Origin of the sequence: Mycobacterium sp. (assembly GCF_008709575.1) — a bacterium.
Classification (GTDB): domain Bacteria; phylum Actinomycetota; class Actinomycetes; order Mycobacteriales; family Mycobacteriaceae; genus Mycobacterium.
This window is the reverse complement of sequence record NZ_VYIK01000027.1, coordinates 1-45,594: the sequence shown is the minus strand read 5'-3', so window position 1 is coordinate 45,594 and position 45,594 is coordinate 1. Positions and strand designations below refer to the sequence as shown.

The window sequence follows — 45,594 nt, the reverse complement described above, 5'->3', positions numbered from 1 at the left end:
CACCCACATCCGCAACCGGCACAACACACGACCTGCCGCGTGACGTTGACAGAGGTGTATCATTGCACTTTCGCGGTCGCGGTGATGTATTCGGAGTGCAAGACGGCATCGACCTGAACATCGACGTCAGGCGGCGTGTGCCCGTAGCCGGCTTGCAGCTGCAGCGTGTTGCGGACCGGATCAACGGTCCACCCATGATCGGCCAGCCAGCGGGCGGGCGGGGTCTTGGTCTGCTCGTCGTAGGTCAGCGCGGAGAAGTCGGCACCACCGGACAGCAGCCCGGGATATCTCTTCTCCAGCGCGGCAAGCTGATCCCAGGTGTGCCGCGAGCCCAGGGCGCCGATCGCCAAGTGGCTGCCCGCTGCGGAAAGCGCACTGATGCGGGCCAAGAGCGCATCCTGCGCCTGGCCGGTCAAGTAGGGCAGTACGCCCTCGACCGACCAGGCCGTGCGAGCCTGCGGGTCGAATCCTGCCGCCTGCAATGGTATTGACCAGTCGTGGCGAAGATCGGCGGCGACGACTTTGCGTCGAGCAGCCGGTTCGAAACCTTTTTCGGTAAGCACCCGCGATTTGAACTCCAGGACTTTCGGCTGGTCCACCTCGAACACTGTCGTTCGGCTGGGCCAGTCGAGCCGGAATGCCCGGGAGTCCAGTCCCGCGGCGATGATCACCGCTTGGCGGATGCCGTCCGCCGTGGCCGACATGAAGAACTCGTCGAAGAACCGGGTCTGTACGCCGTACAGCCGCGGAAACACCATGGCGCCCTCGGTTCGCGCCGGAGTGGCCAGCAGCCCGGTCAGATACGGATCGGCCGACGCCGCGATGAAGTGCTTCGCGTACTCGTCGCGAACCAACGGCTGCGGACCGAGAGCGTGCACAGCCCGCCAGCCGGCCACCACCAGCGCGGTGTAACCCACGCTGCTGACGATGTCCCACTCGTCGTCGTCGGAGCGCACCGTCATGCTTCTCCTCCATGGTTGGCCATCGTCATAGTTCCAACAGAACGGTCACTGGGCCGTCGTTGACCAATTCGACCTGCATCCGCGCACCGAAACAGCCGGATTCCACCCGGGCACCCAGGTTCTGCAGCTCCCGGACGAACACCGTGACCAGCGGCTCGGCGACCGCGCGCGGCGCGGCGGCGTTCCAGGACGGGCGCCGGCCCTTCGCGGTGTCGGCGTAGAGGGTGAACTGGCTGACCACCAGGATCGGCGCAGCGATGTCGGCGGCGGATTGGTCGTCGTCGAGGATGCGCAACTGCCAGAGCTTTTCGGCGAGTCGGCGGGCCTTGTCGACGTCGTCGCCGTGGGTGACCCCGACGAACGCGAGCAGTCCCTGGCTGTCGGGCTGGATCGCACCCACCACCTGCTGGTCCACCGATACCGTCGCAGTGGCGACGCGTTGCACCAGCACCCGCATGGGTCCGATGCTGCCATGCCCCGGTGGTGCCGACGGCGCCGCAGGTAGTGTCGGTGCGTGTCGGTGCTGGTCGCGTTCTCGGTCACCCCGCTCGGTGCCGGGGAGAGTGTCGGGGAGTACGTCGCCGAGGCGGTGCGGGTGGTCCGCGAGTCCGGATTGGCCAACAAGACCGAGGCGATGTTCACCGAAGTCGAAGGCGAGACCTGGGCCGAAGTGATGGGCGTCGTCCAGCGCGCTGTCGAGGCGGTGGCGGCCCGCGCGTCGCGGGTCAGCGCGGTGATCAAGGTCGACTGGCGCACCGGCGTGACCGATGCGATGACGTCGAAGACCGAATCGGTGGAACGTCACCTGGGCACGCCGAAGCCGTAGCGCGCACTTTAGTGTCGTACTGGTGAGTGCGCGCGCGGGAATCGTCGTCACCGGGACCGAGGTGTTGACCGGGCGGGTCGCCGACCGCAACGGCCCGTGGATCGCCGAGCAGTTGCTCGAGCTCGGTGTCGAGCCGGCCCACATCATGATCTGCGGTGATCGGCCCGCTGACATCGAGGCGCAGCTGCGGTTCCTGGCTGACGAAGCGGTGGACCTGATCGTGACCAGCGGGGGACTGGGGCCGACAGCCGACGATGTGACCGTGGCGACCGTGGCCCGGTTCTGCGGTCGTGAGCTGGTATTGGACCCCGAGCTTGAGAACAAGATCGCCGCGATCGTGACATCGTTGATGGCCCGCATCGACAGCGGAGACGCGGAGGCGCTGCTGGCGGCCAACCGCAAGCAGGCGATGATTCCGGCCGGAGCACTGACGCTCGACCCGGTGGGAACCGCACCGGGCCTGGTGGTGCCCGGCACGCCGACTGTGGTGGTGCTGCCCGGGCCGCCGCGCGAACTGCAGCCGATGTGGCGAGCCGCGGTGTCGACGCCGGCTGTTCAGCAGGCCATCGCCGGGCGCACCAGCTACCGGCAGGGCACGCTGCGACTGTTCGGGTTGCCGGAATCCGGGTTGGCCCAAACCCTGCGTGACGCCCAAGAGCGGCTCCCGGGGTTCGGGTCGCTGGAGATCACCACCTGCCTGCGGCGCGGGGAGATCGAAATCGTCACCCGCTACGAGCCTGAGTTTGCCGACGTGTACCGGAGGCTGGTCGAATTCCTTCGGCAAAAGCATGGTCAATATCTCTTTTCCGAAGACGGATCGACGGTGGACGAGCTGGTCGCGCGGTTGCTGAGTGGCCGGCGAATCGCCACGGCGGAGTCGTGCACCGCCGGGCTGCTGGCGGCCCGGCTGACGGAGCGGCCGGGATCCTCGGCCTACGTCGCCGGTGGGGTGGTGGCCTATGCCAACGCGGCCAAGGCGCAGCTGCTCGGCGTGGATCCCGCGCTGATCGACCTGCACGGCGCGGTCTCCGAACCGGTCGCGGAGGCGATGGCCGCCGGTGCACTGCGCCGCTTCGGGGCGGACACCGCGGTCGCGATCACCGGCGTCGCCGGTCCGGGCGGGGGAACCAAGGACAAACCCGTGGGCACGGTGTGCTTCACGGTGTCACTGGCCGACGGTCGCTCGCTGACGCGAACCGCCCACCTGCCCGGCGATCGCGCTGACGTGCGAGAGCGCTCGACGACGGTCGCGATGCATCTGCTGCGGCGTGTGCTGAGCGAGCACTGATCCTGAGCCGTGCGTCCGGCATAGCATCGGCTGTCCGCCCCGCTCCCCGGAAGGCCTTCCGGGGAGCGGGCCGGGACTGCCGCGACCGACGGCGTCGGCGGATTTGGTGGTTCGGCGGTGAGCTGAAAGTCCCTGTACCACTTCCCGAACACCGGCAACGCCCCATTCGGCGAACAGCCCATCGACATCGTCGTACCGGACCAGGCCGGGCTGAGCGCACCAGTGGCGCGTGTCAGCTGCCCCGCCGAGCCGCAGGTCGCTATCAGATGGCGTCTCCGATTTCCCGGAGTAGCGCGGCTTTGCCCTTGGCGCCGACGATGCGTTTGATCGGTTGACCGTCTTTGAACAGGATCATGGTGGGGATGGACACGACCTGGAATTGGCGGGCGGACTCGGGATTGGCGTCGACGTCGAGCTTGGCGACGGTGAGCTGGCCGGCTTTTTCGGCCGCGATCTCCTCCAGGACCGGGGCCACCATTTTGCACGGCCCACACCAGGTGGCCCAGAAATCAACCAGCACGGGCGTGCTGGCCGACAACACGTCGGTGGCAAACGACGCGTCAGAAACGGTCACCGGAGCGGTGGGGTTATCCGTGTTGGTCATTGCTGAGCTCCAATCAGATCACTGTCGGTGCTTCCGGGTTCGCCGGACCCGGCATGTTCGGCCAGCCAGCGTTCGGCGTCGATCGCCGCTGCGCAACCGGTGCCCGCAGCGGTGACGGCCTGACGGTAGTTACGGTCCACCAGATCCCCGGCGGCGAACACCCCCGCCAGCGAGGTCTGGGTACTCGGTGCGCGCACCACCACGTAGCCGTCCGAGTCGCACTCGAGCACATCACGGACCAACTCGGAACGCGGATCGTGGCCGATTGCGACAAACATCCCGGTCACCGCCAGGCTGGATTCCGCACCGGTGACGGTGTCGCGCAGCCTGAGCCCGGTGACCGAATTCTCGCCTTCCACGGCCACCACCACACTATTGGTGACAAACCGAATCTTGTCGTTGTTGCGGGCCCGTTCCAGCATGATCCTGGACGCCCGGAACTCCTCGCGGCGATGCACGATCGTCACACTGCGGGCAAAGCGGGTCAAAAAGGTGGCTTCCTCCATCGCCGAGTCCCCGCCGCCGATCACCGCGATGTCTTGGTCACGGAAGAAAAACCCGTCGCAGGTCGCACACGAGCTGACACCCCGGCCCAGCAGTTCCTGCTCGCCCGGTACGTGCAAATAGCGCGCGGCGGCGCCCATGGCCAGAATGACCGCCCGCGCATGATAAGTGTCCCCCTCGCTGGTCACCACCGACTTGACCGGTCCGGTCAGCGACACCGACTCGACATCTTCCGGCCGCAAGTCGGCGCCGAACCGCAGTGCCTGCTCCCGCATCTGGTCCATCAACTCCGGCCCGGTGATGCCGTCGCGAAAGCCCGGGTAATTCTCCACCTCGGTCGTCGTCATCAACGCCCCACCGAACGAGGTACCCTCGAACACCACCGGCGCCAGTTGAGCCCGTGCCGCATATAACGCCGCGGTATATCCCGCCGGCCCGGAGCCGATCACAATCACCTCATGTACATCACTGCTAGCCGTCATAAACACCTTCCAGTCAGCAACTCCAGCCGCGGTATTTTTCAGCTTAGGTCGCATCGGCGGCTGTGCCAGTAGCAGCCCAGTCGGCCTGCGCGAAGATGTACCACAGAATCGTCGCCGGTACACATTTTGTGACACCGTGTTAATCCGGTCGCCGCGGCCACGTGAGAGGGCTCACACCACCTCATTTCCGTCGACTCGAAACTCCGGGCCGGCCCGGTTCGGCCTGCTCAGACGCCTCGACGGCGGCGCAGGCGGCGTTGGGCACAACGCGCTGTTGTGGCCTCACAACAGTCGAGCCTCTACCTGGGTTGTCGGGGCGGAGGAACGATCGTGGCTGTGACCCGTAGAGTTGAGCGAAGTACCGTCGCGTCCTAGCGCGCGCTGATCAACGGGGACCTCGTTGTTGTGGGCTTGACCGGACATGACCGCCGCCACGCGGTCGGGTCGGCGGGCGCGGGATATTTCGTCAACGGCGATGCTCGTGATCCAGGCCAGCGATTTCTATGAAGGAGATGAAGGGTCGATGACAACACCTCATCCCACAAAGGGTCCCACAAAGGGTCCCGCAAAGGCGCCCGCTAAGACGCGGAGTGAGGGACAGTGGGCGCTCGGTGAGCGGGAGCCGCTCAACGACAACGAGAGATTCAAACAGGAGGACGGGCCCCTGAATGTGCGGGATCGGATCCTCAACAAGTACGCCAAAGAAGGATTCGACAGCATTCCTCTGGATGATCTTCGGGGACGTTTCCGCTGGATGGGGATCTACACCCAACGGGAGCAGGGCTACGACGGCAGCTGGACCGGCGACGAGAACATCGACACCATCGAAGCCAAAAACAGCTTCATGATGCGGGTGCGCACCGACGGGAAGGCGTTGTCGGCCACGACGATGCGCACGCTGGGTCAGCTTTCCCAGGAATTTGCCCGGGACACGGCCGACATCGGAGACCGGGAGAACATCCAGTACCACTGGATCCGCATCGAAGACGTTCCCGAGATCTGGGACCGGCTGGCATCGGTCGGCCTGACCACCACCGAGGCCTGCGGCGACTGCCCACGCAGCTTCCACGGTTCGCCGCTGGCCGGTGAATCACTGGACGAGGTTCTCGACGCCACCCCGGCCATCGAGGAGACCGTGCGGCGTTTCATGAACAACCCCGACTATGCGAACCTGCCGCGCAAGTACAAGACCGCGATCTCGGGCTTGCAGGACGTCTCCCACGAGACCCACGACGTCGCGTTCATCGGGGTCAACCACCCCGAACACGGTCCCGGAATGGACGTGTGGGTGGGCGGCGGCTTGTCGACCAACCCGATGATGGCCCAGCGGCTCGGCGCGTGGGTTCCGCTCGAGGAGGTGGCCGATGTGTGGGAGGGCATCACCAGTGTGTTCCGCGACTACGGCTACCGACGCCTGCGCTCCAAGGCGCGGCTGAAGTTCCTGGTCAAAGACTGGGGCGTGGAAAAATTCCGCCAGGTTCTCGAAGACGAGTATTTGGGTCGCAAGCTGATCGACGGCCCGGCGCCCGAGCCACCCAAGCAACCGATCGACCATGTGGGCGTTCAGCGGCAGAAGAACGGCCTCAACGCGATCGGCGTCGCGCCGATCGCGGGCCGGGTTTCCGGAACCACGTTGTGCGCGGTGGCTGATCTCATGGAGAAAGCCGGATCGGAACGGGCGCGGCTCACTCCGTACCAGAAACTGGTCATCTTGGACGTGCCCGATGCCATGGTCGACGAAATGGTCGCAGGTCTGGACGGCTTAGGTCTGCCCTCCAAGCCCTCCCCGTGGCGCCGGAACACCATGGCCTGCACCGGCATAGAGTTTTGCAAGTTGTCGTTCGCCGAGACCCGGGTCCGCGCCATGACCTTGGTGCCCGAGCTGGAAGAACGGTTGGCCGACATCAATTCCACACTCGACGTGCCGATCAGTGTGCACCTCAACGGCTGCCCCAACTCGTGCGCCCGTGTCCAGGTCGCTGATATCGGGTTCAAGGGCCAGATGGTCGACGACGGCCACGGCGGCTCGGTCGAGGGTTTCCAGGTACACCTCGGCGGCAGCCTGGGCCAAGAGAGCAATTTCGGCCGCAAGTTACGCCAGCACAAGGTCACCAGCGATGAAATCGGCGATTACATCGATCGGGTGACGCGCAAGTTTCTCGAGCAACGCCAAAACGGCGAACGCTTCGCACAGTGGGCTATGCGAGCTGACGAGGCGGAGCTGCGATGACCACCAGGGACAGGACATTTTCCGAGCAGGAACTGCGCGAGGTGGCCGAGCGCGGCGCCAAGGACCTCGACGGCGCCGGCGCAATCGACCTGTTGCGTTGGACCGACGAGAACTTCGGCGGTGCCGACGGTGACTGGACCACCTGCAGGTACGTTGTCGCGTCCAACATGCAGGACGCGGTGCTAGTGGATCTGGCCGCAAAGGTGCGCCCGGGCGTGCCGATTCTGTTCCTGGACACCGGCTATCACTTCGCGGAGACCGTAGGCACCCGCGATGCGTCCGCAGCCATGTACGACATCCACGTGATCAACGTCACCCCTGAGCACACGGTGGCCGAGCAGGACGAACTGCTCGGCAAGGATCTGTTCGCCCGCGACCCCAACGAGTGCTGCCGGCTTCGTAAAGTCGTTCCGTTGACCAAAGTTCTCGCCGGATACGACGCCTGGGTGACCGGGCTGCGCCGCGTCGACGCACCAACACGCGCCAATGCGCCGCTGATCAGCTTCGACGAAGCGTTCAAACTGGTGAAGATCAATCCGCTGGCCGCCTGGTCAGATCAGGACATGGCCGACTACATCGCCCAAAACAACGTGCTGGTCAACCCGTTGGTGGAAGAAGGGTATCCGTCGATCGGCTGTGCCCCGTGCACCAGCAAGCCGGCACCGGGCGCCGACCCGCGCAGCGGGCGCTGGCAGGGACAGTCCAAGACCGAATGCGGGTTGCATATCTCATGAACCCGCTCGTGCTCACCGCACACGGCAGCAAAGATCCACGATCGGCCGCTAACGTGTGCGCCGTGGCCGAGTTGGTCGAGCGGCTGCGGCCGGGCCTGGACGTGCGGGTGGCGTTCTGCGAACAGAACACCCCGAATCTCGTCGATGTGCTGGCCGGTCTTCGCGATGCCCGTCGGGCTGTCGTGGCGCCCTTGCTGTTGGCCAGGGCATACCATGCCCGCGTGGACATCCCCAACCAAATCGTCCGTGCCGCTGCGCACGGTGTGCGACAGGCCGAGGTCTTGGGCGAAGATGACCGGCTGGTCTCGGTGGTGCACGAGCGGCTTGCCGAGTTGGGTGTTTGCGACCGTGACCGCGGATTGGGTGTGGTGATGGTCGCGATCGGCTCGTCGGACGGCGCGGTCAATGCCCGTACCGCGACAGTGGCGGCCAAACTTGCGGCCGGCACCCGGTGGGTGGGTGCCATGATGGCTTTCGCCACCGGCCCGCAGCCCTCGGTGGCCGCTGCCGCCGATGAGTTGCGACGCCGCGGAGCCCGTCGACTCGTTATTGCGCCGTGGTTCTTAGCGCCGGGGCTGTTGCCCGACCGGGTGCAGGCCTATGCGCGCGAGGCTGGGATCGCGATGGCAGCGCCGCTGGGTGCGCACCGACTGGTGGCCGAGACGTTGCTGGACCGCTACGACCGCGCGGTGTCGGTCCGGGCCGCGGCCTGAGGCGAGTGCAGTCGTCATCGGCGACGCTTCGAAGCACGGCTGTTGATGTGGCTGAGCAGTTCGCGTATCGCGCCCGCAGGAGGCGTCTTGCCCCCGGCCCAGATCGCGCGAATCCGACGCCGCAGGTTCAACTCAGGAACGGCGACGGCGCGCAGTCGGCCGGTTGCCAGATCGTCGGCCACCGCCAACCTGCTCATAACCGCCGGGCCTGCGCCCGCAAGAACAGCGGCACGCACCGCTGCGGCAGAAGACAATTCGAGCACAGGTGGTGCTTGTTGCAGGTCGTCGCCAAGTGCCTGCTTCAGCGCCGCTGTGAATGAATCGCGAATGCCGGAGTGCGGTTCGCGCGAAACCAGCGGTGTTTGGGCAAGCTCGGAGGCGCTCACGCCGCCGGACCGCTTCGCCCATTTATGCTCCGGCGGCACGACGATCACCAGTTCGTCTCGGGCAACCACGCAGCTGCCCAATCCCTGGGGTTGACCAGGGCTTTCGACGAAACCCAGGTCGGCGGTGCCGTCGCGAACCGATGCGATTGCACGTTCGCTATTGGTCGCAGTCAAAATCACCTCGGGCGTGGCACCGTCTGGTCTGGCCGACCGCAAAGAGACCAGCCAGTTGGGCATGAGTTGTTCGGCGACCGTTTGGCTGGCCACCACCTTGACCCGCTGCCGGCTTTCCGCACGCAACGAGCTCAGGTGTGTGTCGACCTCGTGGGCGACGTCGATCAAGCGGGCCGCCCACTCGGCGACGGCGGCACCGGCAGGCGTGAGCTGCGAGCCTCGAGTGGTCCGGACCGCCAAGCCCACCCCTATCTGCGCCTCCATCGACGCCAGCCGTGCCGACACGGCCTGCTGGGTCAGCCCGAATTCACGGGCGGCCGCGCCGAGACTGCCCGTTCTGGCGATCGCCAGAAAGATTTCGAAGGAAGCGATATCAGGCATACGAGAACTGAGCACCGTCCTCAATCGAATCACAAATCAGCTTTGTATGCACTGGCGAAACACTGTCGTTCGGCGCCGACACGATTCAAGGACGACCCGGGTGATCCGCGACGGGCCGCGTCGGCCCCGATGGCTCACAATTATCTATTGTGACTCCACAATACCGAGACCTCTACTGCCGATAGGCTGAATCAAGAACGATGAAAGAGGGAACTGGCCGGCTATCCAACCAGGCGCAGGCACCCGTGCCGCGTCATCGTCGTCGCGGTACGGGGTAGCCTGTTCGTCGCGATTTTCATGGCTGCAGGAGGCTTTGCGTATGCGTCCATACCACGTCGCGATCGTGGGATCGGGCCCGTCGGGCTTTTACGCGGCAGCAGCGCTGCTGAAGGCCGCCGACACCACAGAGAACATCGACGTCGCGGTAGACATGCTGGAGATGCTGCCGACGCCCTGGGGTCTCGTGCGATCCGGTGTGGCTCCCGATCACCCCAAGATCAAGTCGGTCAGCCAGCAGTTCGAAAAGATCGCCGAAGACCCGCGTTTCCGATTTTTCGGCAATATCAAGATCGGCGAGCAGGTCCAGGCCAGCGAGCTTGCCGAGCGCTACGATGCGGTGATCTATGCCGTCGGGGCGCAGTCCGACCGTGCCCTGGGCATTCCCGGTGAACAGCTGCCCGGTAGTGTCGCGGCGGTCGACTTCGTCGGCTGGTACAACGCGCACCCGCACTTCGCGCAGATGGCGCCCGATTTGTCGGGAGCCCGAGCCGTCGTGGTGGGCAACGGCAACGTGGCCCTCGACGTCGCGCGCATGTTGGTGACTGATCCCGCCGAGCTCGCGGTCACCGACATCGCCGATCATGCCCTGGAGTCGCTGCGCTCGCGCGGAGTCGCGGAGGTGGTGCTGCTTGGTCGGCGCGGTCCCCTGCAAAGCGCATTCACCACTCTGGAACTGCGCGAGCTGGGAGAGCTCGAGGGTGTCGACGTGGTAGTGGATCCCGCCGATCTGGAGGGCATCAGCGACGAGGACGCCGCAGCGGCGGGCAAGATCGCCAAGAACAACATCAAGGTACTGCGCGACTACGCCGGTCGCACTTCCCGGCCGGGGCACCGCCGCATTGTGTTCCGGTTCTTCACCTCGCCGATTGAAATCAAGGGAAATGGCAAGGTGGAAAGCATTGTGCTCGGCCGCAACGAGCTGGTCAGCGATTCCAGCGGCCGGATGGTGGCCAAAGACACCGGTGCCCGAGAGGAGCTGCCCGCGGCGCTGGTGGTGCGGGCCGTGGGTTACCGGGGTGTGGCCATACCGGGCCTGCCCTTCGACGAGGGACGCGGCACCATCCCCAACACCGACGGTCGGATAACAGGGCGGCGCAACGAGTATGTCGTCGGCTGGATCAAACGCGGTCCCTCCGGGGTCATCGGCACCAATAAAAAAGACTCCCAGGACACCGTCGACACCCTGCTGGCCGATCTGGCCAAAGGCGAACTCGCCGACTTCGGCGCCGACCACGCCCGCGAACTTGCTGATTGGCTGACCTCACGTCAACCCAAACTGGTCACCCATGCGCACTGGAAACGTATCGACGACTACGAATGCTCTGCCGGGCAACCACTGGGCCGACCCCGCGTCAAACTCAGCACCCTTGACGACCTCCTGCGGGTCGGCCACGGCTGAGCGCTGCGGGACTGCATTCGCTAGCCGGTCGGCTGGCAACGTGACGTGCAACGCGACTGACAACAAGGAAGGACACCTGCGGTGACATACGTCATTTCCGAACCCTGCGTCGATCTCAAAGACAAGGCTTGCATCGAGGAGTGCCCGGTCGACTGCATCTACGAGGGCGCCCGGATGCTTTACATTCACCCCGACGAATGCGTCGACTGTGGTGCTTGCGAGCCGGTGTGCCCGGTCGAGGCCATCTACTACGAAGACGATCTCCCGGACCAATACAGCGATTACATCCAGATCAACGCCGACTTCTTCGCCGAGCTGGGGTCACCCGGCGGCGCCGCGAAGGTCGGAATGACCGAGAACGACCCGCCCGCGGTAAAGAATCTGGAAAGCAGAGCCGAAAGCGTGTAAGTCAACCCGCCGTACGGATGCTCACGGAAGCTTGTCCTGCTCATAGGGACAGTAGACGTCCACCGACGCGGTGATGAACCTGAGCACGGTGGTGTGCACGCGGGCGGGGACGAGGCGCAACCTCGGATTGTCGTCATAGGCGATGTTGGCTTCCTGCTGCGCTATGGCGGGCACCGAGGCGCCGCCGTCGAGTTCGTGACAGATATCGTGGGCCCGGGCGATGAGCTCCGGCACGCCATCGATGGCGCCGATGTCCTCTTCCTCCAAAAGTGCCAGAAACTGCTGATCTTGGTTGGGATCGGCGTTTGCCGCACTGCCAAACGCAGTCGCGGCGATCACGGCCGCGGCGGTGACGCCGAACAGGGCCCCTGTCAACGTGACGCGCCGGACGCAACTCCGCCCCGCACCCCCTAACCGCGGCCGTTGAGATCTCTGTTCCGGGGCCGCGTCAGGCTTGTTTGCCGTCGTGGCCGGTTTCAGACCGGGGCCGAACTGAGCTGGCCAAGGCATGGGATTTGAGGTGGCAGAGATCATGGTGGTTCTCCGTTAACTGTCCCAATGCTCTCGAGGCTACGCCGTCGAACGCGGGCCGACGAGGTTACGGTGCCGGTGTCGGCATACCAGCAGTCGCTGCCGCTCCACAGCAGAACTGTCAGGATCAGACAACTCGTGGTTGCGACGCCCGCAAACGCGCCAAAAGGGTTACCCCAAAAAGATTCAGCCAACTGCCCCAGCACCGGAGTAGTGTGATAGGTGTCAGGAATTTCAGCTGGTAGGGGAAGGATTCGGCCTACCCGCCGGTGATAGTCGGCATGTCAGGATCGTCATGGCTTCATCACAGGGTTCTTTAACCAATCAGCCTCGTTTTCAATGCATTCGAACTGCGATGGGAGTGCACGGCGCGTGCCGTGCGCATCCGTCGGCGCAGCCCGCCGATAGCTGGGCACCGATGAAAGCGCTTGGCCTCGCCGTCGTCGTCCTGGGCGTGCTCGTGCTGCCGACGTCGGCCGCGCGGATCATCGCTCAATACGAAAACGCGGCTGCCACAACGTTGTGGGATTCGATGCGGCTGGGATCGATAGCGGTTCCTGCAGACCGGCACAGCGAAGCCCATACCGCAGACGCTTTGTGGAAACTGACGCCATTAGTGATCGACGACCCGGAAGCGCGACCGGAATACGCAGCCGGGGATGCTTTCGCATCGGACCCCAAGGGTGTTCGATCGGGCTCTGCCATACCCGGCGCGGTCTTCACCATCCTGATCAAGCCCCTTCCCTCTGGAGACAACTCACCTGAGCTGCCCCAGATCCCGGCGCCGACGAAAGACCCGACCCCGCGGCGGATCGCGACACCGCCAGCTGCCAAACGGCCGCTGCCATCTCACCCCGGCAATCCCGCGCTACCGGAAGGACCGGGACCAGGGGAGGGACCCGCACCGCAGGAGCAGACGCCGCCGTCCCTGCCGCCACCGCAAGGTCACGGTCACGTCCGACTGGCACCGTGAGCATGGTGAGGCCGGGTGGAGCCGGCCACGTTGCCGGCAAGCTACCGCAGCCGCCCTGAGCCTCGCCGACCATTCCGGGTTGACAATGCGCGCAGAATCGCTGGCCCGCCCGCGGTTGCCCCGAATCCCTGGTCACGGGCGAGCAACAATCTTGTACCAAACCGCTTGTCTTGCATAGTGATGTCGGCCTGTTCAGGCGAAGATGTCTTCGGCATTGCATGCGCCCCGCACCGGGCGGGTGCGCGCGTCCCGCAGACAGGTGATCGACATGAAACTTTGGCATGACCTTTGGCAATACCTCAGACGTGACCCGGTTTCCGGCGGGAGTGAAGAAAACACCACCACCACAACGGCGTCGCGCCTGGCGCTTCGTCGGCTGGCGGCTGCCGCACTGGTTGTCGCCCTGACCGGAGCGGGTTATCTGGGCTGGACGGAGTACCAGCGTCACCAGGCCGACGTCGCTGCGGCACAGGCGTTCGACGCGGCGCAGAAATACGCTTTCCGGCTGGCCAATTTCGATGCCGACACGATCGACCAGCATTTCGCCGACGTCGAGAGCGGGTCGACGGGGGAGTTTCAGGGTCGACACGTCAAGTCCCGCGACCGCCTTCGCCGGCTTCTGGTGGACAACCAGATAACCACGCGCGGAACGGTTGTCGAGGCGGCGGTCAAGTCGGCCAGTCCGAACAAAGTAGTGGTTTTGATGCTGGTCGACCAGGCGGTGACCAGCGCGGCGTCGCCGGACCCGCAAATTGACCACAGCCGGATCAGGATGACCATGGAGAAAGTCGACGGCCGTTGGCTGGCCAGCGAGGTGGAATTGACATGAAGCGGTGCGTGGGATGGACGGCGGCCGGGCTGATCGCGGTGTCTCTCGTACTTTACGGGGACACCGCCGCCGCGGAGCCGGTCAACTGGGAAGCGATTGCCCAATGCGAATCCGGCGGCAACTGGGCGGCTGACACCGGCAACGGTGACTACGGTGGCCTGCAGATCACCGAACCGACGTGGCAAGCCAACGGCGGCACCGCGGGGTTGCCCTCACAAGCCAGTCCCGCCGAGCAGATCGCCGTAGGAAAGCGGATCATGGCCACCCAGGGACCGGGTGCCTGGCCCACCTGCGCCCAGGCCAGCACCACGGCAAACGCGCCGGTCGGCTCCCTGACCAATTACCTGACGACCTTGATGGCGGACGTGTAACGGTTCACTGCGGCCGGAGATGATCGGATGTGATGACCTCGCATCCGCCGTCTGTCGACCTGCCCGACGTGCAGCTGACCCCGGGCACACCGGTCGGGGTCTACGTGCATGTGCCATTTTGCCTAACCCGGTGCGGCTACTGCGATTTCAACACGTACACCCCAGCCGAGCTGGGCGGGGTCAACCCCGACACCTGGCTGCGGACGTTGGCATCGGAGCTCGAGTTGGCAGCCACGCGACTGGGCGGTCCGGCGGTCGACACCGTGTTCGTCGGAGGCGGGACGCCCTCGCTGCTGGGCGGCGCCCGGCTGTGCGCGATCCTCGACACGGTGCGGCAGCAGTTCGACCTGACACCCGGTGCTGAGGTGACCACCGAGGCCAACCCGGAGTCGACGTCGCCTGAGCTATTCGCCGCGCTGCGCGACGGCGGCTACACGCGGCTGTCGCTGGGCATGCAGTCGGTGGCGCCGCGGGTTTTGGCCACCCTGGACCGGGTTCATTCGCCGGGGCGGGCGGCAGCTGCGGCCAAAGAGGCACAGGCCGCGGGGTTCGAGCATGTCAACCTGGACCTGATCTACGGCACTCCGGGGGAATCCGACGACGACCTGATCCGGTCGCTGAATGCGGCACTCGACGCCGACGTCGATCACGTGTCGGCCTACGCGCTGGTCGTCGAGGAGGGTACCGCGCTGGCGCGGCGTGTCCGGCGCGGCGAGCTCGCCGTGCCGGACGAAGACGTTCTGGCGCGGCGCTACGAGCTGGCCGATGCGCTGCTGGCCGCGGCCGGTCTGCAGTGGTACGAGGTATCCAACTGGAGCCGCCCCGGTGGTCAGTGCCGACACAATCTCGGTTATTGGGATGGCGGCCAGTGGTGGGGCGCCGGCCCCGGCGCGCACAGTTTCGTCGGCACAACGCGCTGGTGGAACGTCAAGCACCCCAACGTCTATGCCCAACATTTGAAGCAAGCTCGGCTGCCGGTCGCCGGTTTCGAGCAGCTCGATGCCCAAGCTCGGCACATCGAGGACGTGATGCTCAGGATTCGCCTGCGCCGGGGGTTGCCGGTCGGGCTGCTCGACGGCCCCGAGCGCGAGCGCGCCGCGGTCGCCGTCAGCGACGGGCTGCTGGTGAGCGAGGGCGATCGATTGGTGCTCACCGACCGCGGACGGCTGCTCGCCGACGCGGTGGTGCGCACTCTGCTGGGCTGAGACAACGCCGGACGCGCGCCGGATTGTTGCCTCGCGCCGAGGTTGGTGTCACGCTAAGCGGCATGACAGACCTCGAAGGATATGTCGATCAGGCGATGGCCGGCCTGGCGGAGCCTCAGCCGATGTACAAGGCGCTGCGGGAGTCCGCGCCGGTGTTCCGCTCGCCGCAGTCAGTGGTCCTGAGCAGCCTCGCCGACATCGAGATGGCGCTCAAGCACACCGAGGTGTTCTCGTCGAACATGGACGCGGTCGATCTGGGCAATCTGCGCCCGCTGATCCCGCTCCAAATCGACCCGCCCGAACACGCCAAATACCGCCGCATCCTTGATCCGTTGTTCACTCCGCGCGAGATGGCCCGGCGTGAACCGGGTGTCACCGAAATGGTGAACCAGATGATCGACACCTTCGTCGACCGCGGCGAATGCGATTTCCACGCCGAGTTCGCGGTGCCGCTGCCGTGCACGGTGTTCCTGCAGCTGCTGGGTCTGCCGCTCGAGGACCTCGAAACTTTTTTGGCCTGGAAGGATGGCGTGATCCGTCCGGAAGGAGTGCGCGGCTACACCGAGCACGGCAAGGCCGCGGCGCCGGTGGCACTCCAGATCTATGACTACTTCGAGCGTGCCATCGACGAGCACATCGCCAACCCCCGCGACGACCTGCTCTCCGCGATGATCGCGGCGACGATCGAGGGTCGACCGCTGTCCCGCGAAGAGTTGCTCGACATCTGTTTCCTGTTTCTCATCGCGGGGCTGGACACGGTGACCGATTCGCTGGATTGCTTCTTCGTCTACCTCGCGCGGCATCCCGAGCACCGTCGGCAATTGATCGACGAGCCCGATATCCTGCCCAGCGCAATCGAGGAGCTGTTGCGCTGGGAGACGCCGGTGCCGGGGGTCGCTCGGGTGGCCATTGAGGATATCGAGGTGGCCGGATGCCCGATCAAGAAGGGGGAGCGGGTCAGCCCGCTGCTTGGTGCGGCTAACACCGACCCGGCCGAGTTTCCCGACCCCGAACGCGTCGACTTCCGGCGCAACCCGAACCGGCACCGCGCGTTCGGCGGCGGCCCGCACCGCTGCCTGGGTTCGCACCTGGCCCGCATGGAACTGCGGGTGGCATTGCGGGAATTTCATCGGCGCATTCCCGACTACGAGATCAAACCCGGTGTCGAGCTCAGATACACCCGGGGTCTGCGGTCGGTGGAGGCGCTGCCGCTGATCTTCCCGGTGACCGCGTCATGACAGGCCGTTGATCATGATCCACGTCGCCGTTGACGCGGAGCGCTGCGTCGGGCACGGACGGTGTTACACCTTGGCACCCGATGTGTTCGACGCCGATGAGGTGGGGCACTGCATCGTGCGAGTCGCGCAGGTCGGCGAGGCGCTGCGGGAACAGGCCGTCAACGCCGAGCAGAACTGTCCCGAACAAGCGATCATGCTGTCTGGCTGAAGCACACGAGGCTGCGCGCCCCCTGCCCGGCGGCCATGTCGGTGAAGGCCCGCTCGACGTCGTCGATGCCGATGCGCCGGGTCACCAGCGCCTCGAGGTCGAGCCGGCCGCGGCGGGCGAGCTCGGCGAGCACCGGGATATCGCGCGCGGGATCGCTCGCGCCGTAGACGCTGCCGCGGATGGTCTTGCCGTCGGCCATCAACGACAGCGCGGGAAACACTACTTCTTCGGTGATCCCGGCCGCACCCACCAGCGTGACGGTGCCACCCCGGCGGGTTGCGTCATAGGCCGCGCGGATCGTGGCGGGCTTGCCGACCACCTCGATTGCATGATCGACCCCGGCGCCGCCGGTGCGGTCGCGCACGGCGGCGACCAGGTCGACCTCGCTGGCATCGAGGGTGTCGGTGGCGCCGTTGGCCATCGCAGCCGGCAGCTGGGCGGCGACGCGGTCGGCAGCGATGATGTCCGCCGCACCGGCCAGCCGAGCTCCCTGGATCGCGGCCAAACCCACCCCGCCGCAACCGATGACCAGCACGCTCTCGCCTGGACGCACTGCCGCCGTTCGCAGTACGGCGCCCACTCCGGTGGTGACGCCGCAGCCCAGCAGCGCCGCGTGATCCAGCGAGAGCGACGAGTCGACCGGCACGACGGCCGCGGCCGGAACCAGGGTCTCCTCGGCCAGGGAGCCAACGCCCAGCGCCGGCCACACCGGGCCCGCGGCGCTGTGCGCATAGGGGTCGCCGTAGGCGTGGTCGTAACCGTGCACACACAGCTGGGCCTCTCCGCGCAGGCAGTGTGGGCAACGGCGGCAGGGCACGCTCCAGGTCAGCACGACCCGTGCCCCCGGGCAGATAGTGGTGACGTCGTCGCCGACCTCGGTGACGATGCCGGCACCTTCGTGCCCGAGCGTGCACGGCAGCAGTGTCGGTATCGACCCGTCGCGCAGTGACAGGTCGCTGTGGCACACGCCGCTGGCGGCCAGTTGGACCCGGACCTCGTGGCGGCCCAGCGGCCGCAGCACGAGATCCTGCACCGCGGCGGGCCGGCCGACCTCGGCCAGCACCACCCCTTTCACGCGAGGAGATCTGTGATCGGCGTCATACCGTCTTACGATGGCGGCACGACTGCACCGGGTCAAGGAGACAAAGCCGTCAAGGAGACAAAGCCATGGCCGCACGTTCTTCCGACATGTCGCCGGTGAGCCTGGCGGCGATGCTCACGATCGACGGCACGGCGCAGCCGGGCGCCCCGTACCCGGTGCACAACCCGGCCCGGCCAACCGAGATCGTCGGGTATGCCCCGGCCGCCGACCTCGACCAGCTCGACGCCGCGGTGCAGGCGGCGCGCCGGGCGTTTCCGGGCTGGCGCGGCCGCACCGTCGCCGAACGGGTCGCGGCCGTCGCCAGCGCGGCGGCCACGGCCGCACAGCAGCTCGCCGCCGCCGACGCCGCCCGGCTCTACACCCGTGAGCACGGCAAGGTGCTCGCCGAGGCGCGCTTCGAGCTCGACACCGCTCCGGTGGTCGCATCGCTGCTCGGGTCGATGGCCGAGGCGGCCCTGGCACCCGAGTACCTCGACCCCCCTGCGGCTTGTCCACGGCTGCAGCGTGAGCCCTATGGCGTCGCCGCACTCGTGCTTCCGTTCAACTGGCCGCTGGCTTTGATGACGACCAAACTGGCCTCGGCGCTCGTCGCCGGCAACACCACGGTGGTCAAGGTGCCGCCGACCTGTCCGCTGGCCGCACTACACTTCGGTGCGGCATTCGCCACCGCGCTGCCGCCGGGCGTGGTCAATGTGCTTGCCGGACCGGGCTCCGAGTTGGCACGGGCCCTGGTGAGCCATCCGGGCATTGCCGTGATCTCGCTGACCGGCGGAGCGGCGACCGGACGCGCGGTGATGACGGCCGCCGCGGCGCGGCTCACCCCGGTGCTGCTGGAACTCGGCGGCAACGACGCCGCGATCCTCGGACCCGACATCGCGGTCAGCGATCAACTCGTCGACCGGCTGGTGACCGCGACCTACACCACCGCCGGGCAGGTGTGCATGGCGATCAAACGGCTTTATGCACCCCGCGGACGGGTGGGCGAACTGACCGATGCGGTCTTGGCGCGCTGTGCCCGTGAGGTGGTCGGCGACGGCCTGGACGAGGAGACCACTCTCGGCCCGCTGCACACCGCGGCCAGCCGGAACCGGGTGCGCGGCCTCGTCGCTGACGCCGAGGCGCGCGGTGCAAGAGTCTATCGCGCCGGACGACTGCGCGATGCCGACAGCGGCGGCTATTTCGTGTTGCCGACCGTCGTCACGGATTTGTCGCCGGATGCGGCGCTGGCGACCGAGGAACAGTTTGGTCCGGTGTTGCCGATTTTCGGCTACGACAGCATCGATGAAGCGGTGGCCGCGGCTAACGCCACCGATTTCGGCCTGACCGCGTCGATCTGGACCGCCGACGACGCGCTGGCCGAACGGGTCGCCGCCGAATTGGTCGCCGGCACCGTCAGTGTCAACTGCCACGGCATGGCCGCCCAAGACCCGCGGTTGCCGTTCGGCGGGGTCGGCCAGTCGGGCATCGGCCGAGAACTCGGTGTCGAGGGGATCCGGGCGTTCACTCAGCCGCGGGCGTTCGTACGTCAACCGGCGCCGCGGTGACCGCGATGTCCGGGGCGGGTCGCCGGCCGGAACGCCATAACCACACCGCCGTGCCGATCAGCACGGCGACGAACACGAACACGTAGCTGCCGGAGATCAGGTCGGCCCCGACGCCGCCGAGTCGCACCGAGAGCAGGCCCGCCTCCGGGCTCGCACCGCGCAGCGAGCGGAACCAACCGGCGAGCGTGGCCCACAGCGGCCACAACACCCAGGCCGAACCGCCGCAACGCAGCACATAGGCCCGGTACCCGAGGTGCACTGTCAACGGTGCGAACCACACCCAGTGATGGCTCCAACTAAACGGCGACGCCGCCGAAGGTGCACTGTCAACGGTGCGAACCACACCCAGTGATGGCTCCAACTAAACGGCGACGCCGCCGCGCAGGCCATTCCGACGATGGCGAGAGCCAAAACGCGCTGCCCGCGCCGGTAGCTGGCCGCGGCAAGGGTCACCGCAGCCACTGCGACGACCACCGCCCCCGCGGTGGCCAGCGCCGCAGGGGCGTGCAGCCGCGTCAGCAATCCGCCGACACCGGTATTGGCCAGCGGGTCGACCGAGATCCGGCTGACATCGTGGAAGCCTCCCCGCAGCCAGTAAAAAGCCGAATCCGCCGGCAGCAGTACGAACCCCACGACAATGGTGGCGGCGAGCGTTGCCCCGGCTACCAGCGCCGCGCGCAGGCGGCCGATCGCGACGAGGTAGACGATGAGCAAGGCGGGGGTCAACTTGATCGCGGCCGCCAGCCCGATGCCGACGCCGGCCGACTTGCGTTGCGTGTCAGCCAGCAAATCGGCCAGCACCAGGGTCAGGATCACGACGTTGATCTGACCCAGCTGCAGCGAAAGCCGAACCGGCTCAAGCCATAGCACCAGGCCGAGCAATAACGCTGTCAGACTCCACAGTCCCTGGGATACGGCAAGGCCCATCGCGGTCAGCATGCGCCGGATCGCATAGGTGAGCAACCCGCACATCGATGCCAACCAGAGCACCTGCACCAACGGCTCGGCGACGTAGGCCAGCGGCCGCAGCGCAAGAGCCGCGAACGGTGGGTAGATGAACAGCAAAGTCTTCGGATTGCCGGTCAGCCCAGCCGAGTACAGATCAAGTCCGTCCCGTGCTCGCATCGCTCCGAAGCGGTACACCTGCAGGTCGACCTGGACCAGCATGGCGGGCCAGCGGGCATAGGCCATCAGGTAGAGCAGCAGCGCCACGGCCAACACGGCAGGGCCACCACGGCGCACCCACGGCTGCACCCTCATGTCGCCGCCTCGCATCGGTGGATCAGGCTACCTGTGCACGACCGGTCCCAGCACAACTGGGCGTCCTTTGGTCCAGGAAGGCGAAAAGCTGCGGGTGACGACTCGCGCGTTGACAGCGTAGGGAACCCGTCGTTAGCTTGCGCTATGGCGCTGCTGCCGGACCCGGCTCCGCGTGCGCGACGGTACGTGGTGATCTCGGTCGACGACCACGTCATCGAGCCGCCCGATATGTTCGTCGGACGGCTACCCGCCGCGCTGGCCGACCGGGCACCCCGGGTGGTGGAGACCGACGACGGGCGCCAGGTGTGGCAGTACGAGGACTGCCGATATCCCAATATCGGGCTCAACGCCGTGGTGGGCCGGCCGCCGGCGGAATGGAGCATGGAACCGGCCCGGTTCGACGAGATGCGCCGAGGCTGCTGGGACATCACCGCCCGCATCGCCGACATGGATCTGGCCGGTATCTGGGCCTCGCTGAACTTTCCCTCGCTGATCGCCGGGTTCTGCGGCACGGTCTTTTGGAAGAGCAAGGACCAGCAGCTGGGCCTGGCGGTGCTGCGGGCCTGGAACGACTGGCACCTGCAGGTGTGGGCGGGCAGCTACCCGGAGCGAATAATCCCGCTGCAGCTACCCTGGCTGGCCGACCCGCAGCTGGCGGCCGAGGAGATCCGCCGCAACGCCGCCCGTGGCTTCAAGGCGGTCAGCTTCCCCGAGCTGCCCGCCCAATGCGGGCTACCGAGCCTGCACAGCGGGGTGTGGGATCCGTTCTTCGGCGCGTGCGAAGAAACCGACACCGTGGTGTGCCTGCACACCGGATCGGCTCAGTGGGCGCCGATCCCGGCGCCGGACACCCCCTTCGAGACCATCACCACCCTGTTCCCGGTCAACGGCCTGGTCGCCTGCGCCGACATGCTCTGGTCCGGTGTCCCCGTGCGCTTCCCCAGACTGAACATCACGCTGGCCGAAGGCGGGCTGGGTTGGGCGGCCATGCTCGGCGATCGCGCCGACTACGTGCTGGCCCACTCGGCGTCCGGTCGTGAGGGCGGCTCCTGGAAATCCGAACTGCTGCCCAGCGAGGTACTGCGGCGCAATTTCTGGTTCTGCTCGATCGACGACCCGCACGCGTTCGGTGCGCTGGACGCGATCGGGGCCGACCGCATTCTCGTCGAAAGCGACTATCCCCACGCCGATTCCACCTGGCCGGACACCCAGGAGGTAATCGCGCGCAATGTCACGGGCTTGTCTGCCGAGGACGTCGACCGCATCACCCACCGCAACGCCGCACAGCTATTCCGTCATCCGCTGCCGGATGCGGGGTGGCTACGATGTTAGACCTCGTGATCCGGAATGCCGAAATTGTCGACGGCACCGGGATGTCCGCGTACCACGGTGACGTCGGAATCAAGGACGGGCGGATCGCCGCGGTCGGTGAGATCGCCGACACCGCGGTGCGTACGGTGGACGCGGCCGGGCAGGTACTGGCGCCGGGCTTTGTCGACCTGCACACGCATTACGACGCGCAACTGCTCTGGGATCCCACCGCAAGTCCGTCGGTGCAGCACGGGGTCACCACAGTCATCGGCGGCAACTGCGGCTTCACGCTGGCACCCGCAGCGGCGGGCCAGCAGGACTATCTCACCCGGATGCTCGCGCGGGTCGAGGGTATGCCACTAGAGGCGCTGCAGGCCGGACTGGACTGGCGGTGGTCATCGTTCGGCGACTGGTTGGCCCGCTTGGACGGCCGTATCGCCGTCAATGCCGGATTTCTGGTGGGTCATTCGGTGCTGCGGCTGGCGGCGATGGGCGACGACGCGGTCGGCGGCGACGCCACCGACGAACAACTCGAGCGCATGGTCGAGCTGCTCGAAGGCGCGCTGGCCGAAGGGGCGCTGGGGTTGTCGACGTCGCAGTCGCACACCCATAACGACGGCGCAGGGCAGCCGGTGCCGTCGCGCAGCGCGTCGCGCAAGGAGCTGCTCGCGCTGGCCGCCGGGCTGCGCCGGCATCCGGGCAGCACCCTGGAGGCGATTGTCCCGGGCTGTCTGTCGGGGTTCAGCGACGACGAGATCACCTTGCTCACCGACATGTCACGGGCTGCCGACCGGCCGCTGAACTGGAACGTGCTGGGCGTGTCGGCGGCCAACCCGGCCGGACACCAAAAGCAGCTGAGGGCGTCGGAGATCGCCGCCGAGCGCGGTGCCCGGGTCGTGGCGCTCACCCTGCCGCATGCCATGCAGATCCGGCTCTCGTTTCTCACCGGTTTCGTGCTCGACGGGCTGCCGGGCTGGCGTGAGGTCATGCATCTGCCGGTGCCCGAGCGGCTGCGCGCCCTGGCGGATCCGCACGTGCGTCACCGCCTGGCCGACGGGGCGCAGTCGGAGGAGGCCGGCATCCTACGCGGCCTGGCGCACTGGGAGCGCCTGCTCGTCGTCGAGACGTTCGCCGCGGAAAACGCCGACGCGACAGGGCGTTCTGTCGGCGAAGTCGCCGCCATCCGCGGTCGCGAACCGTTCGACACGCTGTGCGACATCGTGATCGCCGACGAGCTGCGCACCGGGCTGACACCGCCGGCGACCGGCGACGGGGCCGCGGACTGGCGGGCACGCGCCCAGGTGTGGCGGCACCGGGACGCGGTGATCGGCGGCTCGGATGCCGGAGCGCACCTGGACATGATGTGCGGCGCGATCTACACCACGTCGCTGCTCGGCCACGGGGTGCGCGAGCATCAGGTGGTCACCCTTGAGGAGGCCGTCCGGCTGATCACCGATGTGCCGGCGCGCCTGTACGGGCTTCGTCACCGCGGCCGGATCGTGCCGGGCTGGCACGCCGATCTGGTGTTGTTCGACCCGGCCACCGTCGGCCACGGCCCGGAGCGAACCCGCTACGACCTGCCTGCCGGCGCGCCGCGGTTGGTCGCCGATGCCCGCGGCATCAGTTCGGTGCTGGTGGGCGGGGTCGAGGTGTGTCACGACGGGGCGGCCACCGGCGCGCTCCCCGGCACGGTGCTGCGCTCCGGACGCGACACCGACACGGTGCCGGCCCATGGCTGAGCCTGAGCGTGCGGGAACCGTCGAAAAGCGCTGGCTACGCCGGGGTTGGATCCGGTTGATCACGAGCTGGTTTCGTGCGGGGGTCAGCCTTGGCCTCCGGTGAGTGCTCCAGGTAGTCCGCGAGGATGCGGCTGACCATCGACTCGATCGTGGATTCGATCGACGACGCCAAGGTGGCGGTGACCGACGCGATGGCCTGGGTGCGGAAGCGGACCAGCATCGTGATGAGCTCGGCAATCTCGGTGTCGGCAGGCAAGCCTTCGCCGGGCTTGATCGCGTCGGCGACATGTTCGGCGCCCGCGCGCACCAACATCTCGCTGATCCGATCGACCAGGGGAACGACCTGTTCGTGCAGATCGATGAGTTTGTCCATGTTGACGCCGTAGCTGCGGATCTCGCAGAACGCGTCGAGCAGTTTGGGGCGGGTCACACTCGCCTGAGTGCCGTCGATCCGGATGATGCCCAGCTGCGCCAAGCGTTCAAACGCGCGTGGATCGTCGACGCGCCGTCGCACCTCCGCCAGCGGCATCGTCTCGGGCCTTTCGGTGGCCCAGGTGCCGGCGATGGCGGTCTCCAAACCCAGGACATCGCCCAAGTTTTTGCCTTCTTCCCAGGCGCTGAGCATTTCCCGAACGTGCGCGATCGTGTACCCGCGGTCGAGCATCGAGGTGATCAACCGCAGCCGCGTCACATGCGTGTCGTTGTACAACGCGACCCGCCCGACGCGCAGTGGTCGGTGCAGCAGCCCCCGGTCGCGGTAAACGCGAATGTTGCGGGTCGTGGTGCCGGCCAGCCGGGCCAGTTCATCGATGCGATATTCGCCGGACGCCGCCGCGTCGTGGGGATAACGGACCGCCGCGTCGAACAACTGGGCCACCGCGGCCGCGATGACGTCGCGCGACTGCCGTCGGATCCGTGGGGACGCCCGCCGCAGGTTAGCCAGCACACCGGAGATCGTGCCGGCTTCGGTCCGGGGCAGCCGCTGAGCAGCCATCACCTGGTCGCGGAGCCGACAAAGGCGTCGGTCGAGCAGGTGACCGCGTGGTAGTCGGCGAGCCGGAAATGTCGCATCTGGCTAAGATACTGGCTGGCCAACCCGGGATACATCGATGCGTTGAAACCGTCCTTGGTCAGATACCAGCTGCGGCATCCCGACATCCATGTCGTTCTGGTCAGCCGTTTCTGGATGCGTGTGTTGTATCGGCGCTGGACGTCGGCGCGCACGTCGAGATAACACAGATCATTGTCGAGGATGGTTTTGATGCCGCGCACCGCGTAGTCGAGCTGTCCCTCGATGTAGACCAGCAGCGAGTTGTGCCCGGGTCCGGAATTAGGTCCGGTCATAAAGAACAGATTCGGGTACCCGTGCGCATTGATGCTCTTGTAGGCCTGTGCGCCAGTGGCCCAATCGGCGCTCAGTGAGCGACCATTGAGCCCGCTGACCGGAAACGGCGGACCGGTCAGGTGCACGTCGTAGCCGGTCGCGAACACGATGCAATCCAGGCGATGCTCGATGCCATCGCTGGTGCGGATACCGGCCGGGCTCAGGGTAGCGATCGGCCAGTCGATCAGTTTGCAGTTGTCGCGCTGCAGCGCGGGATAGTAGTCGCTGGAGATCAGCATGCGTTTGCAGCCCGGGACGAAGTCCGGGGTCAACTGTCGGCGCAGCCATGGATCCTTGACGGTCAGTCGCAAATGCAGCTTGCCCAGGCGCGCCATCAACCTGGTTAACGGCGTGTTCCACACCAGCGCGACAGCACTGGCCTCGTGGCCCCAAAACAACGCCTGCCGGGCAAGTTCCTGGATCGCCGGCACTTTCGCGAAGACCGCTTTCACCGCCGGTGGAGTGGGAGCGTCGACGCGGGGCAGCACCCAGCCCGGAGTGCGCTGGAAAACCTTGACGAACTCGGCTTGCCGGACCAGTTCCGGGATGATCTGGACTGCGCTGGCGCCCGTGCCGATGACCGCCACCCGCTTGCCTGTGAAGTCGTATTCTCTGTCCCAGCGGGCGCTGTGGATCTTGTGGCCCCGGTAGACGTCGAGACCGCGGATGTCCGGGTAGCGGGGGTCCGGCAGCGGCCCGGACGCCAGCACCACGGTGCGGGCGTGAAAGTCTCTGCGCGCGCGTGTCGTTGCGGTCCAGACGCCGTCTTTCTCGCGGAACGAGAGGCCACAGACTTCCTGGCCGAACCGGATATGGCGGCGGATGTCGAACTCGGTGGCCATGTCTTCGAGATGCCGACGAATTTCCTCGGCGCTGGGATAGGCCCGTGACCAGTGCGGGTTCTTGACAAACGAGAACGAGTACAGCAGTGAGGGGATGTCGCAACTTGCGCCGGGATAGCAAGTATCGCGCCAGGTTCCGCCCACTTGGTCGCTGCGCTCGAGAATAACGAAGTCTCGGACGCCGGCAGCCGTTAGTTTGATCGCGGCGCCCAAACCGGTGAAGCCGGCTCCGATGATCAGCGTTGAGTGAATATCGATGTTCGACATAGGTCTAGACCGTTGGTTCATAGGTGAGCTCAGTGAACCAACTGGGCACCGGTTTGAGTAGGGAGCGGGGATAGCGGTAGGACAGCCACACCATCGCGTTAGCCAGCCGCTGATAGGGATGGTCTGGGTTAACCACCATTGCGGCTTGCCTTTTGAGGACTTGGTAGGTGGGCACCCGCCACGTGTTTTCGCCCCGGTCACCGAGTTGCCTGAAACGTTTGACCGCGTTGTAGAGACGTTCGGGTTCCATGCCCATGTCGATGATCTCGTTGCGGATCTGATTGATCAGTGCGATGCCGATCAGGGCGCCGACGATGGCGCCCGGAGAAACCAGATTGCCAATGAATTCGATGGCCAGTTTGCGGATGGTGCCGTGGCCGATCATATCGAGAACCTCAAAATCGACCACAAGGTGGCGGGATTCGTCGTTGTTGATCTTTTCGAAGACCTGGTGGCATACCGGGTCCTCGACTTTTTCGAGCAGGAACTTCAGCAATGCGCCGTCCAAAGCGACTTCGAGCATCGGGATAATCGTGCCCAGCTGGGACAGTGGCATTCCGTCGGAATAGCGGTCCAGCCACTCGATGGCCAGCCGCACGTTGATGTTGGGTTGGGGCAGGACACCGTTGTCGAGCATGCCCCAGCGCTTCATCAATGCCAGTTCGGCATTGGCGTGACGTTGCTCTTCGGCGTGGAAATACCGGTAGATTTCGGCCAGCGTCGGGGTGGGTGCCTTCTTGGCCAATGCCGCGAATCCGCGAGCACCGACGTTTTCGATCCAACACAGGTCGGCCATGAATGCCTTCAGTTTGGGCCTGAACTCGTCGCTGACGGTCTCGGCTCCGGGTGCGTCCCAATCGATATCGGCGAGCGCCCACTGCCGGTCCTTGATCTTGGCCAGCATCGCTTCCATGTCGATGGCCACCGAATCCTCCTCAGGGTCGTCGGATCAGTGCGACGCTATCCGGGATGCCGCACCGACCATACGGGTGTATGCAGCCGGGGCGAATCGTTTGAATGTCCAGCCGATCTTGGCGTCCAGTTGCGGCATACAGTACAAGTCACCGCGGTCATGGGCGTCCAAGCAAGTGCGCGCGATCGTTAGCGGCGAAACCCCTGTCCAACGGATGAATTTGGTGGCCAGTTCGCTGGATTGAGCACTGATACGGCCAGATTCGACGATGCTGGTCTTGACGAACGTGGGGCACAGCACAGTGACTTTGACGCCTGAGCCGGACAGTTCGGCGGCCAGGGTCTCCGACAACGAAATCACGCCGGCCTTGCTGACGTTGTATGCCGCCATGCCGGGCGCCGAGGCAAACGCGGCCGCCGACGCGACGTTGATGATTCCTCGTCCCGCTTTCGACGGCCCGGCCGCCCTCAAAATCGGAGTGAAGACCTGGCAGCCATGGATCGGCCCCCAAAGGTTGATACCCAGGGTCCACTGCCAATCGTCGAGCGATATCTCGCCGATCGGCTCACCGCCCGCAGCAACGCCGGCGTTATTGATCACCAGTGTGGGTGCTACACCACCGAACCATGTTTGGGCCTGTGCGGCCAGGTCGCGAACGTCGGTGAACCGCGACACGTCACAGCGGATAGCGACCGCTTTACCGCCCCGATCGGTGATCCGCCCAACCGTGGCGGCCGCGGCGGTTTCGTCGATGTCGCTGCAGACCACGGCGCCACCACGACGGGCGAGTTCCTCCGCGAATGCCGCACCGATTCCGCTGCCGGCCCCGGTGACCACCGCCGAGACCTGATGGCTATTCTCGGGCGACTTTCGACCCAGCAGGTTCATGCTGCCCGTCTCCGTCCGTCATGGACAAAGTCAACGACAAATGACGCCATTAGTCAATGGCACAATTGGCGGCGCAGATCGGGGCCGATGGCACGGACATGCCCGCTGTAACACCCGGGCGCCGGCGAACGACACATCTGCAGTAAGCGCTTAGCGCGCCTAATCGTTGACGGAAGGGACAGCGTGATGACCATGAAAGCTTTCGCGACCGGGGTCGCGGCCGTGGCCGCGATCGGAGCCGCCGCAGCAGGCGTGACCGGGGCAAGCGCCTCGGCCGCGTTCCACATCCAACCAGTCGTCTTCAGCGCACCGCTGCCGGCCGACCAGACCGGGGGCCTGCCGACCCCAAGCCAGCTGGCCGGCGTGTTGGCCGGCCTCGCCGACCCGAATGTTCCCTTCGCGAACAAGTCCGGGCTGGTTGAAGGCGGCGTCAGCCCCACCGAGGCGGCCCTGGCCGATCGGGCGCTGCAAAAGGCCGCCAAGAAGGGGCAGCTGCCGCTGTCGTTCACCGTGACCAACGTCGCGGCAGCCGGCCCGGACGCGGCGACGGCCGACGTGGCCGTGTCGGGACCCAAGCTCAGCACACCGGTGACGGAAAACGTCACATTCGTAGACCAGGGCGGCTGGATGTTGTCACGCAGCTCGGCGATGTCATTGCTGCAGGCGGCCTCGGGGCGCTGAGACGATTACCTCCTTGTTGCCGCGAGCGTGCGTGTCGCCGGTCGACACGCTGAGCTAACCCCGTAGCGAGCGCACGCTCGGCCGCCAGGCACCGTCGGCCAACGCCCAGCACCTCGCGTGGACCGGGCCGCTACGCGTTCGCCGGGCCCAGTTCGCGGTCCATGTCGAGTAGCCGCGCGTGCAGCACGGTGCGATTGCGCAGCGCAGCGCGCACCGCCCGGTGCAGTCCGTCCTCGAGGTAAAGGGTGCCGCGCCACTTCACCGCATGCGGGAAAAGATCCCCGTAGAACGTAGAATCCTCCGACAGCAGCCGGTCCAGCGCGAGCACCTTTGTCGTCGTGACCAGCTGGTCGAGGCGGATCTGTTGCGGCGGGATCCGCGACCAGTCGCGGTAGGACAGGCCATGCTCGGGATACGGCTTGCCCTCCCGCACGCCCTTGAAAATCATCTGCGGATCGTCCTTGGCGCGGACCTGCTCACGGTCGATAAGGCTAGTCCCGCTCGACCACCGGCTGCAGTCATTGCCGCCGGTAACCGGCGCCGCTGCCAATCACCGTAAAATGTGGGGGTTAGGGAGGTGGATCGGATGGGAAGTGCCGAGGAGCGTCGCTTTGAGGTGCTGCAAGCCATCGTCGCCGATTTCGTCGCCACCAAGGAGCCGATCGGGTCGAAGTCGTTGGTGGAGCGGCACAACCTGGGCGTCTCGCCGGCCACGGTGCGCAACGACATGGCGGTGCTGGAGGCCGAGGGCTATATCACCCAGCCCCACACCAGCTCCGGACGGGTGCCCACCGAGAAGGGTTATCGCGAATTCGTCGACCGGCTCGACGACGTCAAGCCGTTGTCGGCTGCCGAACGGCGCGCAATCCAGAGCTTTCTGGAGTCCGGCGTGGATCTCGACGACGTGTTGCGCCGTGCGGTGCGGCTGCTGGCCCAGCTGACCCGTCAGGTAGCGATCGTGCAGTACCCGACGCTGTCGACGTCGACGGTGCGGCACCTGGAGGTGATTGCGCTCACTCCGGTGCGGCTGCTGATGGTGGTGATCACCGATTCGGGGCGGGTCGACCAGCGCATCGTCGAACTCGGTGACGTCATCGACGACCACCAGCTCGCTCAGCTGCGGGAGTTGCTGGGCCAGGCGTTGGAAGGCAAGAAGCTCTCGGCGGCGTCGGTCGCAGTTTCCGAGCTGGCCGGGCACTTCGACAGGAAAAACGGAGCTGCCAACAGCCTGTCGGACGCCGTGGGCCGCTCGGCGACGGTGTTGCTTGAGTCGCTGGTCGAGCACAACGAGGAGAGGCTGCTGCTCGGCGGGACCGCCAACCTGACCCGCAATACCGCCGATTTCGGTGGATCGCTGCGCTCGATCCTGGAGGCCCTTGAGGAGCAGGTCGTGGTGCTTCGGCTGCTGGCCGCCCAGCAGGAGGCCGGCAAGGTAACGGTCCGCATCGGGCACGAGACCGCGGCCGAGCAGATGGCGGGCACTTCGGTAGTGTCCACCGCCTATGGCACTTCCGACACGGTCTACGGCGGCATGGGGGTACTGGGGCCCACCCGGATGGACTATCCGGGAACTATAGCCAGTGTCGCCGCGGTTGCTATGTACATCGGCGAAGTGCTGAGTTCGCGATGATCGAGCACCCGTTGCAGTATTTGTGGACAGCCGCCTAAGGCGGTACAAGAAAGGTCAGGCGTGGCACGCGACTACTACGGTCTGCTCGGCGTGAGCAGGGGCGCCACCGATGCGGAGATCAAACGCGCTTACCGCAGGCTGGCGCGCGAGCTGCATCCCGACGTCAACCCTGACGAGCAAGCCCAGGCGAAGTTCAAAGAGATCAGCGCCGCCTACGAGGTGCTCTCCGATCCGGAGAAGCGCCGCATCGTCGATATGGGCGGAGATCCGCTGGAGAACGCCGCCGCCAACGGCTTTGCCGGGTTCGGGGGTCTCGGTGACGTGTTCGAGGCGTTCTTCGGCGGTGGTGCCACCTCGCGCGGTCCGGTGGGACGGGTGCGGCCCGGTTCGGATTCGTTGCTACGGATGCGTTTGACCCTCGAAGAATGCGCCACGGGCGTCACCAAGCAGGTCACCGTCGACACCGCGGTGCTCTGTGACCGATGCCAGGGCCGGGGCACCAACGGAGCCTCGGGACCGGTGACCTGTGACACGTGCGGCGGGCGCGGCGAAATACAGACCGTGCAGCGCTCGCTGCTCGGCCAGGTGATGACGTCGCGTCCCTGCCCGGTCTGTCGCGGCGTCGGCGAAGTCATCCCCGACCCCTGCCATCAGTGCGGCGGCGACGGCAGAGTGCGGGCGCGCCGGGAGATCAGCGTCAAGATTCCCGCCGGAGTCGGCGACGGAATGCGAGTCCGGCTGGCCGCCCAGGGCGAAGTGGGGCCCGGCGGGGGACCGGCCGGCGACCTCTACGTCGAGGTCCACGAACAAAGTCACGACATCTTCGTGCGTGACGGCGACGACCTGCACTGCACGGTCTCGCTGCCGATGGTCGACGCGGCATTGGGCACCACGGTGACCGTCGAGGCGATCCTCGACGGGCTCATCGAGATCACCATTCCGCCCGGCACCCAGCCCGGCTCGGTGCTCACCCTGCGCGGCCACGGCATGCCGCACCTGCGTTCGGGGATTCGCGGCGATTTGCACGTGCACGCCGAGGTGGTGGTGCCCGAGCGGCTCGATCACCGCGACGCCGAACTGTTGCGCGAGCTGAAAAACCGACGCAGCCGCGACGTCGCGGAAGTCCGATCCACCCATGGCGGCCCCGCCGGCGGGTTGTTCAGTCGGCTACGCGAGACGTTCACCGGCCGCTGAGCGGCCCGTGCCCGGTTTGTTCTACGTCGACGCGCTGCCGGAGACGGGGGCGCTGGCCGTGGTCGGTGGCGGCGAGGGGTTCCACGCCGCGACCGTCCGGCGGATCCGCCCGGGCGAGGAGTTGCTGCTCGGCGACGGCGCCGGCGGCGTGGCCCGATGCCGGGTGGAAGCAGCCGCCCGTGACCGGCTGCAGGCCCGGGTGCTGCAACGCTGGCAGGTGTCGCCGCCGCAGCCGCCGGTGACGGTCGTGCAGGCACTGCCCAAAGCCGAGCGGTCGGATCTCGCGATCGAGCTGGCCACCGAGGCCGGCGCGGACGCGTTCGTGGCCTGGCAGGCCGCGCGTAGCGTGGCACGGTGGGACGGCGCCCGGGTCGAGAAGGGCCTGCGCCGCTGGCGCGCGGCGGCCCGCGCCGCGGCCGGGCAGTCCCGACGTGCGCACATCCCGCTGATCGACGGCGTGCTGTCGACCGCGACGCTGGTCCGGGCAGTGGCCGGCGCGGTGGCGTCGGGCACCGTGGTGCTGGCGCTGGACGAGTCGGCCACCGCGGGACTGGCCGGGCTGAGCCTGCGGCAGGCGGGTGCGCTGATGCTCATCGTTGGGCCCGAGGGCGGCATCGCGCCCGACGAGATCGCCGCGCTGACCAGCGCAGGTGCACTCGCCGTCCGGATGGGCCCCGGCGTGCTGCGTACCTCCAGCGCGGCCGCGGTCGCGCTGGGTGCCCTCGGCGTGCTCACACCGCGCTGGGATGAGCGGTCGAAATCGTGACGGCGCGGTTCGGTTCCCCGAATTGCGAGCCACGCGACGCGACGCGAGCGCTAAACTTGCGTTTCAAGTAGTCAATACCCCGGCAGAAAGCAGGCATCAGAAACCACGTGACGCCCCGCGAGACAACCACTGCTGATACCGCTCAGGTGCGCAGCAGCATCGATGTTCCGCCCGACCTCGTCGTGGGCCTGCTGGGTTCGTCCGACGAAAACCTGCGTGCGCTTGAACGCATCCTGGCCGCTGACCTGCATGTGCGCGGAAACGCCCTGACCCTCTGCGGCGACCCGGCCGATGTTGCACTCGCCGAACGGGTGATCGCCGAACTGGTGGCAATCGTGGCCAGTGACCACCACCTCACCCCCGAAGTGGTGCGCCATAGTGTCGCGATGCTGGTCGGCGCCGGCAATGAGTCGCCTGCCGAGGTGCTGACTCTCGACATTCTGTCGCGCCGCGGTAAGACCATCCGACCGAAGACGCTCAATCAAAAACGCTATGTCGACGCCATCGACGCCAACACCATCGTGTTCGGGATCGGCCCGGCCGGCACCGGTAAGACGTACCTGGCGATGGCCAAAGCGGTCAATGCGCTGCAGACCAAGCAGGTCACCCGCATGATCTTGACTCGTCCGGCAGTGGAAGCCGGTGAGCGCCTGGGCTTTTTGCCGGGCACCCTAAGCGAGAAGATCGACCCGTACCTGCGTCCGTTGTACGACGCGCTCTACGACATGATGGATCCGGAGCTGATCCCCAAACTGATGGCTTCCGGAGTCATCGAGGTGGCGCCGCTGGCATATATGCGGGGTAGAACGTTGAATGACGCGTTCATCATTCTCGACGAGGCGCAAAACACGACCGCCGAGCAGATGAAGATGTTCCTGACCCGTCTGGGATTCGGCTCCAAAGTTGTTGTCACCGGAGATGTCACCCAAATCGACCTGCCTGGCGGCGCCAGGTCCGGGCTGCAGGCCGCGGTCGACATCCTCGAGGGCATCGACGACATCTACGTTGCCCAACTGAGCAGCGTCGACGTGGTGCGGCACAGACTGGTCTCCGAAATCGTCGACGCCTATGCCAAATACGAGGCGCCCGGCCTGACGATGAACCGCGCCACCAGACGGGCGTCGGGCAGCCGCGGGCGCCGGTGACGATGCAGAGCGAAGCGATGAGGAGGAACGGCGCCGAGGAGCCGCGCCGGTGACGATGCAGAGCGAAGCGATGAGGAGGAACGGCGCCGATGCGCCGCGCCGGTGACGATGCAGAGCGAAGCGATGAGAACATGAGCATCGAGGTCTCCAACGAGTCCGGTATCGACCTCTCCGAAGTCGAACTGATCGATGTCGCGCGGTTTGTCCTCGACAGGATGGATGTCAATCCGGCGGCCGAACTGTCATTGGTACTGCTGGACAGCGCGGCGATGGCCGATCTGCACATGCGGTGGATGGACCTGCCCGGCCCGACCGACGTGATGAGCTTCCCGATGGACGAGCTCGAGCCCGGCGGCCGGCCCGACGCACCCGAGCCGGGGCCGGAGATGCTCGGTGACATTGTGCTGTGCCCGGAATTCGCAGCAGAGCAGGCCGCGGCCGCCGGGCACTCGCTAGGTCAAGAACTGGCATTGCTGACCATCCACGGGGTGTTGCACCTGCTGGGTTACGACCACGCCGAGCCGGCCGAGGAAAAGGAAATGTTCGCTCTGCAGCATCGGTTGCTCGAAGAGTGGGTAGCCGATCAGGTTGCGGCTTACCATCAGGATTGCCAGACTGAGCGGGACCGTCGGCTGCTGGACAAGTCAAGGTATTTCGACGAGCCGTGACCGAAGTAAGTTCGCTGCTCGGCGCGATCGTATTGATCTGCCTGGGTGGCCTGTTCGCCGCGTTGGATGCCGCGATCACCACGTTATCGGTGGCCCGCGTCGAGGAGCTGGTACGCGAGGGGCGCCCCGGTGCGCGGCGACTGTCAAAAGTGATGAGCGACCGCCCCCGTTACATGAATTTGGTTGTGCTGCTGCGCATCACCTGCGAAATAACCGCGACCGCCCTACTGGTGGTGTTCCTCCGACACAATCTGAGCATGGATTGGGGATTGTTCATCGCCGCCGCGATCATGGTGGTAACCAGCTTTGTCGTGATCGGTGTCGGTCCGCGCACCCTGGGCCGCCAGAATGCCTATTCCATCGCTTTAATGGCTGCCCTTCCGCTGCAAATTATTTCGTGGCTGCTGATGCCGCTCAGCCGACTGCTCGTAGTGGTCGGTAACGCACTGACCCCGGGTCGCGGATTTGAAAATGGGCCGTTCGCATCCGAAATCGAGCTCCGCGAAGTTGTCGATCTCGCCCAGCAGCGCGGAGTGGTCGCCGCCGCCGAGGGCCGAATGATCCAGTCGGTCTTCGAGCTCGGTGACACCCCTGCTCGCGAGGTGATGGTGCCGCGCACCGAGATGATCTGGATCGAAAGCGACAAGTCAGCCGCGCAGGCGACTTCGCTTGCGGTGCGCAGCGGGCACTCCCGAATCCCGGTGATCGGAGAAAATGTCGATGACATCGTCGGTGTGGTTTACTTGAAAGACCTTGTTCGCCAGACTTATTCTTCGACGAACGGCGGCAGCGATATCGCCGTCGCACAGTTAATGCGGCCGGCAGTGTTCGTACCGGATTCCAAGCCGCTGGACGCGCTGCTGCGCGAGATGCAGCATGACCGCAACCACATGGCGTTACTGGTTGATGAGTACGGCGCGATTGCCGGACTGGTGACCATCGAGGACGTCCTGGAGGAGATCGTCGGAGAAATCGCCGACGAATACGACGCGGCCGAGACGGCGCCGATAGAGGATCTGGGCGACAACCGGTTTCGGGTGTCGGCGCGCCTGCCGATCCAAGACGTGGGTGAGCTCTACGAGATGGAATTCGACCACGGCTTCGATGTCGACACCGTCGGCGGGCTGCTCGCCCTGGAGTTGGGTCGTGTGCCGCTGCCCGGAGCCGAGGTGATCTGCCATGGTCTTCGACTCCGGGCCGAGGGCGGCCCCGACCACCGCGGACGGGTTCGCATCGGCACCGTGCTGGTGAGCCGTGTCGACTCCGACGGCGGGCAGGCGTGCGACCATGACGGCTGAACCGCTGGACCCCGAGGATGCCAAGCTGGTGCTGCTGGCCCGGGCGGCGATGGCTCGCTCGGGCGCCGGCAGCGGCGCGGCGGTGCGTGATGTCGACGGCCGCAACTATGCCGCTGCACCGGTGAATCTGGCTGCCCTGCAGCTGACCGCGCTTCAGGCGGCGGTGGCCGCGGCGGTCTCCAGCGGCGCAACCGGCCTCGAGGCCGCCGTTCTGGTGGCCGGTTCCGGCGACGACGCCGGAATCGCGGCCGTCCGCGAACTGTCTTCGGCGGCAAAGATTCTCGTGACCGACAGCGACGGAAATCCCTCATGACCGCAGTGCCCGGCGGCGACCTGTGAACGAATTCCGCTCCGGTTTCGTCTGTCTCGTCGGGCGACCGAACACCGGAAAGTCAACGCTGACCAACGCGCTGGTCGGCGCCAAGGTCGCGATCACGTCGACGCGCCCCCAGACCACGCGGCACACCATCCGAGGCATCGTGCACCGACCGAACTTTCAGATCGTCCTCCTCGACACCCCGGGGCTGCACCGGCCGCGCACACTGCTGGGTAAGCGGCTGGGCGACATGGTCCGCGACGCCTACGCCCATGTCGACACCATCGGCTTGTGCATCCCCGCCGACGAGGCGATCGGCCCGGGGGACCGCTGGATCGTGCAGCAAATCCGCTCCCTTGCGCCCGAGACGACCCTGGTTGTCATCGTCACCAAGATCGACAGGGTGTCCAAGGAGCAGGTGGCCGCACAACTGGTGGCAGCCAGCGAGCTCGTCGGAATCCCGGAAGGCCGGCACGCCGAGATCGTCCCGGTATCGGCGGTGACCGGCGAACAGGTCGACGTCTTGATCGAGGTACTGGCGGCAACGTTGCCGCCCGGTCCGGCCTATTACCCCGACGGTGAGCTGACCGACGATCCCGAAGAGGTACTGATGGCCGAGTTCATCCGGGAAGCCGCCCTGGAAGGCGTGCATGACGAGCTGCCGCATTCCCTGGCGGTGGTGATTGACGAGGTGCGTCCGCGTGCCGGCCGCGACGACCTGGTCGACGTGCACGCGGTCCTCTACGTCGAGCGCGACAGCCAGAAGGGCATCGTCATCGGCAAGGACGGCGCCCGATTGCGGGAAGTCGGCACCGCGGCGCGCAGCCAGATCGAGAACCTGCTGGGCACCAAGATCTATCTCGACCTGCGCGTCAAAGTCGCCAAGAACTGGCAGCGCGACCCTAAACAGCTTCGAAGGCTGGGATTTTAAATGTCACCGAGGATGCCTCCGGCGGCAAGACCACCGCTGGGGGCCGGCGGGACATCGGTGCCGGTGTGCCACCAGGCCGTCGGCTGTTTGGCCGCCCAGCCGTTGACCGCTTCCAGTTCGGCGGCCAGCGACACCAACAACGGCTCGCTGTTGGCGGGGCCCATCAGCTGCACACCTATCGGCAGGCCGTCGGAGGTGAATCCCGCCGGGACGTTGATCGACGGCCAGCCCAGTACGTTCCACGGCCAGGTCACCGGGCACGCCGCGATCATCGCACGGTCAGTGGCCAGGCTGCCCAACGTGTCGAAGCTGTCGACCAGCGGTGGCGGCTGCGCGGTCGTCGGCGCCAGCACCACGTCGACGAACCGGAAAATCGTACCTACTCGGCGCTGATCGGCGGCTTCCCGTGCGCGGGCATTGCGCAGTATCGATTCCGAGAGCACCCGCCCCACCCGCATGTTGGCCAGGGTGCGCGGATCCCAGTCGACCCCGTCGCCCAGCCGCTCGGCCCACTCGAGCAGACCCGAGGTGGACCGGGCCAGAAAGTTCCAGGCCAACCTCACCCCGTAGTCCGGATTGCCCGCCACCACGGTATGGCCGAGCAGCTTCAGTTGATCGGCCACCGTTTCCAGCGCGGCCCTGATCTCCGGGTGTAGCCGGGCTGCGAACCCGGTGAACGGAAACCGCGTCGACATCGCGATCCGCAACGGGCCCGGCGCGCGGCCCACGTGGTCGGACACCCGCACCGGCGGCGGCTTGTGCAGATCACCCTCGGCGTTGCCCGAGGCGGCGTCGAGCACCAGCGCCGCGTCGGCGACGGTGCGGGCCAAAACGCCGTTGACCGTGATGCCGTTGAAGGCTTCCGGCAGCGGCCAGGTCGAGATACGGCCACGTTGCGGCTTGATCCCCACCAGATGGGTCCACGCTGCGGGGATGCGGACGCTGCCGGCCCCGTCGGAACCGATTGCTGCGGTGACCAGTCCGGCCGCTACTGCGGCGGCGCTGCCGCCCGACGACCCGCCCGGGGTGTGCCGGGGCGACCACGGATTGCGGGTATGGCCGAACCCTGGCCCGCTGGTGAATGGCCATTGGCCCAGCTCGCAGGTGTTGGTTTTACCGACGATCACCGCCCCGGCCGCCTTGAGGCGGCGCACCACCTCGGCATCGGCAGTGGCGTCGCGGACATGCCCCGAGGTGCCGAATGCGGTCGGTACCCCGGCGATGTCGACGTCGTCTTTGACCGCGATCGGGATACCGAGCAGGGGAGCGTCCTGGCCGCTGGCCCGCCGCCGGTCGGCCTCGGCGGCATCGGCCAGCGCCGAGTCGGTCAGCACCACGCGGAAGGCGTTGAGCGTGGACTGGCTGGCCTCGATGGCGTGCAGTGAGCGTCGGACCAGTTCGAGCGAGGTCACCGCACCGCTGGCCAGCAGGTAAAGCTGGTCGGTCAGCGTCGGGAGGCGGGATGCGGCAGGGTCGGACATTGCATAAAAGCGTATCGGCGCGGGCAATCAAGCAATGTCGTCATGCAATGACACACTGAGGTGATGCGGCTGTACCGGGACCGGGCGGTGGTGTTGCGCCAGCACAAGCTCGGCGAAGCCGACCGGATCGTCACTTTGCTTACCTGTGACCACGGGCTGGTCCGCGCGGTGGCCAAGGGTGTGCGCCGCACCCGCAGCAAGTTCGGCGCACGGCTGGAGCCGTTCGCGCATATCGATGTGCAACTGCATCCGGGCCGCAACCTCGACATCGTCACCCAGGTCGTCTCGATCGATGCGTTCGCCGCCGACATCGTCAGCGACTACGGTCGTTACACCTGCGCCTGCGTGATGCTGGAAACCGCCGAACGCCTCGCCGGTGAAGAGCGGGTGCCGGTTCGGGCACTGCATCGGCTCACGGTCGGCGCGTTACGGGCGGTGGCCGACGGACAACGGCCCCGTGAGCTGGTGCTGGACGCTTATCTACTGCGCGCCATGGGGGTCGCCGGCTGGGCGCCGGCGTTGACCGAATGCGCCCGCTGCGCCGCACCGGGTCCGCATCGGGCGTTTCACGTCGGCGCGGGTGGCAGTGTCTGCGGGTATTGCCGCCCGGCCGGCTCCACCACTCCGCCGCCGGGCGTGCTCGACCTGATGATCGCGCTGCGCGACGGCGACTGGGAGGCGGCCCAGGCCGCGCCGCAGTCAGCCCGCAGCCACGTCAGCGGGTTGGTGGCCGGCCACCTGCAGTGGCATCTGGAGCGCCGGCTGCGCACGTTGCCACTGGTGGAACACAAGTATCGGGTTGACCGAGCGGTCGCCGACCGGCGAGGGGCGCTGATCGGGCAGGATATGGCCCATGCGGACGAACCGGGGCAGCAGCGCCACGCCTAGTGTCGAACGCCACCGAGACGTCTTCCCTCAGCTGGCACCGGCTCCCGACGACTATCCCACTTTCCCCGACACCTCTACCTGGCCGGTGGTCTTTCCCGAGCTGCCGCCGTCGCCCGGCGGCGGTCCGCGCCGGCCGCCTCAGCATCCGTCGAAGGCGGCGCCGCCGCGGATCCCCGCCGACCAGCTACCCCGTCATGTGGCGATCGTTATGGACGGCAACGGCCGTTGGGCGACCCAACGGGGATTGACCCGCATCGAGGGTCACAAGATGGGGGAGGCGGTGGTGATCGATGTCGCGTGCGGGGCGATAGAAATCGGCATCAAGTGGCTCAGTCTTTATGCTTTCTCGACCGAAAACTGGAAGCGTTCGCCTGAGGAGGTTCGCTTCCTGATGGGCTTTAACCGCGATGTGGTGCGACGCCGCCGGGAAAAACTCAACGAGATGGGCGTGAAGATTCGGTGGGTGGGATCTCGAGCACGCCTGTGGCGCAGCGTCATCAAGGAATTGGCAATCGCGGAGGAGATGACACGCGACAATGACGTCATCACGATCAATTACTGCGTCAACTACGGCGGTCGGACCGAGATCACGGAGGCTGCAAGGGCAATCGCACGTGAGGCAGTCGCGGGAAAATTGAGCCCGGACCGCATCACCGAGGCGACGATCACCCATCACCTGCACCGGCCCGACATTCCCGATGTGGACTTGCTGCTGCGAACCTCCGGAGAAAAGCGGTCCAGCAACTTCATGCTGTGGCAAGCAGCGTACGCGGAGTACGTCTTCTCCGAGAAACTCTGGCCCGACTATGACCGCCGTGATCTCTGGGCCGCCTGTGCAGAATATGCGACACGGCATCGGCGATTCGGGACAGCCTAATGTCGTCGCTACCGGAGCGGCTGGCTTGCGTGCTGGGCGAGGTGTTGTCGGTCCAACAGGAAGCCGACGGCGCGCTGACCGTCCGCCACAACGGCACGTTAGCTTCGTTGCGGGTGGTGACCATCGTCGAGAACCTCGACCTGGTGTCGCTGACTCAGGTGTTGGTTTGGGACCTGTTGTTGACCAAGAAGACCCGCGAACGGGTAGCCGAGCAGGTCGACAGCACCCTGCTCGGGTCGGTGGTCTTGGTCGAAAAGGCCCGTGACACAGCCGCTGCTCGCCCGTCGGGGAAAATCGCCGATGTGATTTTGCGCTACAACTTCCCGGGCTCGGGCCTGACCGACGAAGCACTGCGCACTTTGGTCCTGATGGTGCTCGACAAGGGCAGCGAGATCCGCCGCGCGCTGGTCGCCCACTAGGCCGGCGTGCGACACCGCGAACAGGTCCCGAAGATCTCGATGGTGTGGCTGACGTCGGAAAATCCATGCCCGGCGGCCACCTTCGTCGCCCAGGTCTCGACCTCGTGGTCGCCGATCTCCACGGTGGATCCGCAACTGCGGCAGATCAAATGATGGTGATGATGCTCCGAGCAGCGTCGATAGACCGATTCCCCGGTGTCGTTGCGCAGCGTGTCGACCAGGCCCGCCGACGACATCGACTGCAGAGTCCGATAGACGGTGGTCAGACCGATGTTCTCCCCGCGCCGGCGCAATTCGTCGTACAACTCCTGGGCCGACCGGAAGTCGTCAATCGTGTCCAGCAGGGTCGCGATCGCCGCCCGTTGCCGGGTGGCACGCATGCTGGCGCCGCTCACGACGTGTCCTCGCCCGCGTGAGCCACGGCATCGATGACGATATGAGCGAGATGGTGATCGGCCAGCCGGTAGAGCACTTCCCGGCCCACCCGCTCCCCGGAGACCACACCGGCCGCCTTGAGGATCTTCAGGTGCTGGCTGATCAGCGGTTGCGGCACGCCGAGCACATCGACCAATTCGTGCACACAGCGCTGGGATTCGCGCAGCTGCAGTACAATCGCGATCCGTACCGGGGCAGCCAGCGCCCGCAGTAGTTCGCCCGCAGCGTCGAGCACCTCGCGCGGAGGCGGCGGACTTGCGGTTGCCCCGCGGTGCCGGTGAGCACCGATTTCGGCGCCCACGTCGGCTGCCATTGACGTTGCGGGAGGCATGACCATCACCTTCGAGCCTGGGTCAATTGAGAATCATTGTCGGGTGAGTCCACTGTCACATGCACGCAGACGCATGTCAAAGGCCGTGCCGTGATCGCTAGGATGACGAAGGCTCTGGCCGGCGATGCCCCCGGATCGTCCCCATCCACAGACAGGAGTGCACCACCTCGTGGCGTCCGTGATCGACACCATCGTGAACTTGGCCAAACGGCGCGGACTGGTTTATCCGTCCGGTGAGATCTACGGCGGCACTAAGTCGGCGTGGGATTACGGCCCGCTCGGGGTGGAACTCAAGGAGAACATCAAACGGCAGTGGTGGAAATCGGTCGTGACCGGCCGCGACGACGTCGTCGGGCTGGATTCCTCGATCATCCTGCCGCGCGAGGTGTGGGTTGCCTCCGGGCATGTCGAGGTGTTCCACGATCCGCTGGTCGAATCGCTGATCACCCACAAGCGCTACCGCGCCGATCACCTCATCGAGGCATACGAACAAAAACACGGGCACCCGCCGCCGGGCGGGCTGGCCGATATCCGCGACCCCGACACCGGCGAGCCCGGCCAGTGGACCGAACCGCGCGAATTCAACATGATGCTCAAAACCTACCTCGGGCCGATCGAAACCGAGGAGGGGCTGCACTACCTGCGGCCGGAGACCGCGCAGGGCATCTTCGTCAACTTCGCCAATGTGATGACGACGTCGCGCAAAAAACCGCCGTTCGGTATCGCGCAGACCGGCAAGAGCTTCCGCAACGAGATCACCCCCGGCAACTTCATCTTCCGCACCCGCGAATTCGAGCAGATGGAGATGGAGTTCTTCGTCGAGCCGTCGACGGCTCCGGAGTGGCACCAGTATTGGATCGACACCCGGCTGGCCTGGTACGTCGACCTCGGTATCGATCCCGACAACCTGCGGCTGTGGGAGCATCCCAAGGAAAAGTTGTCGCACTACTCGAACCGCACCGTCGACATCGAGTACAAATTCGGCTTCGCCGGCAATCCCTGGGGCGAGCTGGAGGGGGTGGCCAACCGCACCGATTTCGACTTGTCCACACACTCGAAGCACTCCGGAGTCGACCTGTCGTATTACGACCCGGTCACCGACACCCGGTATGTGCCGTACGTGATCGAACCGGCGGCCGGGCTGACCCGCTCCTTCATGGCGTTTTTGATCGACGCCTACGTCGAGGACGAAGCTCCCAACGCCAAGGGTGGGATGGAAAAACGCACGGTGTTGCGGCTGGATCCCCGGCTGGCGCCGGTCAAGGTCGCGGTGCTGCCACTCTCGCGGCACGCCGACTTGAGTCCCAGGGCCCGCGATCTGGCCGCCGAGTTGCGCAAGTGCTGGAATGTCGAGTTCGACGACGCCGGCGCCATCGGGCGGCGTTATCGACGCCAAGACGAAATCGGAACACCGTTTTGCGTGACTGTGGATTTCGACACCCTCGACGACCATGCGGTCACGGTCCGCGAACGCGACACGATGACCCAGGAGCGGATCGGCATCGGCGGCGTGGCCGACTACCTGGCGGCACGGCTGAAAGGCTGCTAGGCCAGCCCAGAACCAAACCGCCCCGGTTTCGGGCAGCGCCGAACCTGTCAGAACCGCCCGCCCCCGCCCAGGAACCCGTCGTCACCTGACGACCCTCCGAACGACGCCGGGCCTCCGCTGCCGAAGCCGCCGCGCATCGCGCCGCCGAGAAGATCCCCGAGGATGATGCCGCCCATCATGGCGCCCATATTGCTGCCGCTGTAACGGCCGCGGTAGGCCAATTGCGCGGACTGGACGTCGGCATTGGCCAGGGACTGCGCCTGCACGGCCAGCGACGAGGCGCTGTTGGCATGCGCGATCGCCTCGCTGAGGTTCGTCGCCTGTTTGCCGTGCGCGGCTTGCAGCTGCCGGCTGGCCTCCGCCAACCGGGTGCGCGCCTCGGGGCCGATGCTGCCGCGCCGGGTGTCGATGTAGTCCGAGACCGCGCGCACCCGCGACTCCGCGGTGAAGATCGCCTGCTCGAAGGTGCGGGTGAGGCGCTCGGCGGTGGCGTGTTCCTCGGCGAGCGTGCTCAGCAGCCGATCCAGGGTGGCGTGAGCATCGGTGAGCCGGACGAACGCGCCGAGCGGGTCGGCGGTTCCAGTGGCGCGGGCGGCATCGACCGCGGCGGCGGCGGCGGCGCGTGCTGCGGCCAGGTCGCCCGCATGCGGAGCCACGGCATTGGCGGCGTCGGCCAGGTGGGTATCGGCCTGCTCGATGCCGGACTCGACGTCGGCGATCAGCGACGGCAGCGCGGCGACCGCGCGACGGATGTCCTCGGCGGCGCCGTCGACCGCGTCCAGCAGCGAACGGGCTTGTCCGAGAGCGGCCTCGGCGCCGCGGACCGCGTCGACCAGCCCGGCTTGCCCGCCGCTGACCGGCCGGTTGGCCAGATTACGAGCCGAGGTGATGTTCTGCTCGGCAAACACCAACCGCTCTTTGGCCGAAGCGACGTTGCCCGATACCGAAGCCAATGCGGCGGAGTCGAATTCATCGTGCAGCGCAGCCAGCCGTTGTTCTGCCGGTTCGATGCGCGCGGTCAGCTCGACGACCTGCCGGGTCAGCATGTCCAGCCGCGAGGGCGCGTTGACCACCAGATCACGCAGCTGCTCGAAGGCCTCGGTCTGCGCCTGCAGCTCCTTATCGGCCCGCGCCGCCGACACGATCACCCGGGTCAGCAGTTCGCGCCGCTCGGCCGGCGTCTCGGGTGTCACGTCGTCGAGTTGGTGGCGCACGGTGAACGCTTGCGCTAACGCCGCTTTGGCATTGTTGACCGCCCGGGTGAACGGCTCGGTCCGTTGCTGCCCGAATTCCTCGACTGCCAAAGCCAATTCGTTGGCGCTGGTGCGCACCGCGTTGTCGACGCGCACCACCATCGACTGCGACAGTTCGTCGAGCACGTCGAGCGGCACCTCGGCCAGCGCGTCCGGGTCGGTGAGGTCGATCCGGTTCGCCGCCGCCACCGCGGCCTGGTATCGGCGCAGCCGGCGGTAGCGCATCACCAGCAACAGCGCCAGGACCGCCACTGCGATCACACCCAGCGCGACCAGCAACGGCCGCCAGCCCGCCGCCGGGCCAACACCCCGGCTGCGGTTGAGCCCGTCGGCGGCGGCGATCGCTGCGCCGGCCCAGTCGCCGCGGTGCAGCGCCGGCTCGATCTGGTTGCGCCGCAGGTCGTCCACCTGCCGGGCGGTGACGGTCTGCACCGTCGAGGGCACCACGAACGCGTAGGCACGGGCGCTGGTGGCCACCGCCAGCAGTGCGTCGTAGGCGCCCAAGTCGCTGGCCCGTCGGGTGCTTTGCGCCCAGCTCAGCGGCGCCTGCCCGGAGAAGGTGTCGACGTAGACCACCCACAGCCGCACGTGGCGATCGTCGTAGAGCCTGTCGACGGCCGACTCGACGGCGCTTCGGCTCGAGGCGTTCAATACCCCGGCGTTGTCGGTGACGTAGGCCGGCAGCCGGAACGGCCACTGGGCGACCGCGCCCGGCGCCAGCAGCAGTCCGGCGATCAGCAGCGCCGCCAACACGGCGAAGAACGGGCGGGCGATCCGCATTGGTAGTCAGGGGCGCGGTGTCCGCAGAGCGAACCCGTTTCCCCATCCCCCTTTCAATCCGTGCGTGCGGTTTTCCCGCACACGGCTTACCGATGATCTTCTAGACATGGTTACGCCGCCTTCGGATAGCGGATGGTGCCGCGAAGCCGGTGCAGGCCGTGCCCGTTAAACCACTCCTCGGTCCACTGATCGGCCTGGCCTGCCCGAAGATTGCGGCCCCGCTTCTTGACCATCAAGCGGAACAAACGCCTCATGACATACCAGTCGATCTGGCGGAACTTCTTGGCGGCGTTGCCGGTACGAAAGTAGTTACCCCAACCCCGCAGGATCGGATTCAGCTCCGCGATCACCTCGCGGATGTCCTGCCCCACACGGTTGCGGCCGGTCCGGTCTTTGACCTTGTCCCGGAGCCGTTTCATTGCCCGCTGCGAGGGCCAACGATGCAGGTAGTAGCGGATGACCCGCCGCTGTTCCCACAGCCGCCCCGACATGCGTGCCCGGAAATGGCAACCCAGGAAGTCAAGACCCTCCCGACCCGCTCTAAGGTCCACCACCTTCGTTTTATCCGGATGCAACCGCAACCCCAGCGACACCAGGATTTCTCCCACTGCCGCCAAAGCGTGCTCAGCCTGCGCTGCCGAGCGGCACAACACCACACCGTCATCGGCGTAACGCACCAACTCACCTACCCCACGGGCAGACAACTCGGTGTCGAGCACATGCAAGAAGATGTTGGCCAACAACGGCGAAATGACGCCGCCTTGAGGGGTGCCAGCGACCGTCCGCTCGACCGCACCCTCGACCATCACCCCTGCTTGCAGCCACAAACGCAGCAGTTTGAGCACCCGCCGATCCGACACCCGCCTGCTGACTAGTTCCAGCAGCCGGTCATGATCGATCTCGCCGAAGAAATTGGCGATATCGGCCACCAAAGCGTTCGTCAACACCTTCAGCGAATCGCTGCGCGGTGAACTGCG

Annotated in this window: 48 protein-coding genes; 29 read left to right on the top strand and 19 right to left on the bottom strand. The window is 66.4% G+C overall.

What is annotated here, in order from left to right:
* Positions 1-59: 59 nt before the first annotated feature.
* Both F6Q13_RS08305 and dtd read right to left on the bottom strand, forming a co-directional pair.
* Positions 60-962: a class I SAM-dependent methyltransferase gene (locus F6Q13_RS08305; protein WP_293055012.1), complete on the bottom strand. Its 903-nt coding sequence runs from the start codon at positions 960-962 to the stop codon at positions 60-62.
* 25 nt (positions 963-987) lie between these two features.
* The gene (dtd, locus tag F6Q13_RS08300; protein ID WP_293055010.1) at positions 988-1,419 is read right to left on the bottom strand and encodes a D-aminoacyl-tRNA deacylase; all 432 of its coding nucleotides are present in this window, start codon (positions 1,417-1,419) and stop codon (positions 988-990) included.
* Positions 1,420-1,476: 57 nt separating this feature from the next.
* On the opposite strand from dtd, the gene F6Q13_RS08295 reads away from it, so the two are divergent.
* Positions 1,477-1,788 carry an MTH1187 family thiamine-binding protein gene (locus F6Q13_RS08295; RefSeq protein WP_293055008.1) on the top strand — a complete coding sequence of 104 codons (312 nt, stop codon included), beginning with the start codon at positions 1,477-1,479 and terminating at the stop codon, positions 1,786-1,788.
* A gap of 22 nt (positions 1,789-1,810) precedes the next feature.
* On the top strand, positions 1,811-3,076 hold the full coding sequence (locus tag F6Q13_RS08290) for a competence/damage-inducible protein A (protein WP_293055006.1): 1,266 nt from the start codon (positions 1,811-1,813) through the stop codon (positions 3,074-3,076).
* Positions 3,077-3,338: 262 nt separating this feature from the next.
* On the opposite strand, the gene trxA is transcribed toward F6Q13_RS08290, so the two are convergent.
* Positions 3,339-3,680 (bottom strand): thioredoxin, encoded by a 342-nt coding sequence (gene trxA, locus F6Q13_RS08285; protein ID WP_293055005.1) that lies wholly within the window; start codon positions 3,678-3,680, stop codon positions 3,339-3,341.
* A complete protein-coding gene (gene trxB / locus F6Q13_RS08280; RefSeq protein WP_293055003.1) occupies positions 3,677-4,666 on the bottom strand; it encodes a thioredoxin-disulfide reductase in 990 nt (329 codons plus the stop codon). Before trxB ends, trxA begins: the two co-directional genes overlap by 4 nt.
* A gap of 523 nt (positions 4,667-5,189) precedes the next feature.
* On the opposite strand from trxB, the gene F6Q13_RS08275 reads away from it, so the two are divergent.
* The 3 genes from F6Q13_RS08275 to F6Q13_RS08265 are packed head-to-tail and all read left to right on the top strand — an operon-like array spanning position 5,190 to position 8,343.
* The gene (locus F6Q13_RS08275) at positions 5,190-6,896 is read left to right on the top strand and encodes a nitrite/sulfite reductase (RefSeq protein ID WP_293055001.1); all 1,707 of its coding nucleotides are present in this window, start codon (positions 5,190-5,192) and stop codon (positions 6,894-6,896) included.
* The gene (locus F6Q13_RS08270) at positions 6,893-7,630 is read left to right on the top strand and encodes a phosphoadenylyl-sulfate reductase (protein WP_293054999.1); all 738 of its coding nucleotides are present in this window, start codon (positions 6,893-6,895) and stop codon (positions 7,628-7,630) included. Before F6Q13_RS08275 ends, F6Q13_RS08270 begins: the two co-directional genes overlap by 4 nt.
* Positions 7,627-8,343, top strand: coding sequence for a sirohydrochlorin chelatase (locus F6Q13_RS08265; protein ID WP_293054997.1), 717 nt, complete (start codon positions 7,627-7,629; stop codon positions 8,341-8,343). The genes F6Q13_RS08270 and F6Q13_RS08265 overlap by 4 nt, the downstream gene beginning before the upstream one ends.
* Before the next feature lie 14 nt (positions 8,344-8,357).
* Here F6Q13_RS08265 and F6Q13_RS08260 read toward each other — a convergent pair whose 3' ends face one another.
* Entirely contained in the window at positions 8,358-9,284 is a 927-nt protein-coding gene (locus F6Q13_RS08260) for a LysR family transcriptional regulator (protein ID WP_293054995.1), read from the bottom strand.
* Between the two features lie 319 nt (positions 9,285-9,603).
* Here F6Q13_RS08260 and F6Q13_RS08255 point away from each other — a divergent pair, with 319 nt between their 5' ends.
* Both F6Q13_RS08255 and fdxA read left to right on the top strand, forming a co-directional pair.
* On the top strand, positions 9,604-10,962 hold the full coding sequence (locus F6Q13_RS08255; protein WP_293054993.1) for an FAD-dependent oxidoreductase: 1,359 nt from the start codon (positions 9,604-9,606) through the stop codon (positions 10,960-10,962).
* Between the two features lie 81 nt (positions 10,963-11,043).
* Positions 11,044-11,370: a ferredoxin gene (gene fdxA, locus F6Q13_RS08250; protein ID WP_293054991.1), complete on the top strand. Its 327-nt coding sequence runs from the start codon at positions 11,044-11,046 to the stop codon at positions 11,368-11,370.
* Between the two features lie 21 nt (positions 11,371-11,391).
* On the opposite strand, the gene F6Q13_RS08245 is transcribed toward fdxA, so the two are convergent.
* On the bottom strand, positions 11,392-11,904 hold the full coding sequence (locus tag F6Q13_RS08245) for a DUF732 domain-containing protein (protein ID WP_293054989.1): 513 nt from the start codon (positions 11,902-11,904) through the stop codon (positions 11,392-11,394).
* A gap of 415 nt (positions 11,905-12,319) precedes the next feature.
* Here F6Q13_RS08245 and F6Q13_RS08240 point away from each other — a divergent pair, with 415 nt between their 5' ends.
* The 6 genes from F6Q13_RS08240 to F6Q13_RS08215 all read left to right on the top strand — a co-directional run bounded on the left by F6Q13_RS08240 (position 12,320) and on the right by F6Q13_RS08215 (position 16,725).
* Positions 12,320-12,874, top strand: a complete 555-nt coding sequence (locus F6Q13_RS08240; protein WP_293054987.1) for a hypothetical protein — start codon at positions 12,320-12,322, stop codon at positions 12,872-12,874.
* A gap of 268 nt (positions 12,875-13,142) precedes the next feature.
* Positions 13,143-13,703 carry a hypothetical protein gene (locus F6Q13_RS08235; RefSeq protein WP_293054985.1) on the top strand — a complete coding sequence of 187 codons (561 nt, stop codon included), beginning with the start codon at positions 13,143-13,145 and terminating at the stop codon, positions 13,701-13,703.
* Positions 13,700-14,074, top strand: a complete 375-nt coding sequence (locus tag F6Q13_RS08230; RefSeq protein ID WP_293054983.1) for a transglycosylase family protein — start codon at positions 13,700-13,702, stop codon at positions 14,072-14,074. The genes F6Q13_RS08235 and F6Q13_RS08230 overlap by 4 nt, the downstream gene beginning before the upstream one ends.
* 32 nt (positions 14,075-14,106) lie before the next feature.
* A complete protein-coding gene (gene hemW / locus F6Q13_RS08225) occupies positions 14,107-15,279 on the top strand; it encodes a radical SAM family heme chaperone HemW (protein ID WP_293054981.1) in 1,173 nt (390 codons plus the stop codon).
* 62 nt (positions 15,280-15,341) lie between these two features.
* Positions 15,342-16,517, top strand: coding sequence for a cytochrome P450 (locus F6Q13_RS08220; protein WP_293054979.1), 1,176 nt, complete (start codon positions 15,342-15,344; stop codon positions 16,515-16,517).
* Between the two features lie 13 nt (positions 16,518-16,530).
* On the top strand, positions 16,531-16,725 hold the full coding sequence (locus F6Q13_RS08215; protein WP_293054977.1) for a ferredoxin: 195 nt from the start codon (positions 16,531-16,533) through the stop codon (positions 16,723-16,725).
* Here F6Q13_RS08215 and F6Q13_RS08210 read toward each other — a convergent pair.
* Positions 16,709-17,800 (bottom strand): zinc-binding dehydrogenase, encoded by a 1,092-nt coding sequence (locus tag F6Q13_RS08210; RefSeq protein ID WP_293054975.1) that lies wholly within the window; start codon positions 17,798-17,800, stop codon positions 16,709-16,711. The two genes, F6Q13_RS08215 and F6Q13_RS08210, sit on opposite strands and share 17 nt — an antisense overlap.
* 92 nt (positions 17,801-17,892) lie before the next feature.
* Between F6Q13_RS08210 and F6Q13_RS08205 the strand changes: the two genes are divergently transcribed.
* Positions 17,893-19,371 carry an aldehyde dehydrogenase family protein gene (locus F6Q13_RS08205; RefSeq protein ID WP_293054973.1) on the top strand — a complete coding sequence of 493 codons (1,479 nt, stop codon included), beginning with the start codon at positions 17,893-17,895 and terminating at the stop codon, positions 19,369-19,371.
* On the opposite strand, the gene F6Q13_RS08200 is transcribed toward F6Q13_RS08205, so the two are convergent.
* Both F6Q13_RS08200 and F6Q13_RS08195 read right to left on the bottom strand, forming a co-directional pair.
* Positions 19,328-19,636 (bottom strand): hypothetical protein, encoded by a 309-nt coding sequence (locus tag F6Q13_RS08200; RefSeq protein WP_293054971.1) that lies wholly within the window; start codon positions 19,634-19,636, stop codon positions 19,328-19,330. The two genes, F6Q13_RS08205 and F6Q13_RS08200, sit on opposite strands and share 44 nt — an antisense overlap.
* A complete protein-coding gene (locus F6Q13_RS08195; RefSeq protein WP_293054969.1) occupies positions 19,633-20,631 on the bottom strand; it encodes a glycosyltransferase 87 family protein in 999 nt (332 codons plus the stop codon). Before F6Q13_RS08195 ends, F6Q13_RS08200 begins: the two co-directional genes overlap by 4 nt.
* A 144-nt stretch (positions 20,632-20,775) precedes the next feature.
* Between F6Q13_RS08195 and F6Q13_RS08190 the strand changes: the two genes are divergently transcribed.
* Both F6Q13_RS08190 and F6Q13_RS08185 read left to right on the top strand, forming a co-directional pair.
* Positions 20,776-21,963: an amidohydrolase family protein gene (locus F6Q13_RS08190; protein ID WP_293054968.1), complete on the top strand. Its 1,188-nt coding sequence runs from the start codon at positions 20,776-20,778 to the stop codon at positions 21,961-21,963.
* Positions 21,957-23,681, top strand: a complete 1,725-nt coding sequence (locus F6Q13_RS08185) for an amidohydrolase family protein (protein ID WP_293054966.1) — start codon at positions 21,957-21,959, stop codon at positions 23,679-23,681. Before F6Q13_RS08190 ends, F6Q13_RS08185 begins: the two co-directional genes overlap by 7 nt.
* Positions 23,682-23,715: 34 nt before the next feature.
* On the opposite strand, the gene F6Q13_RS08180 is transcribed toward F6Q13_RS08185, so the two are convergent.
* The 4 genes from F6Q13_RS08180 to F6Q13_RS08165 are packed head-to-tail and all read right to left on the bottom strand — an operon-like array spanning position 23,716 to position 27,975.
* Positions 23,716-24,675, bottom strand: coding sequence for a MerR family transcriptional regulator (locus tag F6Q13_RS08180; protein ID WP_293054964.1), 960 nt, complete (start codon positions 24,673-24,675; stop codon positions 23,716-23,718).
* Positions 24,675-26,174, bottom strand: coding sequence for an NAD(P)/FAD-dependent oxidoreductase (locus tag F6Q13_RS08175; RefSeq protein WP_293054962.1), 1,500 nt, complete (start codon positions 26,172-26,174; stop codon positions 24,675-24,677). The genes F6Q13_RS08180 and F6Q13_RS08175 overlap by 1 nt, the downstream gene beginning before the upstream one ends.
* A 4-nt stretch (positions 26,175-26,178) precedes the next feature.
* Positions 26,179-27,099, bottom strand: a complete 921-nt coding sequence (locus F6Q13_RS08170; RefSeq protein ID WP_293054961.1) for a ferritin-like domain-containing protein — start codon at positions 27,097-27,099, stop codon at positions 26,179-26,181.
* Between the two features lie 24 nt (positions 27,100-27,123).
* Entirely contained in the window at positions 27,124-27,975 is an 852-nt protein-coding gene (locus tag F6Q13_RS08165; protein WP_293054959.1) for an SDR family NAD(P)-dependent oxidoreductase, read from the bottom strand.
* A gap of 183 nt (positions 27,976-28,158) precedes the next feature.
* Here F6Q13_RS08165 and F6Q13_RS08160 point away from each other — a divergent pair, with 183 nt between their 5' ends.
* On the top strand, positions 28,159-28,656 hold the full coding sequence (locus F6Q13_RS08160) for a hypothetical protein (RefSeq protein ID WP_293054957.1): 498 nt from the start codon (positions 28,159-28,161) through the stop codon (positions 28,654-28,656).
* Between the two features lie 130 nt (positions 28,657-28,786).
* On the opposite strand, the gene F6Q13_RS08155 is transcribed toward F6Q13_RS08160, so the two are convergent.
* Positions 28,787-29,104: a type II toxin-antitoxin system VapB family antitoxin gene (locus F6Q13_RS08155; RefSeq protein WP_293054955.1), complete on the bottom strand. Its 318-nt coding sequence runs from the start codon at positions 29,102-29,104 to the stop codon at positions 28,787-28,789.
* Between the two features lie 138 nt (positions 29,105-29,242).
* Between F6Q13_RS08155 and hrcA the strand changes: the two genes are divergently transcribed.
* From hrcA to era, 8 genes are all read left to right on the top strand, one after another.
* The gene (gene hrcA / locus F6Q13_RS08150; protein WP_293054953.1) at positions 29,243-30,286 is read left to right on the top strand and encodes a heat-inducible transcriptional repressor HrcA; all 1,044 of its coding nucleotides are present in this window, start codon (positions 29,243-29,245) and stop codon (positions 30,284-30,286) included.
* 60 nt (positions 30,287-30,346) lie between these two features.
* On the top strand, positions 30,347-31,480 hold the full coding sequence (gene dnaJ, locus F6Q13_RS08145) for a molecular chaperone DnaJ (RefSeq protein WP_293054951.1): 1,134 nt from the start codon (positions 30,347-30,349) through the stop codon (positions 31,478-31,480).
* Positions 31,481-31,487: 7 nt separating this feature from the next.
* Positions 31,488-32,246, top strand: coding sequence for a 16S rRNA (uracil(1498)-N(3))-methyltransferase (locus tag F6Q13_RS08140; protein ID WP_293054949.1), 759 nt, complete (start codon positions 31,488-31,490; stop codon positions 32,244-32,246).
* Between the two features lie 107 nt (positions 32,247-32,353).
* Positions 32,354-33,391, top strand: coding sequence for a PhoH family protein (locus F6Q13_RS08135; protein ID WP_293054947.1), 1,038 nt, complete (start codon positions 32,354-32,356; stop codon positions 33,389-33,391).
* Positions 33,392-33,522: 131 nt separating this feature from the next.
* Positions 33,523-34,059 (top strand): rRNA maturation RNase YbeY, encoded by a 537-nt coding sequence (gene ybeY / locus F6Q13_RS08130; protein WP_293055014.1) that lies wholly within the window; start codon positions 33,523-33,525, stop codon positions 34,057-34,059.
* On the top strand, positions 34,056-35,357 hold the full coding sequence (locus F6Q13_RS08125; protein ID WP_293054945.1) for a hemolysin family protein: 1,302 nt from the start codon (positions 34,056-34,058) through the stop codon (positions 35,355-35,357). Before ybeY ends, F6Q13_RS08125 begins: the two co-directional genes overlap by 4 nt.
* Positions 35,347-35,670, top strand: a complete 324-nt coding sequence (locus F6Q13_RS08120) for a cytidine deaminase (protein ID WP_293054944.1) — start codon at positions 35,347-35,349, stop codon at positions 35,668-35,670. The genes F6Q13_RS08125 and F6Q13_RS08120 overlap by 11 nt, the downstream gene beginning before the upstream one ends.
* A 22-nt stretch (positions 35,671-35,692) precedes the next feature.
* Positions 35,693-36,604: a GTPase Era gene (era, locus tag F6Q13_RS08115; protein ID WP_293054943.1), complete on the top strand. Its 912-nt coding sequence runs from the start codon at positions 35,693-35,695 to the stop codon at positions 36,602-36,604.
* On the opposite strand, the gene F6Q13_RS08110 is transcribed toward era, so the two are convergent.
* Positions 36,601-38,085, bottom strand: coding sequence for an amidase (locus F6Q13_RS08110; protein WP_293054941.1), 1,485 nt, complete (start codon positions 38,083-38,085; stop codon positions 36,601-36,603). The genes era and F6Q13_RS08110 overlap by 4 nt on opposite strands.
* A gap of 63 nt (positions 38,086-38,148) precedes the next feature.
* Between F6Q13_RS08110 and recO the strand changes: the two genes are divergently transcribed.
* The 3 genes from recO to F6Q13_RS08095 are packed head-to-tail and all read left to right on the top strand — an operon-like array spanning position 38,149 to position 40,269.
* The gene (gene recO / locus F6Q13_RS08105) at positions 38,149-38,973 is read left to right on the top strand and encodes a DNA repair protein RecO (protein WP_293054940.1); all 825 of its coding nucleotides are present in this window, start codon (positions 38,149-38,151) and stop codon (positions 38,971-38,973) included.
* Positions 38,939-39,850: a decaprenyl diphosphate synthase gene (locus F6Q13_RS08100; protein ID WP_293054939.1), complete on the top strand. Its 912-nt coding sequence runs from the start codon at positions 38,939-38,941 to the stop codon at positions 39,848-39,850. The genes recO and F6Q13_RS08100 overlap by 35 nt, the downstream gene beginning before the upstream one ends.
* Positions 39,850-40,269 (top strand): hypothetical protein, encoded by a 420-nt coding sequence (locus tag F6Q13_RS08095; protein ID WP_293054937.1) that lies wholly within the window; start codon positions 39,850-39,852, stop codon positions 40,267-40,269. The genes F6Q13_RS08100 and F6Q13_RS08095 overlap by 1 nt, the downstream gene beginning before the upstream one ends.
* On the opposite strand, the gene F6Q13_RS08090 is transcribed toward F6Q13_RS08095, so the two are convergent.
* Entirely contained in the window at positions 40,266-40,664 is a 399-nt protein-coding gene (locus F6Q13_RS08090; protein ID WP_293054935.1) for a Fur family transcriptional regulator, read from the bottom strand. The genes F6Q13_RS08095 and F6Q13_RS08090 overlap by 4 nt on opposite strands.
* Positions 40,661-41,041, bottom strand: coding sequence for a metalloregulator ArsR/SmtB family transcription factor (locus F6Q13_RS08085; RefSeq protein WP_293054933.1), 381 nt, complete (start codon positions 41,039-41,041; stop codon positions 40,661-40,663). The genes F6Q13_RS08090 and F6Q13_RS08085 overlap by 4 nt, the downstream gene beginning before the upstream one ends.
* A gap of 151 nt (positions 41,042-41,192) precedes the next feature.
* Here F6Q13_RS08085 and F6Q13_RS08080 point away from each other — a divergent pair, with 151 nt between their 5' ends.
* Entirely contained in the window at positions 41,193-42,584 is a 1,392-nt protein-coding gene (locus tag F6Q13_RS08080; RefSeq protein WP_293054931.1) for a glycine--tRNA ligase, read from the top strand.
* 47 nt (positions 42,585-42,631) lie between these two features.
* Here the strand turns inward: F6Q13_RS08080 and F6Q13_RS08075 are convergent, their stop codons facing one another.
* On the bottom strand, positions 42,632-44,617 hold the full coding sequence (locus tag F6Q13_RS08075) for a TPM domain-containing protein (RefSeq protein ID WP_293054929.1): 1,986 nt from the start codon (positions 44,615-44,617) through the stop codon (positions 42,632-42,634).
* A gap of 110 nt (positions 44,618-44,727) precedes the next feature.
* Positions 44,728-45,594: reverse transcriptase domain-containing protein (locus F6Q13_RS08070; RefSeq protein ID WP_293054928.1), on the bottom strand; the 867-nt coding region annotated here is incomplete at its 5' end.

Bases quoted from the DNA above. Each gene is read 5' to 3' on its own strand.
- F6Q13_RS08215 (WP_293054977.1), top strand. From the start codon at position 16,531: ATGATCCACGTCGCCGTTGACGCGGAGCGCTGCGTCGGGCACGGACGG.
- F6Q13_RS08100 (WP_293054939.1), top strand. From the start codon at position 38,939: ATGCGGACGAACCGGGGCAGCAGCGCCACGCCTAGTGTCGAACGCCAC.
- F6Q13_RS08120 (WP_293054944.1), top strand. From the start codon at position 35,347: ATGACGGCTGAACCGCTGGACCCCGAGGATGCCAAGCTGGTGCTGCTG.
- F6Q13_RS08265 (WP_293054997.1), top strand. From the start codon at position 7,627: ATGAACCCGCTCGTGCTCACCGCACACGGCAGCAAAGATCCACGATCG.
- recO (WP_293054940.1), top strand. From the start codon at position 38,149: ATGCGGCTGTACCGGGACCGGGCGGTGGTGTTGCGCCAGCACAAGCTC.
- F6Q13_RS08195 (WP_293054969.1), bottom strand. From the start codon at position 20,631: ATGAGGGTGCAGCCGTGGGTGCGCCGTGGTGGCCCTGCCGTGTTGGCC.
- F6Q13_RS08085 (WP_293054933.1), bottom strand. From the start codon at position 41,041: ATGGTCATGCCTCCCGCAACGTCAATGGCAGCCGACGTGGGCGCCGAA.
- ybeY (WP_293055014.1), top strand. From the start codon at position 33,523: ATGAGCATCGAGGTCTCCAACGAGTCCGGTATCGACCTCTCCGAAGTC.
- F6Q13_RS08185 (WP_293054966.1), top strand. From the start codon at position 21,957: ATGTTAGACCTCGTGATCCGGAATGCCGAAATTGTCGACGGCACCGGG.
- F6Q13_RS08165 (WP_293054959.1), bottom strand. From the start codon at position 27,975: ATGAACCTGCTGGGTCGAAAGTCGCCCGAGAATAGCCATCAGGTCTCG.
- F6Q13_RS08305 (WP_293055012.1), bottom strand. From the start codon at position 962: ATGACGGTGCGCTCCGACGACGACGAGTGGGACATCGTCAGCAGCGTG.
- F6Q13_RS08205 (WP_293054973.1), top strand. From the start codon at position 17,893: ATGGCCGCACGTTCTTCCGACATGTCGCCGGTGAGCCTGGCGGCGATG.
- dtd (WP_293055010.1), bottom strand. From the start codon at position 1,419: ATGCGGGTGCTGGTGCAACGCGTCGCCACTGCGACGGTATCGGTGGAC.
- F6Q13_RS08260 (WP_293054995.1), bottom strand. From the start codon at position 9,284: ATGCCTGATATCGCTTCCTTCGAAATCTTTCTGGCGATCGCCAGAACG.
- F6Q13_RS08230 (WP_293054983.1), top strand. From the start codon at position 13,700: ATGAAGCGGTGCGTGGGATGGACGGCGGCCGGGCTGATCGCGGTGTCT.
- F6Q13_RS08255 (WP_293054993.1), top strand. From the start codon at position 9,604: ATGCGTCCATACCACGTCGCGATCGTGGGATCGGGCCCGTCGGGCTTT.
- F6Q13_RS08110 (WP_293054941.1), bottom strand. From the start codon at position 38,085: ATGTCCGACCCTGCCGCATCCCGCCTCCCGACGCTGACCGACCAGCTT.
- F6Q13_RS08190 (WP_293054968.1), top strand. From the start codon at position 20,776: ATGGCGCTGCTGCCGGACCCGGCTCCGCGTGCGCGACGGTACGTGGTG.
- F6Q13_RS08240 (WP_293054987.1), top strand. From the start codon at position 12,320: ATGAAAGCGCTTGGCCTCGCCGTCGTCGTCCTGGGCGTGCTCGTGCTG.
- F6Q13_RS08175 (WP_293054962.1), bottom strand. From the start codon at position 26,174: ATGTCGAACATCGATATTCACTCAACGCTGATCATCGGAGCCGGCTTC.
- F6Q13_RS08095 (WP_293054937.1), top strand. From the start codon at position 39,850: ATGTCGTCGCTACCGGAGCGGCTGGCTTGCGTGCTGGGCGAGGTGTTG.
- F6Q13_RS08220 (WP_293054979.1), top strand. From the start codon at position 15,342: ATGACAGACCTCGAAGGATATGTCGATCAGGCGATGGCCGGCCTGGCG.
- F6Q13_RS08180 (WP_293054964.1), bottom strand. From the start codon at position 24,675: ATGGCTGCTCAGCGGCTGCCCCGGACCGAAGCCGGCACGATCTCCGGT.
- hrcA (WP_293054953.1), top strand. From the start codon at position 29,243: ATGGGAAGTGCCGAGGAGCGTCGCTTTGAGGTGCTGCAAGCCATCGTC.
- F6Q13_RS08275 (WP_293055001.1), top strand. From the start codon at position 5,190: ATGACAACACCTCATCCCACAAAGGGTCCCACAAAGGGTCCCGCAAAG.
- trxA (WP_293055005.1), bottom strand. From the start codon at position 3,680: ATGACCAACACGGATAACCCCACCGCTCCGGTGACCGTTTCTGACGCG.
- hemW (WP_293054981.1), top strand. From the start codon at position 14,107: ATGACCTCGCATCCGCCGTCTGTCGACCTGCCCGACGTGCAGCTGACC.
- F6Q13_RS08235 (WP_293054985.1), top strand. From the start codon at position 13,143: ATGAAACTTTGGCATGACCTTTGGCAATACCTCAGACGTGACCCGGTT.
- F6Q13_RS08075 (WP_293054929.1), bottom strand. From the start codon at position 44,617: ATGCGGATCGCCCGCCCGTTCTTCGCCGTGTTGGCGGCGCTGCTGATC.
- trxB (WP_293055003.1), bottom strand. From the start codon at position 4,666: ATGACGGCTAGCAGTGATGTACATGAGGTGATTGTGATCGGCTCCGGG.
- F6Q13_RS08155 (WP_293054955.1), bottom strand. From the start codon at position 29,104: ATGATTTTCAAGGGCGTGCGGGAGGGCAAGCCGTATCCCGAGCATGGC.
- F6Q13_RS08245 (WP_293054989.1), bottom strand. From the start codon at position 11,904: ATGATCTCTGCCACCTCAAATCCCATGCCTTGGCCAGCTCAGTTCGGC.
- F6Q13_RS08270 (WP_293054999.1), top strand. From the start codon at position 6,893: ATGACCACCAGGGACAGGACATTTTCCGAGCAGGAACTGCGCGAGGTG.